The following is a 57671-nucleotide window of genomic DNA, read 5'->3' as shown; positions in this document are numbered from 1 at the left end:
TTGTCCACGATTCCGACAATACCAAGTCCTGCCGCCTTCAGATTGCCCTGAATGCCCATCGCTTTTATATAATCCGTTAGATCGTTCAGAATAGCCTCCGCAACCTCCTTTTGCTCGCTTAATCTTGTATCGTACCGCTTGCTGCGCAGAACATGGCCTTCCTCGTCCAGTTCTCCGATCAGCAGCTTTGTTCCGCCAAAGTCCAATCCCAAATAGGTATCCAAAACACTTCCTCCTCGTATTATATAGTCATAGCTTTTCTTTACCAATTCTCCGGTATAAGCTATGCTGATTTTAGATACTGTGGATTAGTTTTTTCCTCCTACCACTTGATGGTTTAAGTTAGGCTCTAACCACAGTCTCTTTGTATATTTGTTAATCAGTTAGATACCGCATGACGGTTTATTTTGTACGAGGTTACAATCGCAGAGAGCACCCGTGGTCTAAAACAGTATCAAATACATTTAAAGGAGTTTTTCTATGATATACGCTGGAATTGATGTTGCCAAGAATAAACATGATTGTTTTATCACTAACTCGGATGGAGAAGTGCTCTTTAAAGCTTTTACCATTCCAAACAACCGCGATGGTTTTGATGAACTCTATCAGAAGATTTCTTCCGTTACCGATGATTTAACCAAAGTAAAAGTAGGGCTTGAAGCCACTGGACACTACAGTTATAACATCTTGGGGTATCTTCTTGATAAAGGTCTGACCACCTTTGTTATCAACCCGTTACATACCAATCTTTACAGAAAAAGTCTAAGTCTCAGAAAGACGAAAACGGATAAAGTGGATGCCCATACGATTGCTACCATGCTTATGTCTGATGTGAACTTAAAGTCCTACTCAGACACATCTTATCACAATGAGGAACTTAAGTCACTTACCCGCTACCGTTTTGATAAAGTAAAAGAACGGGCAAAACTCAGGACTTCCATTTCCCGTCTGGTTTCCATTCTTTTTCCCGAATTGGAAAGCCTGGTTCCCACTCTTCATATGGCTTCTATTTCCGCTTTGTTAAGCGAATTTCCAGGTGCCTTGCAGATTGCTTCTGCTCATCTTACCAGACTGACCAATCTGCTTTCTGTTACTTCCAGGGGACATTATGATCGGGACACCGCCATTTTATTCCGGGAAGCTGCCAGAATCTCTATCGGTTCAACTATGCCAGCAAAATCTCTGGAACTGAGACATACCCTAAAGCTGATTGGTGAATTAGATGCCGAGATTGATGAAATCGAATGGGAAATCAAACGGATTATGGATGACCTCCATTCTCCCATTCTTACCATTCCCGGTATCAGTTACCGTATGGGTGCTATGATTCTAGCTGAAATCGGCGATTTCTCCCGTTTTGATTCTCCCGATAAGATTCTTGCCTATGCCGGATTATCTCCATCCACCTACCAGTCCGGACAGTTGGAATCCGCTTATTCCCATATGGAAAAACGTGGTTCCAGATATCTGCGTTATGCACTTTTTAATGCCGCCAAATTTGTCTGTAACTGGGATCCTGTATTTGCAGCCTATCTTGCCAAAAAGCGGGCAGAGGGCAAGCATTATAATGTTGCGGTTTCCCATGCTGCAAAAAAACTGGTCAGGATTATTTATCAGTTGGAAAAATCGGGACAGGCTTACGCTAAATCATCTTAACTTTTCTGTTTGAAAATCTCCTTTTTGAGCACCTGCAAAGATGCTCTATTTGTCATGCAGTTATCAAGGTTCTAAATATCATTTTTCTATATTGAAATGCATTTCTGCAAATCATTCAAAAATACCATTTTAAGACTTGACTTTTAATAGTTAGTCTAACTTTTCTTTCCATTATTCATTATCTTCATGCTGTCAGCGTGGATGTTCTCATCTCCACCAACTAAAATCCGGACTAATAATTTTTCATTTAAAGCTTTCTGTAAACGTTTTCTGAAAACCTTTACATTTCTATTTTCAATATACTACCGAGATTTAAAGATGTCAATCATATTCTCCTGCTTTTACTCCATATATTCACTCCTTTTATTCGCGTTTTGTTGAGATAATACAATTTGACAGCACAGCTATTGTTCCGCGCGCGTAGCTGCGCATCCATTTGTTCTGTAATAGGAGCATTTTCCTGTTACAGAATTAAAAAGATACCGGTACACCCGCTTTCAAAAGCGGTGCACCGGTATCTTTATTAAAATCAGAAAAACTCAATATTTATGGAAGGGTAATTTGCTGTCCCGGTCGAATCCTGTTCGCATTGGCAATTCCCGGATTCGCTGCAATCAAATCCTTAAGCTTCACTCCGAATCTTGACGCGATATCCGATAATGTATCCCCTTTCATAATCGTATACATTCCTCCCACCTTCTCCGCAGGCAATGTCTTTGTGACAGTAACCAGATACTCGCCGCCGCCCGTAATACCGAACATCGCCTGCCCGTTATCTGTGATGCGGAAAGATCCAAGATATTCCATCTGCTTCCGCTGCTCGTTGTAACGGTACAGATTTGCATAATTGTTCGCATTTTCCGCCCCAAGAGCCAGATGCATATTTACGACCATACCGAAGCTGTCCCGGCTCACTACAGAAATCTGTCTGCTTGTTACGGTGTTTTGCACTTTTTCATCGATTAAAGCTGCCGGAGCCACTGACTTGCCTTGACGCACCGTTAGATTCAGTCCCCCTGTTTTTACCGTTTTCAGCATGTTCTCTCCGCTGATACTGAAGGCGAGATTCTCTCCGGTATGCATTGCCAATGTCATCTGCTTTTCGCTCAATATCTGTATTACATCGAAAGGCACTATAATATGATTGCCTGACAGCACATTTTTTACCGGTGCTTTGCCGTTGATATAGCCGCCCGCTGCCTGACTTCTCAGCTCAGAAGCAATACGGTTCCAGTCCACCATTACCTGCGGACTGCCGCTTCCGCTTCCCGAAGCAGAGGATGAGCCGCTGCCCGATACGCCGGCCGATATATTGGTTCCCGGCTTGTTCGTTTCAGGGGTAACCGGTTTCTCCGGTTCCTTGCCCGAGTCTGTAACTGCAAAGATTGCACATCCACCATCTGCTGCGCTCGGAAGCGTTATCTGTACGCTGCCGTCCGCCGCTATCGTATATCCGTTCCCACTGTACAGGTCAGTAACGGCATCTCCTGCCTTGCCCATATTAAACTTCACTTGCTGTACCTGGTTCTTCGTCTGCAGAGCGACATACAAATCAGTTCCGTTGTAGCTTCTTTTAAAAATATCATATCCATCTTTTTCGGATACCAGTATGGTACTGCGGCTGCCCTTTGCAAAGACATCACTATATTCCTGTCTTATAGAAAGCAATGTCCGGTAATGGCTGAGCATGTCATTATCGTCATTTGCTATTGACCAGTCGAAATCATAACGGTTCGTCTGGTAAGGATAATTGTTAGCTCCGGTTAGTCCTAATTCTTCTCCATAATAGATAACCGGCTGTCCTTTGGAAGTAATCTGAAGCGCTGCCGCAACTTTCATCGCGTCATAGCTGCTTTCCTCACTCATTCCCATTTCCGTCTGCAGGCGATATCTGAGTCCATCCTCATCATGGCTGCTAAGAAAGCTTCCCATCATGGCAGTATTATCGATCCCTTCGCTTCTATTACCCAAGAAGGTCTCTACCTCACTTATCTTTCCGGTCGTGAAATCGATGGCCTTGTCATTAAAATCGAAATCCAGCAGAGAGTCCATCTCGCCGGTCCGAAGTTTTCCTGCGGAGGTGGCATAGCCCGCTCCCGACTGCTCTCCGATCATCTTGAACTCCGGATCGATCAAGGTCAATGCATTCTTGAAAGCTGCCCAGGTAGTATCTTCTACATGCTTTACCGTATCCACCCTGAAGTAATCGATATTGAATTCCGATACCCATGCGCTTTGCCATGCAATCAACAGGTTACGTACATCCGCATCCTCCGTGGCAAAGTCGGGCAAGCCTGCCAGACTGTCCAGTACTTCACTGCCGCTTACCGTGTTCTGCGCATTTCTGATCATTCCCTTACCCGGCAGTTTTTCATTGAAATATCCTGTAATATTCGTTCCATTGGTATTGTAACCGGTGTGGTTCAGCACTACATCCACCATCAGCTTCATTCCTCTGCGATGCAGTTCATCCACTAAAGTACGCAGATCGGCTTCGCTGCCCAGATGAGGATTCAGCTTTTCGAAGTTACTCGCCCAATATCCGTGATATCCATAGGACTTGACGCCCGCCACATCCGTCGTCAGACCGTCTGCCATATAATTTTCCACGATAGGAGTGATCCATACCGTATTGACTCCGAGCTCCTTCAAATAATCGAGCTTCTGTGTAAGTCCTGCGAAGTCTCCGCCATGATAGCTGGAGCTTCCGTTCACGCCGGTGTTATAATCTCCGATGCCGTCAGCATCGTTATTCGCCGCATTGCCGTCAAAGAAACGGTCCGTTACCGCAAAATAGATTACCGCCTCGTCCCAGTCGAAATCATTTCCCTTTTCCCGGGCTTTTATTTCCACCTCCGCACTTCCGGTATATATATTTCCGTACTGATCTTTAACCGTTACCGGAATAGCCGCCCTGCCGGCCGCCCTGCTATAGCGCACGCCAAAGGATAGTGCCATTAGCTCAGGGTCTACCGAGGTCTTTGTACCGCCCAGACTGCTTAAGTCTGCCGTTATCTCTGTTGCCTCCATGCCCTCAATTGGCTGTCCCTGGTCATCGGTCAGCTCTATGATCAGCAAATTGTTGTCATTGTAGTCCATACTCGCGTACGCCAGGCTCGTCCCTACCTGCGCCGCAAAAGAATGGTATTCATATACGGACATAAGCCCGGAAGCATCTGTCTTCGTATTGTAAGCATCCAGCTTCCGCTCATTATCTATGAAATAGCAATAAGTATGTTCTCCTTCTGTCAGGCTGTTGTGCACATAGACATACCGCTCATTCTTCGTATCGTAGGTCATATTATAAATAGTATCTGCGCTCTCCTCCCCCGGCACACCATCAATGCATACTTTTACTTTGCCTGCAAGCTCTTCCTGTCTTCCATCACGGAAAAGAGCATTGTCGCGGTAGTAGAAACTCACACTGCCGGCCGCCGCGTCGATCTCATAGCCGATATTATATGGCAGTATCTCCGTTATGCCCTTGTTCTGTACAAATCTGGCCTTTGCTATCGTCTGGTCCGCAGGAATCTTAACGGAATGATCCCCGCCGTCCTTCTCGGCCCAGGGATTGTCCGTCTCACTGTAGCGCACACAGAAGTTCAGTTCCGCTACCGATTTCGTTACCGGCACTTTGGCGACAGCCTTGCCATCCGCTATCTTTTCAAAGGGTACGGTTACCTCTGAGCCATAGCCGCTGTTCCATGTATAAATATTCCAGTTGTCATAATCCCCGCCCGGCCTCGTATATTCTACCACTACGTAACGGTCTTCCTCCGATATGGCGGAAAGATCAGGACATTCCGTATAAGCGGTGGAATCGCCGAATATCAGATACAAATTTCTCGCAGTATCCACACCGGTAAAATCATGCCCTCTCGTTACGTCCTGCCATCCCCAGTCTACTGCTCCGGGCGAATATTTCTTGGGAATAACGCTCAGGTTATTAAAGTTCAAATCTAACTCAGCCTTAAGCCATGTATGTCCTTCTATTGTTTCCTGCCCGGTAAAGTGATATTCCGCTCCCGGCACTCCGCCGTCTTCCCATATCCAGAGAGCAGCATCCTTTTGTCCGGTATGCCTGGTATCATAGTAGTAAATATTGTATGTGTAATAGCCGTCCGGCAGCTGCGCCACGGTAAATGTGCTGTTACCACCAGCCTGAGGGGCTGTATTCGCCGGATCGTTTATCCAATTGCCATTTACCACATATTTATACGAGTACGTCCCCGGTTCCAGGCGAAGGGTCATGGACCAAAGGCCGGAAGAGGCGTCATAATCCGTCATATATGCGGCATCTTCCCCGTCCGGTTTCCAGCCATTCATATCGCCGGCCAGAACTACCGTATCGGTAGATGCTCCCTTGTAATAAAAGGTGACAGTTTTTCCGTTTACTACTGGACTTACCACATCCGGTATATATCCATTCGTTAACGTATAGGTACTATTCTCCCCTGTCCCCATATTCAGAGGATCCTTCTGCCAGGAGCTTCCATTTATGATGAATTTATATTCATAAATACCATTTTGCTGTTGTGTCAGCGTAACGCTCCAATATCCGGTGGCGCCGTCATAAGTCAAAGGGCGGGCTCCGGCCGCCCAATCAGTCATATTACCGGCCAGCTTCACTTCGCTTGCCGTAGGATCATAATAGTAAAAGGTCACGCTGCCGCCATCTTCTATTACCGGACTCTGCTTCGACGGATCAGCTTCCGGTGCGGCGCCGCTGACGGTAAACGTATCTGTATTGCTGTTGTAGTACGGCATCGGGTTACCGCCGACGCTCAGCTCATAGGTATACGTGCCGTTCAGCACTCCTGTGGTCGCGGAGTATACGGTAGGATAATTGGCATCCTGGGCAAATCCTACTTCTTCACTTTGTTCTTCGCTATCCGTATAGGTAACCTTTATATCTCCCGCCGCTTCACCAGAAGAAGGATAATAATAGAACGTAACCGTTCCATTTGCATTTGTTTTGGGATTCCTGATAATCTGGGGATTAGCGCCGGATGCCGATTGGTTGGGCTGGTTTATCCATCCTGCTTCTGCATCCCCGGTTTTCTTTACCATAATTCCGTATTCATAGTTTTTTCCGGCATCCAATCCCGTGGAGGTCACACTCCAGAAATCGTTTTCCGCCTTGTTCATGTAAAAATACTGTCCCCAGGAAGTATCCCAGGAACCCTTGACATACACTTCCTCCTCGGTTCCATCCCCCTGATAATAAAAGATAACTTGTCCGTCCGACTCTATGGTCGGCACCAGATTGGCACCCTTTTCAGCCGCTTTGGCAGGCAATGACGGCAGCATGGACAGTATCATTACAGATGCCAGCAAATAACTAATTAATCTTTTACACACGCTTTTCATTGTCTTCCCCCCTTCAACTTTGAACATAAGAACCACACCTCTCCCTTTCCTTCTTTTGATAAATTCTATTTTCGTATATTTTCGTATATAATTATAATATTATAGCATTATTAAAACAATTGTTTAATTTTCAAGAATCATCTTTATATATTTTAGTGTTTTGTTACAAAAAAAAAGTGGTTTTTATATTATTTCACTTTTTATTTATATCTATTTTTTTCGAAAATAAATACTACGTATAAAAGTAAATGATGATTTCAAACTTTTACAAGTATTACTATCAGGCTTATCACACCATCGGGGTCCGCATCGAAACAGAAATTACGTTTGCACACATCGAGCGTACTCTCCGTCCAATAAAGTCTTACAATAAACTAACGATATCATGTGGAGTTTACCGATTGAAAACTGTATTTCCCCATGATAAAATATAGTAGGCGAGGAGGACTTTATGGATAAAAATATTACAATCATACAAATTGCGGAAGAGAGCGGAGTCTCCATCGCGACCGTCTCTCGCGTCTTAAACAACACGGTTCCCGTATCGGCAAAGACGAAGGAGCGCGTTCAGAAGGTCATCGATAAATATCATTACACCCCTAACCCGCTGGCACAAGGGCTTATCCTGAAGCAGACGAAGACACTTGGCGTTATCGTTCCCGACATCACCAATCCTTACTTCTCCACGCTGTTTTCCGAAATCGAATGGGCTGCCCACCAGTCAGGCTATTCGGTTATTTTATGTAATACAGCATTTTCAGCGGTTTCCTTCGCTTCGGGCGAACGCCGGAAGGAAGAAACTTACTTTCAGATGATTTTAGATAAAAAAGTGGATGGAGTCATCATTGCCGGAGGGCAAATCGACTTATGTGAAATCGGCGACAGCTACATAGAAGCCCTGAAACGTCTCGCTTCTACCGTGCCCGCCGTAGTAATCGGGAGAAAGCTCCCCGATATTCCCTGCACTTTCGTGAATAAGGAAAATGACAGCGGAATCGTCACGGCCATTCGCTATCTGGCCTCATTAGGTCATAAAAGAATTGGTTTCGTAGGAGGCGAACGGGAAGTCTACATTACAGAATCCCGTCTGGATGCCTATCACCGCACACTTTTAGAATTGAAGCTGGAGGATGCACCGGAGTTCGTTGCTACCTCCGACTATTATATGGCCGACGGCTACCATGCCGCCTTGCAGATTCTTGACTGCGGGACCCCTGTTACCGCCTTGCTCGCAATGAACGACAACGTATCATTGGGCGCACTGCGCGCAATATCGGACAGGCTGCTCTCCGTCCCCGGGGATATCTCCTTGGTAAGCTGTGACCGCTTTTATGACGGCGAGTACTTAACCCCCCGGCTCACCAGTCTGGACCGTCACAACGATTTGCTGGGCCGCCATGTTATCAAGCTGCTGCTTGACAAGATACAGGGGCTGCCTGCTCAGGATGCCGTCGATTTTTCACCGGAACTTGTAATTTGGGAAAGCAGCGGACCCGCACACCTCTGATACGGAGGAAATCCCCTGAAAAGGCCGTGCAATCCTTCATATTCCTTGCTGAACAAAAGTGCGCTTCGCACACTCTCGCGACCAAGTTCTTTGGCAGCACAGCTTTTGTTCCGCGCGCGTAGCTGCGCATCCACTTATACTGCAATAGTTCCTAATTACAATACCAAAGGTACCCCCAAAAGCTATAAAGCGGCTTAGGAGGTACCTTATTTAAGTCTCATCATAAGAGAATAATAAAAGAATATAAATACGACTATAAAATGTCTCAAACCACATCACTGGGATTCGCAAAAAGCAAAGATCCACTAACGGATAAAGTTAGTCGCCACATACGGTTCATACTGCGGCAGCATCAATCCCTTTTCACGTGCGGCCTGCACGCTCTTCAAAAGCCATGCCATATTCTCTCCGAGGGTCCGCATGGTTTGCAATCCTTCCTCATCCTTTCTTACATCCTCCGGCGTAAAGCCATGTACCTGATTCCAGTACTGAGAGGAGACCACGGGCATATTGCTGATGGTAAAGTATTTATTCAGGCGGTCAAAGGCAGCGCTGGCACCACCACGACGGCAGGACACAACAGCAGCGGCGCATTTACCTGCCATACGGTCTCCTCCGCTGTAGAATAACCTGTCGAGGAAGGCGCAAAGCTGTCCGGCGGCGCTGGCATAGTAAACAGGGGAGCCTACAACCATGCCATCATATTCATCCAGTCTTTCCAACACTTCATTTACCTTATCATTAAAAATGCAACGGCCGGTTTCCTCGCATTTCCCGCAGGCAATACAGCCTGCCACCGGCTTGGTACCAAGATATAATATTTCCGTTTCTACTTTATTCTTCTCAAGCGTACCTGCAACCTCCGACAGTGCGGTGTACGTGCAGCCCTTCTCATGAGGACTTCCGTTAATAAGTAATACTTTCAAATTACAACCTCCTTCACTTAAGTGATTTCATCAAAAGACAACTTTTATTTCACTAATGCATCTGCGCCGGTCAATCGCGAAACAGGCTCACAACACCACTTCTTGTAAATGCGCAGCATAAAACATTACTCTTAACTATAATTTTAATACAAAAGAGAAAAACTTCAAGTACTCACATTCTAGTCATATACTATCCAAAAAGAAAGTGAAGAATATACTCAAAAATAAAAACGTTTTTTCTCAAAATCGTATATAACTTCATCTTCTCACAATATTTATTGATAGTGTTTCCATAGCAACAATGATATAATATGTCTAAGGGGCAGAGACATTTACTTATTCGATAACTTATTGCAGGAGGGCGACAAATGATGTTTAAAAATCTATCGATTAGAAACAAATTGCTTTTAATTGTGTTACCTACCATTTTGGGATTATGTTTGCTGCTGTTCTTATTTGACAGTACCGTCAATTCCACCTATAAACGCAGTCGGGATATTTTTTATGTTAATCTATATATGACACACGTAAGCCTGCTGAGCAGCGACAGGGATTTCTATCAAGCCAACGAAGCCGCATTACGCATTAACTCCTTGGATGCTTCCGACTCTGAACAGCTCACAGATCTAAGGGCCGTATACAAAGAAAATGCGCAGCAGACAATCGACAATGCCAATAAGGTTGCGGAATATCTGCAAAACGATTCACAGTTAATGGATTATTACACTCCTCACATTCTTTTCGCACTGATTAACGGCTCTGAAAACGCCGATGATCCGGAGGGGTTCCTGCAAAAGGATAAAACAGTAAAGGATCTTTTGGATGAGTTTAACACGAATTTCGCTATCTGGCAGTCCGCTTATAACCCGGAGACAGGGGAAGGGGACTTTCATATGATGGACGAATCTTTTGATACAGCAAGAGAGTGCCTCAATGAGATGCAGGATTTGCTCACTCTGTATAGTGACTATAGCTCCACCCAGTTGGAGCAAGAGATTCAGTCCCAAATCCTCTGGGTAACCTCGGCAGCTATCTTTTTTATCGCGGTAATTATGATCCTCGCCCTAATAACTATACGTTACTTAAGAAAGCATATCAATGAGATAACCGATAGCATGAACGAACTGGCAAAAAAGAACCTTGCACAGGATACTCTTTCTTTAAACAGCAAGGATGAGCTGGGAATTCTATCCTCTTCCTTCAATACTGTGCTCGCTTCCCTGCAGGAAATCGTAGGGCAAATAAGTGTCGCCTCCCTCGAAATAGGCAGCTCCTCCCAAACAATGGTAAGAAGCACCGATGAGGTCAGCGTTGCCACGGGAGAAATCGCAAGAGCAATTGAAGAAATTGCAAGCACTGCCACCTCTCAGGCCACAGATACGGAACAGTCAGCATCAGAAATTGTGAATTTAGAAGAAGTCATCGGACAGAGCGCCGAAAGCGGCGCACTTCTGGCAAAAGCTTCCAAACAGATAAACAAAGCCGGGATGGAAGGATTAGATGTGGTAAACGGCCTTACCGAGATCAATAAGAACAGTCAGAAAATTTTCTTGGGGATATTGGAAGTCATAGATAAAATAAATACCAGCGCCGACCGGATAGGGGAAGCCAGCTCTCTCATTTCGGAAATCGCAGAGCAGACCAACCTTCTCTCCCTGAATGCCAGCATTGAAGCTGCCAGAGCGGGAGATGCAGGCAAGGGCTTTGCCGTGGTCGCCGATGAAATACGCAAGCTCGCAGAACAATCTGCCGAGTCCGTAGGAACCATTAACGCGATGCTGAAGGAATTACAAGAAAATGCTGCCTTGGCAAAGGAACAGAGTTATTTGGCAAGGGATACGGTACAGGTACAGACCAAGAGCGTAGATGATACGAAGAACAAATATACGGCTATCGCCAACAACCTGGAGGTCATCAACACACAAATCGATGCGTTAGAAAGTATCAACGACCGGATGAACTTAAGCTGCAACAATGTGGTGTCGCATATTAGTAACCTTTCCGCCAGCGCACAGGAAAATGCTGCTACTACAGAGGAAACCTCCGCCGGTTCTGAGGAAATTCTCGCATCCATGATTTCTATTGCCGACCTCAGCAACAATGTAAATGACCGCATCAAAGAATTGCAGGTCTTGGTAGCAGGCTTCAAGACGTCATAATCTAAATAAGAATATAAGGTTTTAATATTTAAAAGGCGGGGAAATCCTGACAGCTCCACTGCTTACTGTAAGCAGATGCATGTCACCTTTGGGGTTTCCTCGCCTTTATAATTTAATGCTCGTGAGTGTGGTGCAGGTCCGGGGTGTGAACATGGGTATGTACCATTTCTTCGTGGATATGAGGATGACTGTGCTCACCCTCTACCGGATAATCGTGAGTATGGATATGATGTCCATCATTATGATTATGCCTATGCTCATGATCCGATTCATGATGTACATGGGTGTGCTCATGTTTCTCAAACGCCGCCAGGTATGCCCCTGCCGCCATAATAACGGCCGCAACAGAAAACGAAAGAGTCAAATCCTGACCGAAAATCATAAACGACAGGAATACACCAATAAATGGCGAAACAGCATAATATGCACTTGTGCGCGCTGCCCCTAACTCCCTTTGCGCGCGGATGTAAAAGAAAATGCTAAGTCCATAGGACACAAATCCAAGCAAAAAAGAAAAAGCGATATAAACCCCGTGAAAAATGATTTCGGATGAGACAGCCGCTATAAGAAGGGAGCCAAAGCCCGAGCCGAAACCCTTGATAATGACGATTTCAAATGGGTCTTTTAGCGACAGCATCCGCGTACAATTGTTTTCAAAGCCCCAGCAGACGCAGGCTAGCAATATGAATAACGAGCCTATGGAAAAGGAAAATGTACTAAAATCCTCAACAGATAAAATCATGCTCGACGCGGTGATGAGGAATATGGCTATCCACATTCTTTTCCCTATCGCTTCCTTAAAAATTGCTAAAGCAATCACCGCCGTTGCCACAATCTCGAAATTATTCATCAAAGACGCGTTCGCCGATGTGGTAAGGCTTAGACCGAGCATAAGAAAAATCGGGGCCGCAATGTCCAGGGCTATCATTCCGGCTACATAAGGAAGCTCGTTTCTCGTAATTTTCGCTTCCTTCTGTTCTGACCTCTTTCCTCTTAACAGATTTACGATAAGCATCCCTGCTCCGGCACCCAGATAGAGAAGCGATGCCATGAATACGGGAGAAAGCTCTTCTAATAAAATTTTTGAGACGGGAGCGCTGATTCCATAGCAGACTGCCGCCAGAATTGCCATAAATATTGCTGTTTTTTTCATATGCTGTTACCTGATCTCCTCTTTACAAAAAAAGATTTTTCCGCAAACATTTTAGCCCAGGACTTATCTGGGAACGTCTTTTCCCGCTCGGTGAGATGAAACGTGCTGTCTTCCAAAGTTATCTGCTGATTACTGTTTGCTAGAAATGCCATAAATGTCACCTTGTTTTTCGATATCATTATTATACCAGAAAAATGAGTGTTTTTTCATATCGTGTTAATTTTTCAAGGTACAAATTTATATCAAAGGCCTATGCCTTTTTGACACCCTAATCCTATAAGGCAATCCGATCACCTGTGATGCATCCTTTGCGATACTGCCATGGATGTAGCAAACAGTACGGATAACGTCTTTTTAATCGAGGCGAAACCATAAATCATAAGAAATTAAATTCTAAATTTCATAATTTTCGACAAACTTTTACACTTGCATTCCGCATATACATATAATAATACTATAAGAAATCTCAAGGAGTAATTACATGGACTTTAACACTGGTGAATCACCCGGTGCTTCCGGCAATATGGGTGAAACCTCTAGTATTTTTGTAACTAACTTAGCACTGGAAGCCATAAATAACAATCTCTTCTTTGCCACAAAGTGGACCAGCCGGAATATGCAGTTTGCGCTCATGTCTGTACCTGTCGGTTCCGAAACCGGTTTATCTATAAACCAAAATTCAGATCAGTTTTTTTATATTGAACAGGGCAGCGCATTGATAACTATGGGCAACTGCGAAAATTGCCTTAATTTTCAATCACTCTTATACAGCGGGTTTGGGGCATTTGTCCCAGCCGGTATATGGTATAACGTAATTAATATGGGACCAATTGATTTGAAAATGTTTACAGTCTACGCACCGGCTTTTCATTCCTATAACGCAGTCTTTAACACGAAAGACGAATGGTTCACTAACAAGGAATCTTAGAAAAGTTATGAATATCCATAAAAATGCTGCTTGCACTTAAGACGCTGCTTAAATATATAATAACTTTTATGCAAAAAGACTATTGACAAAACATCTATAAGTAATTAAAATTCATTTAATGATAAAGATAAATGCAATGAAGGAAAGTAGTAAGCATGAATGAAGTTTCAGAGAGAGGATGGCTGGTGAGAATCCTTATGGAGTTCATGGTGAAGCAGTTCCGGAGCAGAGGAGCCCAAAGGCGCATTTGGAATGATATGCTTAGTAGGTTTCGACGTATTCCCACGTTACAGGGACACATCATGATTGTGATGGATGAGAGCAGGTTTTCCTGAATTTAGGTGGTAACACGGATATTAGCATATTCGCCCTAAGCGTAAAGATTTACGCTTGGGGCTTTTTCTTTGTCAGAACAGCTTTTGTTCCGCGCGCGCAGCTGCGTATCCATTGCTTATGTAATAGGGGTTCCTATTACAGAAAAAATATTAGGAGGTTTTTACTATGAGAACGTTTGAAAAATCATCGAAGCTTGACAATGTGTGCTATGACATCAGGGGACCTGTTATGGATGAGGCCAACAGAATGATTGCGGCTGGAGAGAAAATAGTGAAATTGAATATTGGAAATCCGGCGCCGTTTGGCTTCAGAGCACCGGACGCAGTAATAAAAAGCATGTCGGAAAATCTTACGAACACGGAAGGCTATTCGGATTCCAAGGGACTGATCAGCGCAAGAAAAGCAATCGCAGCATACTGCAGGAGCAAAAATATGCCTGATGTTTCTGTGGACGACATATATACCGGAAATGGCGTCAGCGAATTGATCACATTATGTATGCAGGGACTTTTAAACAGCGGTGACGAAGTGCTTGTTCCCTCACCCGATTATCCGCTGTGGACCGCTTCCATTACATTGTCAGGCGGAGTTGCTGTACATTACATATGTGATGAACAAAATGAATGGTATCCGGATATCGAAGATATGAAAAATAAAATTACGGATAAGACAAAGGCTATTGTCGTTATTAATCCTAATAATCCCACCGGTGCGCTCTATCCGAAAGAAATTCTTCTCCAGATCGTAGAACTGGCAAGACAGCATGGGTTAATTCTATTTGCCGATGAAATCTATGACCGCCTCGTTATGGATGGACTTGAGCATATCGCGTTAGCTTCGCTGGCGCCGGATTTACTGACCGTATCCTTTAACGGCTTATCAAAGTCTCATCTCTTAGCGGGCTATCGCTGTGGATGGATGTGTCTTTGCGGAGATAAATCCAGGGCAAAGGGATATATAGAAGGTATTAATCTTCTTTCTTCCATGAGGCTGTGTTCCAATGTTCCGGCACAATCCTTAATACCAACTGCACTGGAAAACCTTGAGGATGCCAAAAAGATGCTGCTGCCGGGAGGCAGAATCTATGAGCAAAGAGAGTATATATACAATGCCATAACCGATATTCCGGGGCTTAGTGTCGTAAAGCCCAAAGCAGCATTTTATATGTTCCCGTATGTGGATATTGAAAAATTTCATATTGTAGATGACGAAAAATTCGTATTGGATTTTCTTAAAGAAAAGAAGATACTTTTTACACACGGCGGCGGCTTTCATTGGGCAAAGCCCGATCATTTCCGTATCGTATATCTTCCTTGTGTTGATGAGCTTAGCATTGCGGCAGAGTCGCTTAAGGATTTCCTTCAGGATTATCAGCAGTGCGAATAATATGTGGAATGGTCTAATTAGGGTAAGAAGCATTGAATTTTTAATTATTTTCGGTTTCAATGCTTTTTTCCCTATTGACCGATTAGAATCTATTAAGCTTTCACCCGGTACCGTTTTCTTATTCTAGACTCGCTAATGACATCGGGATGAATATGCCTTTGACCCTTTGCGCTTCATAATATTGAGCCTTGGCTATCGTTGCGCCCTCACTGCTTTTGCTGCCTCCACCAAATTCTTAAGGCTCGCATCCGTTTCCGTAACACCCCTTGTCTTCAAGCCACAATCCGGGTTTATCCACAAATCATTTTTATCTATCTTTTCCAGCATTCTCTTCAAAGCCTGAACAATTTCTTCTACCGTCGGCACTCTCGGTGAGTGGATATCATACACCCCCGGACCTACCTCTGTCTCGAAATGATTTGCCTGCAAAGCGTCAATAATAGTGAGCTTTGAACGGGATGCTTCAAACGAAATAACATCTGCATCCATATTGTCGATATCCTTTACGATTTCCTCGAACTCACTGTAGCACATATGTGTATGAATCTGTGTTTCCGGATTCACTTTACTATGGCAGAGGCGAAATGCCGGAATCGCCCAGTCCAAATATTCACTGTACCATTCCTCCCGTCTAATGGGCAGCTTTTCCTTAAGCGCTGCTTCATCTATCTGTATCATTTTAATTCCTGCGCTTTCCAGATCACACACTTCTTCCCGAATCGCAATTCCTATCTGATATGCCATCTCCTGAAGGCTGATATCTTCTCTGGGAAATGACCAGTTCAATATAGTAACAGGTCCGGTAAGCATTCCCTTAACCGGCCTATCAGTTAAGCTCTGAGCATACTCGGAATATTTAACGGTAATGGGTCTGATACGCTTTACATCTCCAAAAATAATCGGAGGTTTTACGCATCTCGTGCCATAAGACTGAACCCACGCTTTTTCAGTGAATACATAACCGGCAAGATTTTCACCGAAAAACTCTACCATGTCATTGCGTTCAAATTCTCCATGCACAAGTACATCTATATCCAACTCTTCCTGTTTTCTGATACAATCTTCTATGAACAAAAATATTTGCCTGTCATATGTCTCCTGATCAATTTCACCTTTCCGGAAGCTGCTCCTGTTCTTCTTCACTTCCAGCGTCTGAGGAAATGATCCGATTGTTGTTGTTGGCAGCAACGGCAATTGAAAATGATTCTTCTGAATCTGCTTCCGTTCTTGCCTGTCCGATTTTCTCTTAAAGTCTTCTTCCGAAAGGGCGGAAACATCTGCCTGTACCTTCTTATCCTCATACAGCCTGGCCGTCTTAAATACCTTTTGATTATCTATATATTTACGAGATGCTTCAAAATCTTCTTCTGCCAGATAAGAAAGCTCATGAAGTTCACAAAGTTTTTCCTTTGCAAATGAAAAGTGCTCTCGGATACCGTCTTCAAGCTTTGTTTCATTTTCCAGGGTATACGGAACATGAAGCAGTGAACACGAGGTCGCTATAACAATTTGATTCGCATATTGCTTGATTTCGTTAAGCAGCTTTAGCGTTATTCGATAGTCACATTTCCAAATATTTTTTCCAATCACAACCCCGGCAAATAAGAACTTATCTTCCGGAAATCCATTTATTTCTATAAGCTCAAGCGTCTTTTTTCCTTCCAGGAAATCCAATCCGATCCCGTCAAAGGCCAAAGACACAAGCTCCCGGTAACAGTCTCTTACATCTCCGAAATAGGTCTGAAGCAACACCTTAGATTTATTTTTACCCTTCAATATTTCTTTATATAATGTTACAAATCGCGCAATATCTGCATTCGAAAGGTCAGTTACCAGAGCCGGTTCATCAATCTGAATCCACTCAGTACCAAGTCGTTCAAACCTTTCCAGAATATTCTTGTAACACTGAATGATATCTTCCATAAAATCATCCGCATTTTTTCCGTTATTATATTTTGCAAGCTTCAAAAAAGTAAACGCACCTATTAAGACCGGCTTTGTCTCTATTCCAATGGCTTTTGCCTCTTCATATTCATCGAAAGGTTTATTTCCCGAAAGTTTGATCTTCGTATCACTAGAAAGCTCGGGTACCAGGTAATGATAATTCGTATTAAACCACTTCTTCATAGCAAAGGCTTTTACATCACCTTGCGCACCCTGATACCCTCTTGCCATCGAAAAATAAACTCCATTTTCGCTGAGATTCAGCTCCCTGTATTCCCCGGGAATCGCATTCAGCAAAACAGTCGTATCCAGCATGCCGTCATAGAATGAGAAATCATTGGAAGATATATAATCAATGCCGGCATCCTTTTGTAACCGCCAGTGTTCTTCTCTTAAAGCCTTTCCTACGGCGTTTAATTCTTTTTCCGATATTTCTCCGCGAAAATATTTCTCTGACGCAAACTTTAATTCCCTTAACTTTCCTACTCTCGGAAAGCCAATTACTGCACTTTTCATCACCAATCTCCTTACTATTTCCATCAATACTGTCCTCTAAACAGCATAGTTTATTTTTATGAGCTTGAAAAATACAAAAAAATACGCATTTGATATAGTTTTAAACTATTTCAAATGCGCACTTATATTCATTTATTCCTCATCTTTTTGCTTAAAGGCTTTTATATAAACGAAGTTTTCATTGTCCCTGCTCATCAAATAATCATCATTAATCACTCCATCGATAAATTCTTTACCGCCTGTTTCCAATGCAACTATTTTCATCTCCAGTTCTTTTTCCACATCGCTTACTGTGATATCATCCAGGAAGACCTGCTCTCCCATCCTCAGCATATTGGACGGTATAAGTAATTCGTCTCCAAGACATTCCCCGTTATCCTTTCTTTCCCTTAACTGCTTTATCAAATCTTGTCCGGTTATAAGTCCCGATACCGTGATTGTCTCTCCAAAAAAATCATTCCGAATGCAGCATACGTTAATCTTTATTTGAGGGAAAAGCTCCGTGATCTGAGCCGCAAAGTTCTTAATCGTCGGGTAAGTAAGCTTCCCTGTGGCCATAGTGAGCGTTCTGGAAATATTGTTCTTGATTTTCTTGCATTCCAGGCTTTCCTTGAGCAGCTCCAGTGCCTCATCAAATTCATCGATGAAAGCTCTCATCATACCAACGCCATTTTCAAGCTGTATATAACCGTCATATCGTTCCTCTTCCGGGAAATCCCTTTCTGCAGTAATATACCATTCATCACTGGCATGAATAAAATGAAGTCCGTATTCCTCATAAAATTCCTTCTGCCTGCTTTCAATCATGTCAATCACTTCTCCGGCTTCTTTCTTATCGAATAGTTCCAGAGAAGCCAAATCCTTCCGGTACTTTGTAATTCCGGCAGGAACCACAGAAACACTTCGCATAAAAGGAAGGTATTTTGATAAATCTTCAATCGATCTTTCCAGCTCTCTTCCGTCATTCACATGCTTACATAATACAATCTGCCCGTTCATTTCGATGTGACCCTCAAACAGCATATCCAAATACTTGAGTTTATCTCCGGCAAATCTATTATGAAGCATTTTACAACGCAGTTCCGGATTAGTCGTTTGCACCGATATATTGATCGGATCAAGATGCAACCGTATAATTCTTTCAATATCCTTTTGCTGCATATTGGTCAAAGTTATATAGTTTCCCTGCAAAAAAGACAGTCTCGAGTCATCGTCTTTGAAATAAAGCGTTTCTCTCATTCCCGGAGGCATCTGGTCAATAAAACAAAAGATGCACTTATTGCTGCACGAACGATAATCGCTCATCAAGCTGTTGTCGAACTCTATTCCTAAATCGTCATCATAATCTTTTTCAATCTCCAGCAGCCATTCTTCATCGTCCTGCTTTTTGATTAATACTTCAATATATTCATCCTTAATTAAATATCTGTAATCGAATACATCCTCTATCTCTTCGTTGTTAATCGCCAGCAGGATATCACCTACTTCAATTCCCATTTCTTCCGCGATAGAATCCGGATATATCTCTTTGATCAGATGTCCCTGATTCTTTCTTCTGCTCAAATGTATCTTCCTTTCAAGCGAAAACCGGCAGGTGCCTATTTTCACAATAAATAAACCTGCAAATCAGGTATTTCTATTTTATATCATTAGTGCCCGTCTTTTGCACAATCGTAAATGTGATAAATTCCGCAGGCTTCGCCACCGCCACTCCTATAAGGCATATAAAACGGCCGTTATCAATATCATCACTGGTCATTGTACTCTTATCCGCCTTGATAAAAAATGCCTCATCCGGTATAACTCCGGCCAGCATCCCGCTCCTCCACGCACTTGTTAAAAAGTTCCCGATCGTTATCGTCATTCGGGCCCACAGTATCTGATTATTCTGTTCAAATATTGCCCATGTAATGCTTTGCCTAATCGACTCCTCAAGAAAAATAAACAACCGCCGTACATTTACATACTTCCATACACTATCAGATGAACAAGTGCGGGCACCCCATACCCGGATACCCATGCCCGGGAACACGCGAATCAAATTAATTCCCCCGGGATTGATTCTATCCTGTTCTTCCTGACTGTACATATATTCCACGCCGGTGCAACCGCGCACAACTTCGTTAGCCGGCGCCTTATGAACGCCCCGTTCATCGTCCGTGCGGGAATAGATTCCGGCGACTGCCCCGGACGGAGGAACAAAAATGCTTCGTTTCATCAGTGGATCGGAAATCTCTATCCACGGGTGATAAAAGGCAGCATTCGGGCTGTTAAATATCTCTCTATGAGACTGTACATCGGCCACGCTGTTTTTTCCTTGTGGCAAATCGAGAACAGCAAAGCGATTGCCAAGTTTATCACAGTGAGCAATCAAATCCTTCTGTACTTCTACATCAGTAATCCCCGGAATAGCTATAATACTGACATCCTTGTTATCTAAAAAGGCTTGCAGCCCTGTACGCTTTCCGAACTCCTGGCATTTACCAGTAAAGACTTTTGCATTAACAGCATCGACAGAACCGTCAGAACCTTCGCTCAATGTAACTGAATAAAACTCGCCGGCTCCAACTCCGGCAGGCGATAGGCAGGACGGTGCCTTTGTATCGCAGGTATTTACTTCGATACTTACTAATTTCGACTTCGTCAATTTATTCGCTATATAGTCAGAATCATCAGGATTGAATGAGACGGCGGAAATCACTTCCTCCATATAGATATCCATGCTGCGAATTGTGATATCGAACTTATCCGGAGCCGACGGCTTGAAACTGACACTCAGCTTATTTCCCCACGCACCCGGAGCTTTTGCCGTCAGCCTCATCTGACCGCCTTCTAATATACATGATGCCATTTTCGCATCTTCCGGCACTACCCTGGAAATATAACAACGGCTTCCCCCGTTAGCAAAATAATGTTCTACAGCGTAAGCCAGATAGCAGTAAGGGCCAAACTGATTTTCCGGCAGATAATACCCAAATATTGTTCTAAATTCCCCGAAACAACTGACCGGCACCGGCAAGCCGCCCACCGGCCCGCGCTCCGCCAAACCAATAAATCCGGTAATGCTGGTACTTACCCCTTCTATCGGCATGGGACCACTATCAAATTCTTCCACATATACTCCCGGAGATAAATATTCTGACATAATCTTCCCGATTCCAGATACCGTATCTGGCAACCAGTTCCTCTCTTCCTTTTTTTCTTCCACAGTATAAAAGTGTATCTTACCGAATGCCTAGTATAATAATATTTATTATTACATCAGTTTACTATCTATGTCCAGTTTTATGTACATTATTTTACAAGATACGTTTCCGGACAGGTACTGCACACTCCTCTCTCAGCAACGCATTACCTCTGCTTTTCCCAATCTCCAGCTTGACGCTATCGGTGCAAAAAACTTCTGCAGCAGACACATTTATACCCCATCCCCTATTCCATACCCTTCAGCACTTCCACCATATCCAGCCGTCTTATTCTCTTGGAGAAAAAAACTCCTGCGAGTACAGAAATGCCCAGTACAAATATTGCTGCATATATATAATCTCCTGCCGAGATCACCGCTTCATAATCATAACTGTCGCCATTGCTGTCAAACATATATTGCAGGATTATTTTTGCGAACGGCGTTCCCAGAAATATTCCGATGACAGACAGCCAAAGGTTCTGGATGGTTAGTATTTTCTGAATCTGCTTACTCTCAAATCCTAATACTTTTAATGTGGCAAATTCTTTGATTCTTTCGTTAAAAGACAGATTTCCCGAATTATACAAAACAACTACGATTAAAATGGCTGCAAAAACAATCAACACTCCTACCATCACATACATAATCTGCATCGATTGCATAAAAGCTTCCAATCGATCCGTTTTACTATGTGTGGCCGTAATCAAGCTGTTTGTTCGTTCCAAACCCGTAACATCCTCATTCGTAAACAGAAAAGCAGGTAAGAACTTATTGCCCGTCTCTTCGAAGTCCTTTCTTAGCATGGTAATACCGCTGCTCGTAGGATTTCTGCTGATTACCCCAACAGTAGCTCTATACCACTCATTTTTATCATAGATATGCCAATAAACCCCATCCCCTACTTCAACGCCAAGCGAAAGTGCAAGCTTAGAAGAAATGGCTACCGTTCCTTCCGGAATGGACACCTCCTCCTGCCTTACATTAGTAATTCCATAGAAGCCTTTCCCCTCTGTGACCACAACCCCCGTTGTCTTCTTATCGCCGGACAGCGCATGATCCTTGGCCGCAACCTCCACACTGTCTGCCATAATAAGCTCTCCGCCATACTGTTTCGAAAATGCATCCGCCTGCTGCGTCGTAATGTCCTTTGCAAATTGGATATTATAATCATAATTCTGCAATTTTGCAAAATTCCAATCATACACATTATCGAGCGTTGTATTGCAAGCTAATCCGCAAGCCATAATCATCATGCCGCAGGCTGTTCCAAAAATGCCCATAAAAGCGCGTAATCTGGCTCTCGAAATATCTCTCAGATTATACTGTACCGTAAACCCCAGCCCCTTCCAGAAGGGCAGCTTTTCGAAAATACAGTTCTTGCCGGACTTGGGCGGTGCCGGACGCAGCGCTTCGGATGGCTTTACACGAAGCAGTCTGCGGCAGCTTAAATACGATGTACAGGTGCAGACCAGAACAACAACTGCCGCTGCTATAAAAAATGAATTGTCATAAGCCGCCTTCCATTCAGGAATGGTATAAAAGGATACGAACAATTCTGTCAATGCCTGCCCCCACCACAATGGTCCGACAATTAAACCAAAAGCAGCTCCTAATGCGGATATGACAAAACTATACCCCAAGTAATGTCTCATAATTTTACTGTTTTTCATCCCAAGAGCATTCATGGTTCCAATCTGGGTTCTCTGATTAGCCACCATTCTGCTCATAGCAGTCATAATAACCAGCAGGGCAATCAGTACAAATACCATAGTAAATATATAAGCAAACTGCTCATGCTGGCTTAGCTCATCCGCCAGGACCTTCATTCCTGCAATGGAATCCTTATCCACAAATACGGCATAATCGCCATTTACCGCTTCAGATATTTCATTTTCCAAGGCCAGAACATCTTCTTTATCAGTAGACAAAATCATCTGCGTATACGGCATCATGGCAAGAAGTTTTTCATCACTGAGTCCATCGATTCTTTTCAGCAGCATTTCCTGTGTGATTGCGTCTTTCGTCAATCCGTTTGCTTCTAATTGTTCAAGTACGGCATCCAGCAGTTTCGTATGCTCCAGCACATCATTGGCAGTGATCTTTCCCGCAGCAATCAAATGCTCCACATATTCTCGCACAGGGAATGCCTTGTAGGACATATATACATAGGCTATATTCTTAAAATCTACATCCAAATCGGTGTCTGCACACATATAGCTGAATTCCGGTGAAGCAATCAGACCTGCTATTTTCTTTTCTACCGACACTCCATTATATGTAACCGCAAAATCATCCCCCACCGACAGGTCCCATTCCTTTGCAAAACGCTCAGATAACCATAAATGCTCTGTATCAGAAGGATTAAATTCAACCCCCTCTAACACATATGGCTTTGTCAGAAGATTCTCATCTTCCAGAAAAATCTCAATCTGAGCGTTGTTCTGCCCTACGGAAGTTCCGGTCACTTGCATACGCAACTGCGCATCAGTGACATCAGAAAGCTCTCTTACTTTCTTTAAATCCTCATCGGAGAATCCTTCTCCATATAGCCAGCCGTCTGCCAGATTTGTTTTCTGATGGAAATTATTCAGAGCATGATATGCTCCGACATTGCTGGCCTTGAGGAGGGTAAACATGCATACTGCCAGAAAAGATAACAAAAATACGGAAAAGAACTGTCCAAAATTAGTTTGCATCTCACGAAGCATTTTTCTTATGAGCATTACCAGTTTACCTCCCTTACCGGAAGCGGATGTTCATTATGTATTATTTCACGAATTTTTCCATTTTTCATCCGTATCACTTTATCCGCACACTTCGCAATATCTGCGTTATGTGTCACTATGATGACCGTATGATGCTTTTTTTTGCACAGATCCTGTAATAATTCGAGTACGGTGATTCCCGTCTCTGAGTCCAGTGCACCGGTCGGTTCATCTCCTAACACTATCCTCGGATTTTTTGCCAGCGCTCTTGCGATAGATACTCGTTGCTGTTCTCCTCCTGACATCTGGGAAGGAAATTTGTCCTTGTGTTCCTCTAACCCCACTGCTTTGAGAAGCTCTGTCGGTTCCAAAGCATCCTTTACTATGTTTTTTGTCAGTGCAATATTTTCATATGCGGTCAGACTCGGCAGCAAATTATAGAACTGGAATACAAAGCCGATCGTCTTCGCCCTATAATTGGATAACTGCTTGTCATTCATGGCGGAAACTTCCATGCCGTCAATAATCACTTTCCCCTGCGTCGGAACATCCATACCTCCAAGCATATTCAATACGGTTGATTTTCCGGCTCCTGACTGACCAAGAATAACAACAAATTCCCCCTTTTCGATAGTAAAGTCAACATGATTGACTGCAATCTGTTTTCCTTCTCCCGTTCCATAGGTTTTCACAACATCCTGAAATTCTACTAAGCTCATGCTTCTATTCACTCCTCCTCATTTTATGCTTTTACATATTCATATAACGCCTTCATAATCAGGCGAAAGTTTTCTTTTAATGCCTTTTCGTTCATCATGTCTTTATTTTCCAGAGCATATGCCATAATCTTCGGAAAATTAGCAATAACTCCATAATCCAGATTCTCCTTAATGCCTGTCGTATGATCCAATAAAATATGAATTACCTGTTCGTCACGCTCCTGATTATACATAAGCTCGGATGGAACCGTCTTTTTCAGCCATTCTTCATCTTCCGCAGTCATCTTGTATATAAGATTCTCCTGCGGATTAAAGAATGCGCTTTGGTACCACTCAAACAATTCATCAATGGTCATGGTTCCCTTTTTACTCAGCAATTGCTGAAAGGCATCTAATTTTTCCCTTCTCCACTGAGACATTACCTCCATAACAAGCATTTCCTTGGATGAAAAAAAATGATAGAAGGTCCCCTTTCCGATTCCGACCATTTTTGCAAGTTCTGAGATTTTCGTATTTTTAATTCCTTTCTCAAGCATTTGCTCCGACGCTTTTTCCAACAATCTTCTTCGGATCTGTTCTTTTTCTTCTTCTGAAAATATAGGCGGCATAGATTTCTCCTTTTATATGACCGTCAATATTATTCGGTCACATAAATTGTACTGCAACAGAAAAAGGAATGCAATGACGCACCCCTTTTGTATCTGATAAGATTTCTCAATATGGCTCAATCTTACTATTTTTATTTTAATTTTTGTGATGCCTTCCACATAGCCGCATATTTTCCATGCTGTTCGAGCAGCTCCTCATGTGTTCCCTTTTCCACAATTTTTCCATCATTTACTACCAAAATCTGATCTGCATGTCTCACAATCGGTAGTGTATGCGCTACCATAATAACAGTCCGATCTGTTTTCAGCAACTGTGAAATGGCTTGCTTTACCAGTAATTCATTTTCAATGTCCAAAGATGCTGTTGCTTCATCCAGAAGAATGATCGGACTATTCTTAATTAATGCTCTCGCTACGGATAACCGCTGTTTCTCTCCTCCTGACAGCCGATTTCCATTTTCCCCAACCTGCGTGTCATATCCATTTTTCATATCTCGGATAAATCCGTCACAATTTGCGAGCAGACAGGCCTCTTCTACCTCTTCGTCCGTTGCATCTGCTCTTGCATATCGGATATTGTTCCTCACGGTATCATTGAACAAAAATACATTTTGATCGACTGCCGAAATCTTTGACAGTACCTGTTCGGACGATGCTCTTTTTGTATCACATCCGCCTATTCTTATCGTTCCGGAATCCGGAAGATAATATTTTGATATCAGATTAAGAATGGTGGATTTGCCTGATCCGGAATCACCTACAATTGCAGTAAAGCTATTCTGTTTAATTTTGAAGCTGACATCCCTTAATATTTCTTCTCCGCAGTTGTAAGAAAACGCAATATGTTCAAATTCAATACCGGAATCCTCAGGCTCGAATCGTGCCACATCCGCTGTTTCTTCCTCTTCTCCCAGAATTCTTTCAATATTTTCTCTGGACAGCATCAAATTCTTGTAGGATAAAAAAAGAATGAACAGTGAACCATTGGACTTCGCCACATACAAAGGCAGCATAGTCAGTAAAATCAATATCTGTGGTATTATTATCCCTTGCATGTAAGCGTTTGCAGTCAATATAATAATAATCGGAAGAGCCAGCCAGCTGATTCCCATATAAATGGAGCCAATGGGAAGCACTACTTTTTCAAACTGATAGCTGATATCTGAATAATCCTTCATAGCTCTTGTCAGGACTTCATTTTTTCGTCCGCCCATGCCATAGGCCCGGAGCGTCTGCATTCCCGATATATATTCCGTAATGGCACTGACATTTTCCTGCCTTGCCCTGTTTTTTCTTGTCCCATGAAATTTTACCTTCCGAATCGTCAGGTACATGGTCGGAATCAACAGTAAAGATGAAATAATAAGAATGATTCCTACCGGCAGATATATGCAGGCTGCTGCCAGTCCGGATGCAATTACAAGAACGGAGAGTTTCACAATATCCGAAAGCTTATGTGTAAGAATCTGTTCATAATCAGCCACTTCACTGGATGCTCCATTTATGTAAAATCCAGTTTTGTTCTTTATAAAACGGTTCAGCGGTATTCTTTTCATCTTATCGCCAAGAGCAATCCTGATATTCCTGCTTACATCGGAACCGCCAATTTGACTGCCTACATAAGAGACCGAATACAGAATAAGCCTTGCAATAAAAATACCTGTAACAACAACGGTCAGAATGAGCAATTCGCGGATATCCATGCCCGAGCCAAAAATCAGTTCCAGTATCTGATACAATACCAAAAATCCGCTGATACTAAGCAATCCTTCCACGACAATTCCACCTATGGACAGCTTCAGCATTCTTCCCATCCGGAATACTTCCTGTTTTATCATATTATTTTCCCTCCATTTTCACTTTACTCTGCGAAGGAGAAATATACTGTATCTCTCTTGCCGTATTGTAATTTTTCCATGCCTTTGCAAAATATATGCTATTCTGCAGTATTTCATCCCAAGTCCCTACCCGCTCTATCGTTCCATGCTCTATCACCGCTATCCGGTCACAGCTTTGTACAATTCCAAGCCTATGCGCCACAATAATCACAGTCTTTCCCCTGCAAAGGTTCGAAATTGCCCGATCGATTTCTATCTGATTTTCCGGATCTGCCGAGCTGGTCGCTTCATCGAGAATCAATATCGGTGCATTTTTAAGAATTGCTCTCGCGATACAGATTCGTTGTTTCTCACCGCCGGAAAAGCGGCCGAAGTAGCTTCCGACTAAGGTGTTATAGCCTTCCGGCAGCTCCATGATAAAGTCATCGATCTGGGCTGACTTTGCCGCTTCCCTCACTTCATCTAATGATGCCGTCTCTTTTCCCATTGCAATATTTTCGAATACGCTGCCGCTCGTCAAAAAGCTTTGCTGAAAAACAATGGAAATATTTTTTAACAGTTCTTCATAATCGATATCTTTTACATTGATACCGCCAATCTTAATTTCTCCCTCGGTGACATCATAAAATCTGGATATCAACTGCACTGCTGTCGTCTTTCCGGCACCGGATTCTCCTACAAATGCAATCTGCTCTCCATGTCCGATATGCAGATTACAGTTACTTAATACCGCTTTCCCTTTTTCATAGAAAAACCCTACGTGGGACAACTTAATATCATGCTTCTTCGGAAATTTTTCTGTTCCCTGAAATACCGTCGTGTCCAGAATGTTTTTTACCTGCGCAACCCCATTCATAACATAAGAAAGACTGGATGCCATTTCCTGTAAAGGCCTGATATCCGTCAGATATTGTGTTCCCACAAATGCGAACAGAAGCAATACGCTTGCTTTTATAGAACCATTCATAAACCAATATCCGCCAAGTGGTACAATAAACAAAATACTGCACTCCAGAAGCACGACATAAATAGCATACAGCGGTCCGGTAGCTCTTGAAATATCTCCCCATAATATGTGAGTTTCTTCAATAGCACCCGCATACTTTTTGAAGGATTTCGTCCCCATATTGTACGCTTTGATCAGCCGCATACCATTTATATATTCAATAATCGCTTCAGAAAGAGAACCGCCGGTCCGATTGACTCTTTCCATATATTTGCTCATTCTCCCAAACATCACGGCCATAACTCCCCCAATAAAAAGCAAAGGAAGCAAACTGATCAATGCCAAGGGCACATTGACCGTACACAGATATGTAAAGATTACAATCGGTCCGGAGAGGTAAAGCACCAATTCCGTTAAATGGTGTGCCAGGAACAGTTCCAGTTTTTCTATACTCTCATTCATTACCGTCTTGATTTCTCCGCTGCTTCTTTCATTCAGACTCCCCAGCGGCATCTTAGACATATGTTCCGTAACCATGCAGCGCACTTTATACAGTGTCCGGTATGCTCCCTTATGAGAGAGAATCCCGCCAAACGGTATCATCACGTGACGAATGAGAATACTGATCACTGCCACCGCGCCATACTGAACTGCCAGCCGGACGCTGCATTCTCCTTTTACCGTCGCATCTATCATCTTATAAAAAACATAGTATGGAATTGTGGACATTACACTTGCTATCAGAGACGCAATAATTGCAAAATAAATATAATATTTATCCTTTCCTGCCCATTCCATCAGCAAGGATAATCCTCCTTTTTCTTTTGTTTTCTTATTTCTATACATATCAGTCACTCTCCTAATATTTAAATCTTTTTTAAAGTCTACTAGTATAGTAAATCATTCATATTTGTGATACAATGCTTTCTATCCACTTGAGTCTTATTTGAATGCGCCAGCGTCTTATATGTACATTTTAAAAAAAGGAATACATAATGAAAAATATCGTCAATGATTACTATAGAAAAGTCTTTAAAAACGGACTGTTCGAACCCTGTACTGCACCGGCGCAGTTTCCATTTGCCGGGGAATGCTGGAAAGCAAATGAGTCGATCGGTCATGGTTATTACTGGATTTATTCAGGAAAGCATTATAATATTAAAATTCATGATTTTTGCTTTCATGAAGATTCTGTTGTAGATATGGCAGTTCCTGAATGTCTAAGCGTCACTTACTATAAGTCCATTTCCGGTGAAGAACTGACTCCTTATAAACGGTTGAACAACTATGTGGTCAAAAGCTTCTTGGGCGGTTATGAACCATTTAAAGCGCTTATTCATAAAAATATTCCTATTCAGTCCATCGGCATCGAATATGAACCGGCTTATTATGAATCTTATCTTAAGGAGCAATATAAAGAATTGTATCAAAGTCCTCAGGATGCCTTTAAAAGTATCGATGAATCGGTAGATTTTCCTGAAATGACTATGCTTTTAAACCAGCTTGCAACCTATCGCGGGGAGGGTATTTCTGCCGAGTTGTTTTATGATGCCAAAGCTGCTGAAGCCTTGTCACTCGTCTTTGAACATCATCGAAAAATAAACCAGCAGAAAATCATAACCATTTCCAAAGCAGACAAGCACCTTTTAGATATTGTAACTGCCTATATCGGTGACCATTATGCAGACGATTTGTCTATTGAGCAGCTTTGTAAAATTGCATGCATGGGGTCCACCAAGCTTAAAAAAAGTTTCAAAGCCTATTTGGGCAGTACTATTTCAGAATATATTCAAAGCACACGGATCGGACAGGCCGAACAGCTGCTCGCTTACACCGATTTATCCATTGGTCAGGTAGCGCAAGCCGTAGGCTATTCCAACGCCGGACGTTTTGCCGATCTGTTCCGGAAATCCAACGGTGTTCTTCCTATGGAATACCGTAAAATCAGCCGCGGATAATTTCCACGGCTGATTCTTTCCTTTTAACTCCTATCTGTGTGCTTTAACACACGTATAAATCAGGATGTCGAAAAAATCTTTTATTTTTCAACCTGGCTACAGCAATAATTCTGTCATTTTCTTTCTGGTTTTTACCGTTATCTCATAATCTTCCTTAAGCTGTCCTTGATCCATAACTAAAATTCTATTACATACATTACACGCAAATTCATAGTCATGGGTTACAATAAATATTATGTTACCCTCCTCTGCCAGCATCCTTATCAGATCGCAAACACGCATCATACTGTCATAATCCAAACCACTGGTTGGTTCGTCAAATATTAGAATTTTCTTATTGCATAACATACCAACAGCAACAGCAAGCCTTTGCTTCTGCCCCCCCGAGAGCAAAGCAGGATGACATTCTTCATAATCATCCAGATTCAATTTTTCCAATATCCGGGATATTTTTCCGGCATCTATTCCGCTCATTCCGTAGGCACATTCATTTCTGACACTATCTGCAAACAATTCATAGTCAACATCCTGAAATACCATATATCCTAAAGCACAGCGCTGCTTTTCCTTAAGTTCATTACCCTTATAAAATATATGTCCTTCCAGAATACGGTTCAATCCGCATAAGGTTTCTGCCAGCGTTGATTTTCCGGCACCGTTATGACCGGCTATTCCTATAATTTCTCCTTCCGATGCCTCAAAGCTGATATTTCGGATTACAGGATTCTTCTTATATCCGGCACTCACATTCACTACATCCAATGTACACTTCTTATGGCCGGATTTCTTTTGACTCGAACTCTTTTGAAATGGTAATTCAGCATTTCTATCCAATAATCTAAGTCCTTTTTGTACCCTCGTTTCATCAGGCAGTACAAAAAAGTCGGACGCCGGATAGTCTCCACAAACTCTGCCCTCCTCCAAACGGATTACTCTATCCACTATTTCTTTCAGATAATATAAACGGTGCTCCGTTATAATGATAGTCTTGCCAAGCCGCTTCAAAGCACATATCTGTTTTTGCAGTCTCTTCACCGCATGTGCATCCAGATTTGCCGATGGTTCATCCAGAAGATATATATCGGGCTGCATGGCATATACGGAGGCAAACGCTATCTTCTGTTTTTCCCCGCCGGAAAGATGAAATAGATTTTTTCCAAGCAGATTTTTCACGCCTGTCTCTTTTACAGTTCCGGTAAATCTTACTTTTAATTCTTCCCTTGGATATGCCATATTCTCTATTCCGAATAATATTTCACTATCCGTATCGATATTAAAAAACTGGGAACGGGGATTCTGGTAGACTGTTCCAATTTGTTCCGCAATCTCATACATCTTCATTTTTTCCACATCATTCCCATTTACGAAGACCTGTCCTTCGATTTCTCCTTCATAGTAATGCGGAATCAGTCCATTTATCATGCGCAAAAGAGTGGTCTTACCACATCCGCTTCTGCCGGAAAGCAGTATGCATTCCCCATCCTGCACTTCTAAATTTACGTTTTGAAGGTTCAGCCCGGAAGAACCTTTATACCGGAAAGATATATTTTTAATTATTACCATATACTTCCTCCCCGGATACATAAAACTGTTACTGCGGCAGCACACAGCATGCAGGTATAATCTGCCGTCCGGAATCTCACCTCAGTAAGCGTCGTTCTCTTTTTGGGATTTTCAATTCCTCTCGTAATCGCTGCACAGGACAATTCATCAGCCCTTCTGGATGCCGACATCATCATCGGCACATAGAAGCACTCTATTGTTCTGACAGGATGCATGAAAAAACCTCCCCGCAGTCCTCTCATAGCCATTGCTTTCTTAATTGCGCGTCTATCTTCGCCAATAGATGGAAAATATCTTAATAGCACCGTAAGCGGTATCGTAATTGTTCTGGGTACTAAAAGCTTGGAAAAACTCACCATAATCTCGCTTACCCTGACCGTCTGGATCAACGCGGCACCTAATGTTCCTGCAGGAATCACTTTTCTTATAAACCGGATACCTACCGCAACGTAGATCATCCATGAGTCGCCGAAATATCTGCTGATCAATATATCTAACAGCACAAAGATAAAATATGTAGCTCCCATCTTTAAAGAGAATCCTAAAATGCCGCAACATGCGCACAGAAGAAGAATGGATGCCATGAGAATGAATTCACTATATATGGATGAACTGATAAAAATCGCAATATTTGAAAATAATATCAACAAAAACAAGGTTCTCGGATCCAGCTTTATAAACCCCTGACGCTTTTTATCAACCTTAACTTTCAAAAAATTCATGCTGTCATTCCTGCTTTTTCAAACTGTTTTTTTAATAGAATTTTTCCTGCAATGGCGCTGATCAAACCCGTTACAATAATCGATGCGATCATTGCTGGCAGCATCCAGTTCTGTGCGGTTGCTCCCATTGTATCCACATAAGATTGCTCCGTTCCCTTTCCGACCATATAAGAAAAATAACTGTCCCTGTTGATCCAAAGCATCAGATATGACCCCATCGGATTCAAGGAAAATATAACGGAGCTGACAATATTTAATGTTATATTACGAAAGCGGCCTGCACCTGCGATCAAATCTGCCGCAATTCCAAGCAGTACCAAAGCGATTGACCACATCCAGTACATTCCTGTAACAAACATCAATAACCCGATCACCACTCCAAGAATGATAACCGGTCCATGCTTCGGCACCTTCGCAATCAATAGCATATATGCAGGTCCTGTCAGCAGCGCAACTGCACAGGGCATTAGAAAGGTAAGCACCGGATTAGGTGCGAGCAAGCCAGCACCCAACATCATAAGAACAAGAAATACCGCACAAAATATACCTGTTGTCACCAGATCCCTTACTGTAAGATTTTTGTTTTGATGTGTAATTGTTTTCATCACATACCTCCGTTTCTAGTTAGTTATAGCTAACCAGATTGTATTTTACATATTGAGTAGTAAAATGCAATAAGAAAACGATGCGTACGTCTGATTCGAATATTTTTGAGTCTGAAATGTATATCCACATTAGTAACTCATACTTAATCCGTCCCAAGGTATAACTACGTTATTTACTTGTCCTTACATTTGAAATGAATCATCTAAAGCAAACATAGTTTTACAAAGTTTTATACCCGTTTCTGTGCGAAAGATTTTATGAAGTACAGAATGGATAGCATCTGCTTCCATTTCATCTTCATACATATTTACAAGAAAATCTGCTTCCACAAGTATTTGATAATCTAATCCGTCTATTTTGTTATATGTGTGATGATGCCCTACCAGATAGCATACTCTTTCTATAACGTCTGAGGGATAGCAAAACTCTGTCAGCATTTTTTCGGCTATCGGCGGACCTTCCGATTCCTGATTTTTTCCATTTGCACTTTGATATTTCATTTCTGCCGCTTTAATTCCGATGTCATGAACAATGGCTGCAGTCTCTAAAATAAATTGCATATTCCCGTCAAGCTTTTCCGACTTTCCAATAAGGCTTGCAAAACTGTGCACTTTAATAAAATGCTGAATTCGCTTGGGATCGCCCGAATAATAAACCACCATCTTTTGAATTAATCTATCCGTATCCATTACATTGCCTCCTTATCCTCTTTCAGTTAAAGGGCAGTACCCTTAGCAGGTTTAAATAGTTTTAATACATCAGCACCTTCGTGTTCCAACAGCTTCATTTTTTTATCCACACCTCCGGCATAACCGGTCAGGCTTCCATTAGAACCCACAACTCTATGACAAGGGATAATAATGGATATTGGGTTATGTCCTACGGCTCCTCCGACTGCCTGGCCGGACATATGCTCTTTATTAGTGCGAGCCGCCACGATTTTTGCGATTTCTCCGTAAGTAGTGACTTCACCATAAGGAATTTCACACAAGATGCTCCATACGGCTTGCCGGAATTCTCCTCCGATTGGCGCCAAAGAAAGCCGAGAGATGGCCGGCTTTTCTCCTGCAAAATATCTATCGAGCCAATCTTTCGTATCAGAAAACACCGGCAGATCATTCTTTTCCGTCATTTTTTCCTTTACCGTGCCTCCATAATATTTCTGGCCTTCCAGCCACAAGCCAATCAGGCTGTCTCCATTGCTCGCCAGCATTATTATGCCCAAAGGCGAGGAATAATTGGTTGAATAAAACATATCCATTCCTCCTTCATTTATATTTAACAAGATTCCATATTATAATGAATTCCATAAGTTAACTGTTGCATAGCTGCGCCATGGATGCCATGTCTGTGCTAAAGTCAGTATTTCTTTCGGTGCAAATGGCGCAAGGGCCTTCTTTACCCCGTAATCGGTATCCAGGAAAACATCAGGCCATCCCATAGCCCGCATGGCAATATATTGTGCCGTCCATGTTCCAATTCCCGGAATATCCATTAATATCTTCATTTCCCGCTCCGGTCGGGAACACAGATTAACAGCTATCTTTTTCTGTACAAATACGCGGGACAGTTCCAATATTGTTCTGGCACGAGCCGACGTAATCCCCAGTGGGCCCAAGTGATTCTCAATGGCGCCTTCCAGCGTGATCATACGCTCAGGCGTGGGAAAAACATGAGTCAGCCCTTCTATACCTGTTTGAAGAGGCTCGCCGTACGCCTCTGCCAGTCTGGCCGCCAATGTCCCTGCCGCCTTAACGGTAATCTGCTGTCCCAACACCGCACGCACAGCCATTTCATAAGGCTCAAAGCATCCCGGAACTCTTGTCCCGGGGACAAAAAGACCGGGCCGAATGTCATTCATGGAGGAAAGAACTTCACTTACCGCTTCCGGATCACAATATAAATCGAACAGACACCGGATTCTGGCCAGTATCTGAGGCAATACGGAACGCAAAGCAGAGGATAACGTAACATTCAATACGTTTTGGGCGGGCTTATTCGTTACCCGTATCCAGCCGCATACCTCCTTTGACTCTCCCGATACCAAACGTACCGTACGCATATATGATTCCTCATCTACCACTTCTACGCCAGAAATCGCACGCTGGGCCAGAAATTTCAAAATAAGGCTCCACTGATAAGGGGGACGGTAGCCCAGCGCTAATGTCACATCAGTCTGTTGCCTCTCTTCCCCGGGAGTCAGCTTTCGTAATGCTGTAGGGGACATTCTGTACTGCTTTTTAAATAAATCATTGAAACGCCTTAAGCTTCCAAACCCGGATGCCATTGCAATATCCAATATTGAAAGGTTTGTATCGGTTAGCAGACTTTTTGCAAGAAGCAGCCTGCACGTTTGCAAATATTGCACCGGGGATACATGATATTCCTCCGTAAAGGCACGCCGTAAATGACGGCTTGTACATCCAAGCCTTTCCGCGAACTCTTCAAGGCTCTGCCCTGTTCCGCAATTTTCTTCCAATAATCTTACCGCTCTGTTTACAAGAGATGCTGTAGCATCCATAGGCGATGTGCCGGGGGCAAGCTCCGGTCTGCATAAAAGACAAGGGCGATAGCCCGCCTGCTCTGCTTCTGCCGCCGTAGAATAAAAGGTACAGTTTTCTTCTTTTGGCAGTTTCGCACGGCACACCGGCCTGCAGTAAATTCCGGTCGAAGACACTCCTACAAAAAAGCGCCCGTCAAAGCGGCTGTCCTTAGACTTAAAGGCAGCATACCATGCTTTATCCTTACCTTCCAACATAATGGCATCCTCCTTTTTTCTTATTGTAACACAGATTCAGAATTAATCTCGCCATTTTCGGACATATATTTCAATTTAAGTTATATTATATTAATTTTTCTCTTGACTAATAGTCAGCACTGAGTATAATTATATTCAGTACTGACTATTTAGAAAGGAAGTGATTGTATGATTCCATTATATATTCTCGGCTTACTCCTGCGATTCGGGCCTCAGCACGGATACCAGATTAAAAAGCTGATGGAAGAACAGCTCGAAGACTTTACTCAGATCAAACTGCCCACTGTATATTACCATCTTGAAAAAATGGAGGCCGCAAAGCTGCTTACTGCCACTCGCGATAAGCAGGGGGCACGTCCGGAAAAAACCGTATATCAGGTAAGCGATACCGGAGTTGATAAATTCAGGGAATTACTCGTACAAACTTTACAGATCGAATACCGCCCTACCTTTGATATCGACGGCACTTTTTATTTTTCGGATTCTCTGGGCAGCGATGCTTTGCTGAACAGTCTCAGCAAGCATATTACAAGCCTTAAAAAGACGCTTGACGGACTGGAAGCTCACCGCAAAGCAACAGTAGAACATATTCCAAAGGACTATCAAATCTCTGCTGACATTATTTTTGAACATCATATTCTGCACTATCGGGCAGAACTCACTTGGGCCGAACAATCGTGGAACACCTTAAAGGAGGTAGAAGAACATGGTAAAAAACAGAGTTATTGAAACAAACGAGGGGATTCAGAATGAAATCACCGTGGAAACTTTTGATGTATTTGCCCGTAATATGCGAGACAAGGGTTGGAACGGCGTAGACGGTATGATTGCTTCCGGCATTAAGGGCGGAGATGTATTGGAGGTCGGCCCCGGCCCCGGTTACGTGGGACTGGAACTGGCTGCGAAGCTTCATCCTGCTTCTCTTACCGGCTGCGAAATCAGTCCTGCCATGCTCCGCTTCGCCGAGAAAAATGCCGCCGAATACGGAATACCGGCCCGGTATGTTCTGGGAAACTGTATGAATATGCCATTTGAGGATGAAAGCTTTGACACGGTTATCTCCAACGGCTCCCTGCATGAATGGGAGAATCCCATCCGTGCCTTTGACGAAATTTTTCGTGTCCTCCGTGCGGGAGGCCGGTATTGCATCACCGATCTGCGCCGTGATGTACATCCCCTAAAAAAGGCAATGGTGTATTTTTCCACCCAGCCCAAGGAAATGCGCCCCGGCTTTATCACCTCACTAAATGCGGCTTATACTACTTTTGAAATTACTGAACTTCTGCGCCATTCCAACTTGCACAGTGCAACAGTGACCAGCGATTTCTTCGGGCTTTGTATCGCCGGTCAAAAGTAAGATTAATTTTTGACTCACAAACTCAAGGTTGAAAGTGCTTTTCTTTCAACCTTATGCTCCTGTTTATCGGTAACGTGATATTCGTGCCCTTGCTGCCAATCAGGAACATTCCTATAATAATGAGAAAGCCGCCGACCCACTGCCTCCAATCGGCATTTTCGCCCAACAATGCTGCTGACAGCAGCATGGAGGTAAACGGCATCATGCCGGAAAAGGCTGCTGCCGTAAACGCTCCGCAGCGCTTTATTCCTGCATACCAGCAGATAAACGCCAGAGCCGTCACAAATATGCCATACCATAAAAGAGCCGTCCATTCCAGAAGGTCAATTGCCGCAAGTCTCTTTATCGGGTGTTCAAACGCCGCAGGAATCAGGCATAGTACCATTGCAATTGCCGTCACGATCGTCGTTTGTGAAACAGGATTCGATGGCATTGCTGATTCCTCTGAATTCCTTAATGCAGAAATACGTGACAGTGTGTTAAAGACAGATTCACATGCCGCTGCGCAAAGCACAAGCATATTCCCTCCCATATGTTTCAAATCTAACCCACTCCCCGGTGTCAGCACGCCTTGAATGACCAAAATACCTATCACCGTACAAAGAATTCCGAAAACCTTTCTGCTGCCGGCAGGTTCTCTTAATACGGCAATTGCGAGTATCGCTGTTATGGCAGGTGTCGCACCTGTAAGTATACCCGCTTCTCCTGCACTGGTATTGCGGAGTCCGTTCAGCAAAAACATACGGAACAGAAATATACCGCATAAAGCCTGTAGTATTAAGAAACCAAAATCGCGAAATGACATTTGCGAAAGACACCGGATAAGCTGTCTGCCGCATAACAGAACCAAAAATACCAGTGCAAAAAACAAACTAACTGCCGTAATCGTGAAGTTTCCAAGCTTTCCGGTAACAAATCTGGCTGAAACAACACTGGTTCCGGCCAGTGAAAAAGCGCATAGCAAGTATAATTTCCCTTTTAATTGATTCATTCTGCTCTCCAAATCCATTGCATTATTATTACACAATGGTATAATTTTACTTGAACCACTGGCTCTTTCAAAGTGCCAGTGCGACGCAATATTTATAGAGCCAGTTGGAGGCATTATGTTAGGAATCGAATTAAATCGGGAAAATGAATTACAATTATGGCGCCAAATCTATCAGGCTATGAAAGAATTGATGGTATCAGGGCAGCTAGAGGCAGGAGAAGTGGTTCCGTCCACACGGGAATTGGCAAAGGAACTGAATGTTTCCCGCAATACGGTTTGCGGGGCCTATGACTTGCTCCTTTCGGAAGGATACCTGATCAGCAGTCAAGGTGCTTTTACGAGAGTTGCTGACGGCCTGTGCATGCAATCGGCCGAGCCGGTAATATCTCCAAAAATAAAAAGACAGCCGGCCCGGCCGATTGCAATAAGCTTTCGGACGGGCAGACCGGATTTAAGCCAGTTTCCCAGGTTCCTTTGGCAGCAGCTCCTTCATAAGGCTTCCGGGGAGCTTTCTCTTGAGACCTTCGGTTATACCGGCCCCCATGGATTACCTGAACTCCGGGAAGAAATTGCTGCATGGCTGTTTCGAAGCCGCGGGCTCAAGGTTTCGCCGGATAATATCTTTATTACCGCGGGCGCAACGCAAGGTCTGCATATTATCGCTGATATTCTGTGCGGAGACAGCAAAAATATTTTGATGGAAGATCCTTGTCATCTTGGAATGCTGGGCACCTTCATAAACAAAGGCTGTAATATTATTCCCATACCGGTTGATGCAAAGGGAATGCAGACAGATTATTTATCAAAATGCAAAAGTACAGGCCCTATCTATGTTACACCATCTCACCAGTTCCCGTTGGGCGGAATTCTTCCTGCCTCACGCCGTACCGAACTGATTCACTTTGCCAGGGAAAACAATCTTTATATTATCGAGGATGATTATGACAGTGAATTCCGGTATGGCGGAGAAACTGTTGCTCCAATGTATACCATGGACCCGCAGCGTGTCATTTATGTCGGTACCTTCAGCAAAACGGTTTTTCCGGCCTTGCGAATCGGTTATGTTATTTTACCCTATCAGCTCCAAGCACGCTGGCATGACCTGCGCACTCATACCGATGTACAGAACCCGCCTTTCGAACAAGCCGCTCTGGCTGAATTTCTAAGGTCGAGAAAGCTTGACAGGCATATCCAGAGGATGCGCAAAATTTACGGTTATCGCCGGAAGCTGCTGCTGGAATCGCTGACGGAAGCCTTTGGAAACAAATGCACTGCCTATGGCGATTGTGCCGGGCTGCATGTTGCAATTGATTTTCCGGGGATGAAGTTTGATGAAGCCTTTCAAAGCAACTGCCTGCAAAAGGGACTATACGTTACTCCGGTAGAAAATCATTGTATAGAAAAAGGGCGGCATCAAAACATGCTGCTGATTGGATATGGGCATCTGGAACCCGATCAAATCAAAAGGGGCGTTGAACTGTTGTCCGGTATTATGAAGGATATTTCTTTCTGCGATTGCAATATTACCAAACACTTTTGATATTAGCAAACTAATAATTCGGCTCCCTGTCCATATCTCTGAGCAGATGATGAAAGATGACGATGATGACAGCGGCAATCAATGAATTAAGAAAGCCACCCATGCTGATATCTGCCACAAAATGATCTGCAATCATAATCGTCCAGGCATTCACAATAAAACTGAATAACCCTAAGGTCAGCAGGTTGACCGGCAAAGTAATCAATAGCAGAATCGGCTTTAATATAAGGTTTATTACCAGCAGTACCAATCCCATAATAAGAAGTGCCGGGGTACTGCTGATATGAATCGTGTGTATTACAAATGACAACAGATATATCGTTAAAATGATAGATATATATTTTATGAGCAGTTTCGTCATTTTTATATCCATGCTCCTTTCAAAGTCTGGAACCTTTGTGCAGGTGTCCTTGCACACCTTACCTCCGCCAAACATGTTTTACCTGATTTTTATTAATACCTTTACTTTGTCAGTTGATACATCGACAACATTATAAGGCTCATCCTCGTTTAAAGAATCCAGCACTTTCATGACTACGACAGTGAGTGCTTTCATTGAATAGATGTTGATTCGACAGGATGAATCCGAATTACGCACTTTCGATACAAAAAAACATGCGACGGTCAGTAAGTCCAGAAAACTGTCAAATAATTCTTGAAAGATATACAAGGGCATTGGAAAAGAAATATTTATGAACCTTCTGCCCTCAATCTGAAGCTTAATCCATAATAAGCGAAAACACCTAATCGACATATACTCTTACCTTTACCATCGCATTATGGCTTTCATCCCATACCTCAACGTCAACGATATCCGGATCATCCAAGGTACCGTTTATGACCTCATCGATTATTTTCGCAAAATCAATGCTGGAAATATCGATACCTTTCGCTTCCATCTCTCTTCTGGCATCCGCAGGAACCACATTAGTCATCTTGTCAGCGATCTCACTGATCGTGGTAAGCAGACGTATAGGAACATTGACATTCACATTGACCGAATTGTTATCCGACGTGACCTTAACCTTAAGGAACTTATATTTGCGTCTCGTTGTTACGGTTTCAATCTGATGAACTATTTCTGCTTCCTTAGTCTCATTCAGAGCCTCCAAAAGTTCCATTCCTTCGGCAGCGGTAATCTGCCCTTTTTCTATCATTTCTAATATTTTTTGCTGTTCGCTCATAGACGAAACCTCCTATTAATTATAGATTTTTAATTCGTTCTGCTGCATCTTTCGGTGAAATCTCACCATTCGATAATTGGTCAAGAATCTCATTCCTGGCGGTTGTTTTATCTTCATTTTCCTTAATCAGCTCTTTTGATGATACTTCATATCCAAGGCCTCTTATGACCGTATCCAGTTTACCGCGAACCGTGGGGTAGGATATCCCCAGTTCTTTCTCAACATCCTTGATGTTACCGCGACATTTTATGAATATCTTGACAAAATCCAGATCTTCTTCCGGGAGACGACAGAATTCACAAGGCTGAAAATCGCCTTCAATGGCGGTGGAACACTTGGGACAGCCAAGCTTGGTTATGGAAAGTTTTTCACCGCATACGGGGCATTTACCCGGAGCTTTGTATTTCATTGTTTTCACCATCCTTTCGCACTATTTAAGTTATTATTCAGCCTTCCATACCGAGAAGTCAAAATTGCGTCTTTATGCAATTTTGCGAAGGCTGCCAGCGCCAAAATGCAGTTGTATCGCATTTTGTGTACACACATGTTGCAGTTTAGTCAAAGGCTAACTGTGCCCTATTTGATTATAATATACAACCGAACATTGAATATGTCAATGTAAAAATTAATATTATTAATAAATATATAAATATAATTAATACTAACATTAAATATTTTCATTTACCTCCCCCTCAATAATATTAATCATTTAGGAAGATGAGATTACTTTTTAAGTTACTTCATTGGCAAACCAAAGCATACTTCGCGCACTCTTGCAGACGAATACTTTGACAGCACAACTTCTGCTTGGCGCGCGTAGCTGCGCCTTGTTTGCCCGAAGGGCAACAAGAAAAAATCCTCCACATACCGCTTCCGGGCCGTGGAGGATTTACATTATTTATTTCTATATCTAATTGCCAGCCCTTTCAGAAACTTTCTTACATACCGATCGCCGCACTCTTTATAATTACGCTGTCCTTCTCTGCGTAATACTGCACTCAATTCACTGTTTGACAGATTGACTCCGGCATCTTTTAATATCTCAAGCATATCCTCACCGGTAAGAGCCAGTGCTATTTTTACTTTCTTCAGGAAGACATTATTTACGGCTTTATTATCTTTGATCATAAAAGCTTGTTTCTCGGACTGACCAGGCTTTGCTTCTTGCTTTCCTCTTTTGAAAATAATCAAACCATTTAAGAAAGACTCAAACATATAGTTATCACATTTCTTCATATCATCGTCAGCGGCAAGTTGACCCTCTTGATCAATATTCCCATTATTTTCAGGCTTCGCTAACATTCTTTGCAGTTCTTCCTTCGTTACCGTGATTCCGCCCAGCTTAAAAATTTCCATCATATCTGTATCTTTGATATCCAAAGCATATCTTAATCTTATCAATATATCATTGTTATCCATACAATCACTCCTTATAAGTTATATTTTCAAATATCAGGTAATCATGGTACCACTTAATTAAATTTTTCCACTGCCTTGGTCACTTTCAATAGCTTACCATTAATTTTTGTATTTTTCATCGCCTCCAGTACCAACGGGCCTTTACCGTTCAGTATTTCTACATAGGTAAGAGTATCTTGAATGGCTATTATTCCAATGTCTTCAGGCCTGACACCTTCCAGATTGGATATGACTCCGACAAAATTGGCCGCTCTGAGCTTCTTTTTTTTCCCGCCTCCAAAGCGTAGTCTCATTATCTCTTTGTTCAATTGATCACTCTTCATTTTTTTAATCTGAGGAGCCGTATTTATTTTTTCGTCGAAAAAAGGTTTCTGTATGAACACTTCCCCTTTGGATGGTTTCGTTATTTCCTGAATTTTAAATCCAATCAATTTTTCAATATTATGCAAGTATCTAGTCTGTGCAGGAACCACGAAGGAAAGGGCTTTTCCTTTTTGCCCTGCACGCCCTGTTCTTCCCGTACGATGGACATAATTTTCCTCATCCAAAGGGATGTCATAATTAATAACCAGAGAAATGTTCTCTACATCTATACCTCTTGCTGCTACATCTGTGGCTATCAAATAACGGCACTCTCCCCTTTTAAACCGCATCATTGCAGATAATCGATCGCTCTGTTCCATGCCTCCATGCATTTTATTACAAGGATAGCCTAAATCATCCAGACGATCACATACCATGTCCACCCGGTCCTTCGTACTGCAAAAGATAATACAGCTATCCGGTTTTTCAATAATCATAACATCGGTAAGCAGTTCAAATTTATCTTCTTCCCCAGTAATATAAAGAAAATGTTCAATATCAGCAGGCATGATACCCGTCTCGCTGACATCTATATTGACAGGAGTTCTCATATAATTTGATGCTATGTCTTTTACTTCATCGGGCATAGTAGCAGAAAACAACATTGTCATCCTCTCCTCAGACAGCTCTTTTATAATTGCTTCTACCTGTTCCATAAATCCCATATCCAGCATTCTATCAGCTTCATCAATAACCAAGCAGTTAATCTTACTTAAATTTAATGTGCCTTTGTTTATATGGTCCATGATGCGCCCCGGTGTACCGGCAACTACATGTGTTTTCTGCTTCAGTTCCGCTTTCTCAATGGAAAATTGGTGTCTGCCATAGACTGCCGCCGCCTTTATCCGTTTAAATCTGCCTATATTGGTAAAGTCTTCTTTTATTTGAATGGCAAGTTCTCTTGTCGGTGCCAAAATAAGCGCTTGTGGTTTGTTTTCAAGCCATTCTACTGATTCACATATCGGGATAGCATATGCGGCAGTTTTGCCGCTGCCTGTCCGTGCCTTGACGATAAGATCATTTTTCTCTAAAGCATATGGAATGACTCTGGCCTGAACCTCCGTAGGTATATCATATTCCAGACCATTAAGCGCCTTTATGATATCCTCACTGAGCATATAATTATGAAAACTTCCAATATCCATTTCTGAACCTCACATTCTAATCAAAACCTCTATTATTACAGTAAATATAATTATCAATAAGGTTCGTATTAACCCATTTTACATGGGTATACCTCTCAATGCAATAAAAACCGTTTTATCAACTCTCCTTTATTATACTATAGGCTCGATTTTTTATCGTTTATTATGCGTTTGCTATTATGAAATGCATTTGGTATTATATGATTTATAGGAATCACAAAAATGGATACGCAAAAAGGCGGAAGCAGGAATGGATAATCAAGAAAAAAAGCATACACGGCGTCCCAGATATAAGGGTACTCATCCAAAAGCTTTTAAAGATAAATATAAGGAATTGAACCCGGAGTTATATGCAAATGCTGTGGAAAAGGTCATTCAGAAAGGCAATACTCCCGCCGGAATGCATCGTTCCATTTGTGTGAAGGAAATATTAGACTTCTTACAAATTACTCCCGGACAAACGGGGTTAGATGCGACCTTAGGTTATGGCGGTCATACTTTAGAGATGCTTAAGTGTTTAAATTCAAAGGGGCACTTGTATGCCACTGATGTAGATTCTATCGAGCTGCCGCGTACAAGGGAGCGTTTAGAACGATTAGGTTACGGCCCGGAAATCTTAACGGTCAGGCAAACTAACTTTTCCAATATAGATCAAATTACCTCCGAATCGGGACCACTTAATTTTATATTGGCGGATTTGGGTGTCTCCTCCATGCAAATAGATAATCCGGAAAGAGGATTTTCCTATAAGACCGAGGGGCCTTTAGACTTACGCCTTAATCCTTCGAAAGGTATCAGTGCGGCGGATCGTCTCAGAACTATTTCACAAGAAGAATTACGCGGTATGTTGTCGGAAAATGCGGACGAACCTCATTCCGCAGAAATCGCTCATGCTGTTATTTCTGCAATCAAAAAAGGTGCAGATATAACAACGACGAGTCAGCTCCGGCAAGTGATCAAAGATGCTTTGAACTTTATTCCGGAGAAAGATAGAGATAATGAAATTAAGAAATCCTGTCAAAGATGCTTTCAAGCGCTGCGTATTGATGTCAATAATGAATTTGAAGCATTATATGAATTCTTGGAAAAGCTTCCCGCTGCATTGGCTGAGGGCGGGCGTGTCGCTATCCTTACTTTTCATTCAGGAGAAGACCGTCTCGTTAAAAAATCCTTCCAGCGCTTCTACCGCGAAGGCATCTATAAAGAAATAGCTCCTGAGGCTATCCGGCCGTCAGCGGCCGAATGCGGTTCCAATAGCCGTGCCAGGAGTGCAAAATTACGTTGGGCTGTAAAAGCTTAACAGATACAGGCTCATCTGTTTTCTTAATTATATTATCAGTCATAACATTTCAGTTGAGCATTCTGACAAATCTGCGGTAACGATACTTTAATTATTCAACTATCTTCGAATGATTTTGAAATGAAGAAGCTTCCACTCTTTCGTACCGTTCTGTTCTATATGCTTTAAATCTGCTAATAATATCAGGGCTGTTATCAAAAAAGTCTATTAAGCTTTCTATGCAAGCTGTAGTTTCATTACTTAATGTATGCTCTATCTTTTCGGTTTCCTCCAGTATCATAGAAGAATCCACACCGATGATCCGCATGAAATTTTCAATAATCATATGGCGCTTTATGAGCCAGTCTCCAATCTCCTTACCTTTTTCCTCAAGGAAAAGCACGCTGTATTTTTCATATTTAATATATCCCATCTCAGAAAGACGCTGAACCATTTTTGTTGCGGACGAGGGCTGTATATTGAGAGCCTGCGACAACTCATTAATTCTCGTAAACCCGTTTTTAGCTGAAAGACGGCTGATCATTTCGATATAGTCTTCCATGGACGCAGTCAGGGAACTGTCGTCTTTTTTCATATATTCATTGAAAGTATGAAAATCACTGCTCTTCATGCGCCACCTGCCCAGGTACTTTTATATAAGTCTATTCACCTAAATTTTAAACATTCCCAATGTAACACTTTTGGCCTGAACCTCATAATTTGTATTATGAAAAAAATATTAGCCCCGGCTAATATAAACTGATGTAAGTCAGAAAGGTAATCGTGTTATGCAAATTAAGGAATCTGCCTTAGACATGGATTTAGAATTTACATGCCCCCGTACAATCATGCAAAATAAGCCGGTTGAAGCATCTCCTAAAAACAAAGCGTTGAAGTTTATGAGATTCTTAGGTCCTGCTTTTGTTGTGAGCGTCGCATACATCGATCCCGGAAACTTTGCGACCAATATAAGCGGCGGCTCCAAATTCAACTATGCGTTGATATGGGTGATTTTGTGGAGCAACCTAATGGCAATTTTTTTGCAGACAATGTCGGCAAAGCTTGGCATTGCCACAGGTCACAGCTTACCTGAGATGTGTGCAAAGGTGTTTTCCAAAAAAGTAAACTGGTTTTTCTGGGTTGTCGCCGAAATCGGGGCAATGGCAACCGACCTTGCCGAATTCCTGGGCGGAACGCTGGGCCTTTACCTGCTGTTTCATATTCCGATGCTTTATGCCGGGTTGCTAACCGGTCTTTTGACTTTTATGATCTGTTACATAGAGAAATACGGGCAAAAATATGTGGAAGTGATAATTACGATTCTTATCGCCATAATCAGCGGCGCATATTTGATGGAGTTATTTCTTGCAAAACCAGACTGGGCTCAGGTGGGAATCCATACGCTGATACCCTCCCTTCCAAACGGAGAAGCCGTTACGATTGCTGTAGGAATGTTGGGAGCAACGGTTATGCCTCATGTTATTTATCTGCATTCGCAGCTGGTTCAATACAGATGTGAGGACACTTCCGACGAGGGGAAACTTCATCATTTAAAAATGGAAAAAATCGATATTATAATTGCCATGAATATCGCATTTTTTGTCAATGCCGCGATGTTAGTCGTATCCGCCGCCGTATTCTTCAGAAACGGCATGGTGGTGGATACTATGGAACAAGCGCATCAATCGTTACAGCCGCTTTTGGGCTCACTTTCAAGCGGTGCCTTCGGAATCGCTCTGCTCGCATCCGGATTATCTTCCTCCGCCGTGGGGACAATGGCGGGGCAGACAATTATGAAGGGGTTTGTAAATATAAGTATTCCCGTTAACTTAAGAAGGCTGATCACTATGCTGCCTGCTCTCATTATCATCGCACTCGGCATCAATCCTCTGGACGCACTGGTGTTGAGTCAGGTCGCACTCAGCTTCATACTTCCTCTGCCTATTATCCAAATGTTAGTCATAGCCGGGAAAAAACAATTGATGGGCAATTTCGCTAACAAGATATGGGTTCAGATCGTGGGGATGGCAATTGCAAGCGTAATCATCGTCCTCAATGCCGTGCTGCTGTATCTGACTTTTACCGGGCAGGCTTGATATTTCACACTCTCAACAGTATAAACTAAGAGGGTGCCCCTCAAGTCATTTCATGACTTTTGAAACACCCTCTTGTGCATGCTCACTGCTGTTTGATAATATATCACTTTCTATAATTTGTGCCACTTTTTCCGGCTCTTCAAACATAGGGCTGTGGGCTGAATTTTCGAACAGATAGAATCCTTTTACGGGTGCTTTTAACCGCTTTAAGTATCCCTCTGACATTTGGCAATTTACTGTATAATCATATTTTCCCGAAAAAAAGTATGTCGGAACTTCTAAGGCAGTTACTTTATCCCTTAAATCATCGTTCATTTTCAACTGTGGATTCTTATTAAGCAATAGCTTGCCGCGCCATAGATTTATTTTTTCTGTCAGAGTGTATTCCTTATTTTTTAATGAGGTTAAGAATATCCCCTTTATGACCGAATTCATATCATGTGTTGTACCTATGCCGGAGCGATGCATAAAATCATCTCTTATTTTATTATATCCGATTGATGGATAAGAATTTCCTTTTAACTTGTCTACGGCCGCGTTATCACCTGCCTTTGTAAAATAATCCAGCATATATTGATACGCCAGCTCCTCAGACTCATCCTGATCGGTTACCTGCGCAATTGCTATGTAGGCTTTATAAATCCGGGGTGCTTTCTGCACTGCCTGAATACCGAAATAAGTACCCCAGGAATGTGCCATAAGATAGATTTTATCCTGACCAAAACGTTCGCGCAAATAATTTGTCACCGCGATTGTATCGTCGATATACTGTTCAACCGTCAGGGTATTTTTATCCATATTACTGCTATAGGATAATCCTGCGCCCCTCTGGTCCCACCAGACCACCGTAAAGTACTCTTCCAGCCCTGTAGTATAGTCTTCTGTAAGAAAGTACTCCGGCATACCCGGGCCGCCGTGAACAAACAATAAGAGTGGATTGGATATATCCTTGCTCTTGATAATCATCCCCATTTTGACACCATTAATTTCTGTAAAAATCTTTTCTGCCATACTGTTTTTTATTATCTCTCCGTTTATGTCTGTATATTGTCTTATCTTGCCGGGACTCAATATCAATAAAGCTCCTAAGCAAAAAATAATAACGGACCCGGCGGCGCCAGGCAGAATATATATCATCTTCTTAAATCTCTTTCTTATTCCAGATGATATCTTCAATCTTATTCTCCCAGTTTCCGTCATAAGAAACTCCTTTCATTGTCGCAATAGCGGCCAATCCATGAACCGTTGCCCATGCCGAAATAACAGCGTCTTTAATCCTTTCATCGGACAATCCATGCTGCCGCAATATTCGGAAATGCATTTCTTTCAAGAGTTCAAACGGAGGAAAACTGCTCTTTGTATCATCATTCATCGATAAGTTTACACTGATACACGATTGCGAAAACAGGAACTCAAAGTACTGGGGGTTTTTGACAAAAAAGGTAACATAGCTTTTCCCCAGCTTAACCAAGGTATATGGATTTTCCAAATCTTCGCCTTTAACAGAACTGTTCAATTCCTTTGTAAATTGCTCTGTCACATAGCTTTTCATTGCTTCAAGCAGCTCTTCCTTATTGCTGAAATGGCTGTATGGCGCTGCATTGCTTACCCCGCATATGGCTGCGACTTTGCGCAGGGAAAAATGGGTTTCTCCTTCTTTGTTAATAAGTTCGATCCCTGCTTCAATAAGGCAATTTTTTAAATTTCCGTGGTGATATCTTTTTTCAGTCATATTTATCTCCCATCTTTACAATGTAAAGATTTTAGCATTCTATCTTTACATTGTAAAGATAAATATTTAAGTAACTATATCACTCAACAGCTTGTCCCTTAGTTTTATTAACGCACGTACTTTCATCTGATTAACAGCTTGTCTCGATTTATTTATTATTTTTGCAATTTCAACAGCAGTATATCCTTCCACATAAATAAGATAAATAATCTGATATTCACTTTCGTTTAGTATTTGATGAATGCCTGACTCATAGAGAAAATCTATTTTATCTGTTTTGGCCGATACAGTATCAATATAATATAATTGTTCTTCTGATAAATTCGTATGTAGTATTTCCTTTTTAGATCTTATAATTTCGGGAATCTTCTTATTATAAAAATTTCTGACAGAAACATTAATGTAGTTTGTAATGGAACCGTCCTCATTACTCAACAGCTTTTCCAATTCGAGCCCATGCATTAACTGGATGAAGTACAAAACTAAATCCTCATACGCATCTTCATAAACTAACTTTCTCGCATACTTTTGTAACAGCGGTTTGAACTTATTAATTAACTCCATCATTGCCTCGCTATCTGATTCCTGCGCTCTTATTATTAAATCCTTCAACATTTTAAAGCCCTCCTTTTTTTCTAAGGAGGAACTTTTCATTAAAATGTAAACGTAAACTTTTGCCCTCTTCTGTATATTCCTTTTTCCATACAAAAGGACACCAAACTTTTCATTTTAACAACAAAAGTGGTTAAAACAAATTAACCGCTTTTAAAAGACATATCTCGATTTCTTTAAATCGTATTTTTTAGGTTTTCTTGCAACTGCACCAATACATTTCCAATGAACTGCATAAAGATTACCTCTGATTTTCCAACGTTTTGTAAAATGAAAATAAGCTGATTTATAGTAAAAATAAGCTGATTTATAATAAACAGCTTACTTTTAGCAAAATAAAGTATGAAAGAAAAGGTTACTATTAAGCTGAAGGCTGGATAGCAACAATTAAAGTAATAATTAGAAAGATAAATTTGTATATATAATAAAAAAATGCTATACTCGCTATGTATTTTATACGACAAAAAACTTATAGTATAAGGGGAAATTTATATGAAAAAGAAACTTTTATTTTTTCTTTCATTAATAGTCGTTGCTTTTATTTGCTTCGCCGCTATCGCAATGATGAAAGGAATGCATTCTGAAGATGTGATTTTAAACCAGACCAACAATGTTTTTGACGGCACTATCGGCGATATACCTGCCAGGATGATGATTTATAGAGATGGCAGCCGCTTGACCGCTTACTACATTTTTAAAAATGACAATACGGAATATTCTTTAACCGGGTCGTACAACAGAATAACGCGGCATTTCAAATTATCTAACAACGATAAGACAATCTTGCTGAATGGGTCCATTCATCCTAATGCAGAAAGTAAAGACTACTATATTTTGACAGGAAGTTATTATTCTCCAGAAGCAGATACGGAAAGCGGCTTCAACCTGATTCCTGCCTGGGGATTAGACGGAGAAGACAAAGACAGCATTTATCAGTATTTAGGTTATGATACGGCCCAAGTAGACGCCTTTACCGATCATGTCATCGAACTTGTCCGCGCAGACGACAGGGAAGCTTTATCGCAGTTGATGAGCTATCCTTTATCCGTTGTCGTGGAGGGAGAACAGATGCTTCTCAATAATGAACAGGAATTTCTTGCCCAATATGATGATATCATGACCGCCGACTTCAAATCTTCCCTGACGAATTCGTTCACTCGTTATTTGTGGGGGAATTATAACGGCATCCAGCTTGGAGACAACGGAAGAGGTTTTCTGTTTTACAAAGGCTCTGAAGATAAGGATATGAAAATCATTTCAATCAGTAATAACAGTCCGGATTTTTCCTATCCTTCCAATGAAGATAATGGTATTACTCAAGGGTAGTACAAATAATTTCCGGTAGAAGTTTACATTTAGGTCATGCTCTCCTCTTTTATTATTGTAATCGATTACAAAACAAATAATAAAGGAAGAGGAGATAACAAAATGAATGTAAACACTACCGGGAAAGATTTTATTAAGAAGTGGGAAAGCGGCGGCAAAGCAGAGTTAACAGTAAAAGATGATGGATTTGGCAACTTAACCGTCGGATATGGACATAAGGTGGTTACCGCCGATAAATTAAAAGCAGGCGATAAGATTACCCAGACAAAGGCGGATTCCTTTTTTACATCTGATTTAGGCGCTGTAGAAACAGCCATTAACAAGCATCCGAAGGTTGGCAGCATGACACAGGTTATGTATAACGCAACGGCTTCTTTGCTTTACAATGTCGGAACATCCCCGGTTACCACTACTACTAACGACTTATACAAAGCATTGAACAGTGATGCCACTTATAAAAGTCCTATTTCTACAACTGCCAAAGATGCGGTTGTAACTGCTTTTACTTATACGAAAGCAAATGGCAAGAGGGTGGAAGGGCTTGTTAATCGAAGAAATGCAGAATTGAACGTATTTTTGAGCACTACCGACAAGATTTATATTTCCATGACGTAATGATCTATTGATTCATATTGAGAAGTAAAGGAGCTGTTGCAAAATAACTGATCGATCAGTTATGGAGCGATAGCTCCTTTTTTGTGCTCTGAAGTATAAAAAGACGCTATTTAGAAACAACTATTCTAAATATAATCCTCCATAAATTCTAATTGACAATATTTTCCATTATATTGTAGTATTATATTATACAATTGTATAATTTATTTTTTAGATTCTACGGCAGAGTATATGTAATAAAATCAGCCATATATGAAATTTTCGGATTATAGGTGAAATATTGGACATAGACTTTAATAATTAAGCTTAAGCAACAAGATGGATATGGACATGGCAGATTGGAGTTTATTTTGACCATAGACATATTGCGCAGAAAGGAAAATATAGATAATTTTATAATCAGGTGAGAATGTTGAAAAAAAGTGCTTTCAACATCCATGATTTGTATGCACACGAAAGCGAACAGATGGGAGCAAGAATGAAAAAATTGGGAGATGCGGAATTCGAAATAATGGAAGTGCTTTGGAGGCATGATTCTCCACTTACATCAAATGAGATTTTGGATGAAATAATAGAAAAACGTAATTGGAAACTTCCAAGCCTGATGACAGTTTTGTCACGTCTGTCGGAGAAAGGGTTCGTGTACTGCGACAGAAGCACTCGCACGAATTATTATCACTCCCTGATATCAGAGGACGAATATAAGGTAAACCAAAGTGAGAGCTTTTTGGAAAAAATGTATAGCCGTTCCGCACAAAAATTTATAGCCGGATTATATCAGGGAAAAAAGCTGTCACCATACGATATAAAGGAACTTAGAAAGTATTTGGATTCATTGGAAAAGGACGGGGAATAAGAGCATGAATGTATTTTGGGGAGTACTGGAAGCATCTTTAATGGGAACCATAGGTATACTTTTATTCTGTATAATTTCTTTTACCTTGAAGAAAAGATGTCAAATAGAATATAAAAAGATAGTGTGGCTATTGATAGCCTTGCGATTGCTTGTACCAATCCATATCACGCTACTGCCGCTGCCATTGTCAATAGAAGTCCCCAACTATATACTGCGGGGAAGCAGCGAATGGAATAACAGTCAAAAAACAACAGCATCTGCCAAGATACTGGAGCCCATAAATAATAGCGATGCAGTTCAGCACTGGACTACCAACCATCTGGTGTTCTTCATTTGGATAACGGGTTGCTTTATTGCTTGCGCCTATTATTTTGCAGCTTATCTTATCACTTACAAAAAATTGATGTGCCGCAGCACTGAAAACGTTAAACCGCAGATTCGGGAAATATATAGAACTGCTGCCGAAGAGTTGAAAATAAAAAGACTGCCTGAAATACGCATTATGGAAGATACCGACGGAAGCCCTTTTATCATTGGATTACTTAAAAATCGAGTCTTTCTTCCGGATAAAGATTATCTGGAACAAGATTTATATTACATTATCCGGCATGAATTAATTCATTGCATGAATAAGGATTCATGGTTTAAAGTTATTTTATTGCTCGCCAATATAATGCACTGGTTTAATCCCTCGGTATGGATAATGAGGCGGCTTGCAGAACAAGACATGGAATTGATTTGTGACAGCAGGGTACTTGAATTCGCTTCACAGGAAGAGCGTAAGGAATACAGCGAAGTTATACTCTCCCATATACAAGCGGGAAATCGGAGATACTCTGTCCTATCCTCAGGGTATATTCAAAAAACTAATTTTATAAAGCGACGGTTTCAAAATATTTTTAGTACTGAGCAGAAGAAAAAAGAAACATCTACCGTTATTTTAATGATTGCACTTTTGCTTCTATCCGGTGTATTTTTAAGCATCAGAGGGAGTATCGCCATGTATCCCAAGAGCAGGATTCCAATAGAAAGCGGTCTTGAAGTAAAAACAGATGTGGACGGCGACGGAAGTACTGAAAGAGTCTATGTAAAAGATGTAGTGAGCGGTACGGACGCATTCACTCAGGTTGTCGCACAGTTCGACGACGGAGATACTGTATTTATCGATTATCCTGACTACTGGTCTTCCTATATCATATCCGGTGATTTAAGCGAAAGCGGGAAAGCGGATATTGTTCTGGTACGTTATTCCATAGGAAGCACCTTCGGTGCCGCAGAAGTATCGGTCATATATATGGAAGATAGAAGCTTTAAGGAGTATTCCAGCCAGTTTATTAAAAACCCCTCCATCGAGGCTGAGCAGCCGGATAACTTTTCATCGGATAATTGGGCGCTCTCCTGCCTGGGAGCTGCCATAATAGAAAAAGACGGAAAGAACATGCTGCGCCTGATTCTGAATGAAGATATCCAAAATGATGTTGTAAAGTGCATTGACTGCTCATATCGTCAGGATGGCTGGTATATCGAAAGCCTGCAGATAATTTCCAATTATTACTCAGAAAATAAAGAAAAAGAGTTATTAAATCAATAAATTTTTTATCTTAATATGTTTACAACTTTGCATACTTCTCCTCTCTATTTATTGTAGCTGCTACAAGAAAAGAAAAATAGAGAGGAGAAAAACTATGGCATACGGTGATGCATTAAAGAGCACAGATGATTTAAAAGGGAGAGACAGTGTTGATTTATTGGCGAGAATGCTTTATTCTGAAGCCGGATACCGGTTCTACTGCGTGGAAAGATAGCTTGGATATCGCGAAGAACTTATCTTCCAAGACCAATCCGATCGGTACTTGCTTATGGTTCAACACCAACACCTTATATGGCAAGCAATCCAAAACCGAAAAAAATAAAGAATATTACAAATTCGGTTCCGGCGCTTATAATGAGGTAGTTGAAAAGGTTGTCATTGGCGACCATACATTCTTCCGGATTACAGGATATTAAAACATGAGGGAGGGCATCCATTTACAGTTCAATCAACTGATGGGTGCCCTCCGTATTTATTTACTGAAATTTATAAGTTTCCGTTTCCGTATACATTGAAACTTCGCTTCCGCCTACCACCGCGTAATGGGTACAATTAGCACGGTATCCTCTTCCAACGACCGGATTCGTAATATAAAAGCCTCCGAAAAAAGCATCTGTATTTTCGGAATATTCATTTTTTACTGTAATATTACTCCAAAGCAAACCGCTTTTTTGCTGTAAGGTAAAGTTCCGGACTCCTATTTTACTTGCTGTTCCCCTGCATGACGTGGAGTATACTACTAATAGTTTCCCATTACTATTTGATAAACCTATATCGCAGGTTCCTAAGTTAGAGCGCATAAATTTATTTTTCTCTCCATAAAGCTGCTTATATAGAGTTTCTGCCTGTTCAGCAGTCAATGGCTCGATTACCAATTCCTCTTCCTGCTTTTGATTTGCTCCTGCAAAATGAACGGATTCACTAGCAAAAGCCGTTAATGGCGATACTAATATCAACACTAAGCAAACACTTGTTATCCATTTCTTCATTTTCATCAAATTTACCTCATTTCTTCAACAATTTTTTCCAGGGTTTTCTGATCCATATTTGTTTCTACCACATAAATAAATTGTTCGTCTTGATACATGGCCTGAATTGCATCATCCGTCTGATAGAAAGAAACCATATAATCATTGATTTCCTTTTGCTCGATCAAATTATTCATTTTGTCCATAGCACACATCCATTTGCCATTCCCGCTGATATATCTTATAAGAAACCGCACATTGCTATTATCATCCCGGTTATAATACTGCCTGGAAATTCCCACATCTTTTTCTTCCGTTATTTGTATGTGTATTATTTGGGCCTCTAATCCTTCGGGAATAAACTGCGGAATTTTAAAGCCTAATCCGGATATTTTTTGTGCCTCCTCCCATGAAGCAGCCTGTTGGTCCTCTGGCGTTAATGTCTCCTGTATTGCTGAACTGTCGTCGTTCTCCGCTTTTTCACTATTACTTTTTTCAAAGACATCAAAATACATAACATACGCCTTGTCTTTCACAAAGGTAAAAATATCCTTACTGGTTGCTCTGACAGAAATGTAATTTCCCATACAAAGCACGAACACCGCACTTAAAAAGCCTGCTGCCACTTTCCATGTTCTGATTGGTATGGGTTTTTTATCCGGCATCTTTTGGGGTTCCGATATGTTACATTCCGGCAAATACTTTTCAGCGAATTCGTTTTTTGATATATGATCCGAATTATCCGGAACGCCGTCAATCTGATTAAGCAAATCGATAATAGAATCAATTTTTTGTACATCGATATCATCCGGTGATTTATCCATTTCCCGATCAAGGGCTTTTTCTAATTCAGCTTTTAATTTGTCATCCCCACCTGCCTTATTTTGATAATTGGGAGTGATGTTTTTTTCCTCCATTGGTACCTCCTTATCCCTATATTCTTATTAATCAATAAAAGGTAACACTGATTTCAATAAAATATAAGAAATAAATCAACTTTTAAATTGTTCTTTAATTTCTTTATAATTCTGGATAGTTTCATTTTGCTCCCTGCCACCGTCGTTCCAGTCATCTTTGCTAAATCTGAATGCGAATATCCATCAAGATATTTTTTTATTAATAAATCATATTCATCTTCCAATAGTATATCTTTGTATTCTTCATATAGGATATAACCCGATTCACTATTCTTGTCCGGTATATCTTCAATTCTTTCGTCATATGGCATCTCGTTTATATTCAGTTTAAAATGAATGCTATTGAGTTTCTTTATTTTATTTTCTGCTGTCTTATATATCCAGCCAATACTGTTTTCGTGCGTCTTCAAATCATCCATATGCCGGAATGCTTCCAAATATACTTCCTGTAGAACATCGTCTACCAGTGTAGGGTCATTACATCTTCTTCTGATATATTTTCTCAAATTATAAAATGTGGCATCATATATTTCGCAGAAAAATTCTTCCTTCCAATTTGCTTTATTCATACCATTCCCCTATTACATTTATATGTAAGCCCCTTCTTTATTTAATTTTTACTGTCACACCTTCTAGGAAAATCCTGCACTTTCTTGTGGTTTTTCCCCTTTCATGTTCCTTTTTGAATCTTCTTTTAAAAAGATATCGTCCGGCTTGTCCATATGACGCTTTTCCCCCTTTACTGTTTATTCTATGTTGGTTGTACAGTTACATATCGATAGACCCTATAGTTATTATACTATAAAGTAAATGCAATAAGCTAATTTTCTATATCTTCAATAACCCTCCCGATTGTGCTTTTATGAAAACTTTAACGGCCCTGCAATAGCACCTTTTCCTTCTATTCACGCTATTTTACTCTCTGAAAAAGAAGTTTTTTGCTAATGATCATCTCGGACTTTTACCACTTTTAATTCATCGCAAAGTATCTTCTTAGACGGGTAACGGGATGCGCGATAAGTAATAACTGTAAAACATCTTATTATCTGATTCTTTAGAAGAAAAACATAATGAAAGCATTGTTTTTATGTGATAAAATATTACTAATAAATAATTAATTTTGCAGGAGGAACTATCTATGTCGAGACCTACAATTAATTTTGCAGGAGGAACTATCTATGTCGAGACCTACAATTAATTTTGCATCCGTTACTCTGGATTGTCCGAATCAGGAGGCGTTGGCAGATTTCTATACCGAATTATTAGGATGGAACAAACAGCGCTTCGATGAAGAATGGCTTGCTGTTATTTCCCCGGATGAGCATATATGTTTACTGTTTCAAGAGACAGAAGACTATATTCAGCCGGTCTGGCCAAATGAAAAAGGGAAGCAGCAACAAATGACACATTTAGACTTCGCTTCAACGCCAAATGAAAAAGAGGCTGTGAAAAGTCATGCGCTGGCTTGCGGTGCCACTTTGGCATCCGTGCAATATTCTCAGGATTATACGATTTTTATTGACCCGGTGGGGCACCCTTTTTGCATTAGCTTTTTTGGATAAGGATATAAAGGCCTGGATGACAAAAAAAGCGTCGATGTAACGTCCCTATATGAATCTATAAGGTAATTCATCCGCTTATAAAAATCCTCCATATTCTCATTCGAGAGCATGGAGGATTATATTATTATAGGTATTTCGTATATGCGTTACTTTATTTATTGTCTTATTCTTTCTGTAAAAGGGAAATACATTCGCAACACTTTGAGGATATAAAAATTGCTTGTTGAACCTTTTGGGCTCTCACAGAACGACTTTTAATATAGCCGCTGCGAATACAATTCTCAATATATATTCTATTTTCTTCGGCATAATTAATACCTCCATGATTTCAATGCCTCTTCGCGTTTCATATTGGTACTCATATGCCGGGAGACCGGGGAGAATATTGTGAGGCTTAAGTCCGCTTCTATAATTTATATACCCCGCTTTGTAAAGTCTATATGACAGTCAGCAAAGATACATCTTTTTATCGCGCAATACGAAAAATATTGAAATGATCAGATATAGTACAGCAGAATACACCTGATACAAAATATCATCTCCGCAGTAAAAGGCAAGCACGAAATTAATCATATAATGGAAGAATACGAGTACAATAATGTTACGGCACTTTTCATAATAGTACAT

49 protein-coding genes and 1 other annotated feature (2 of these 50 only partly in view) are annotated in these 57671 nt (G+C 41.6%); of the genes, 17 read left to right on the top strand and 32 right to left on the bottom strand.

Annotated features, from left to right (window positions below; translation table 11 throughout):
* Positions 1-224 carry the beginning of an ROK family protein gene (locus tag CC90_RS0117925; protein ID WP_031392091.1) on the bottom strand. It extends 718 nt beyond the left edge of the window, so only the first 224 of its 942 coding nucleotides appear in the window; the start codon lies at positions 222-224; its stop codon lies off the left edge, out of view.
* A 256-nt stretch (positions 225-480) separates the two neighbouring features.
* Here CC90_RS0117925 and CC90_RS0117920 point away from each other — a divergent pair, with 256 nt between their 5' ends.
* Positions 481-1656, top strand: a complete 1176-nt coding sequence (locus tag CC90_RS0117920) for an IS110 family RNA-guided transposase (protein WP_031392090.1) — start codon at positions 481-483, stop codon at positions 1654-1656.
* A gap of 546 nt (positions 1657-2202) precedes the next feature.
* On the opposite strand, the gene CC90_RS22605 is transcribed toward CC90_RS0117920, so the two are convergent.
* Positions 2203-7053 carry an alpha-amylase family glycosyl hydrolase gene (locus CC90_RS22605; protein ID WP_081906048.1) on the bottom strand — a complete coding sequence of 1617 codons (4851 nt, stop codon included), beginning with the start codon at positions 7051-7053 and terminating at the stop codon, positions 2203-2205.
* Positions 7054-7477: 424 nt separating this feature from the next.
* Between CC90_RS22605 and CC90_RS0117910 the strand changes: the two genes are divergently transcribed.
* Positions 7478-8533, top strand: coding sequence for a LacI family DNA-binding transcriptional regulator (locus tag CC90_RS0117910; RefSeq protein ID WP_031392088.1), 1056 nt, complete (start codon positions 7478-7480; stop codon positions 8531-8533).
* 305 nt (positions 8534-8838) lie between these two features.
* Here the strand turns inward: CC90_RS0117910 and CC90_RS0117905 are convergent, their stop codons facing one another.
* Entirely contained in the window at positions 8839-9459 is a 621-nt protein-coding gene (locus CC90_RS0117905; RefSeq protein WP_031392087.1) for a flavodoxin family protein, read from the bottom strand.
* 368 nt (positions 9460-9827) lie between these two features.
* On the opposite strand from CC90_RS0117905, the gene CC90_RS0117900 reads away from it, so the two are divergent.
* Positions 9828-11618 (top strand): methyl-accepting chemotaxis protein, encoded by a 1791-nt coding sequence (locus tag CC90_RS0117900; RefSeq protein ID WP_031392086.1) that lies wholly within the window; start codon positions 9828-9830, stop codon positions 11616-11618.
* Positions 11619-11730: 112 nt separating this feature from the next.
* Here the strand turns inward: CC90_RS0117900 and CC90_RS0117895 are convergent, their stop codons facing one another.
* Positions 11731-12771, bottom strand: a complete 1041-nt coding sequence (locus CC90_RS0117895; protein ID WP_031392085.1) for a DMT family transporter — start codon at positions 12769-12771, stop codon at positions 11731-11733.
* A 481-nt stretch (positions 12772-13252) separates the two neighbouring features.
* On the opposite strand from CC90_RS0117895, the gene CC90_RS0117885 reads away from it, so the two are divergent.
* Together CC90_RS0117885 and CC90_RS0117875 are read left to right on the top strand one after the other, a co-directional pair.
* Positions 13253-13699, top strand: a complete 447-nt coding sequence (locus tag CC90_RS0117885; protein ID WP_051869762.1) for a cupin domain-containing protein — start codon at positions 13253-13255, stop codon at positions 13697-13699.
* Between the two features lie 127 nt (positions 13700-13826).
* Positions 13827-14075, top strand: a binding site (T-box leader).
* A 125-nt stretch (positions 14076-14200) separates the two neighbouring features.
* Positions 14201-15421, top strand: coding sequence for a pyridoxal phosphate-dependent aminotransferase (locus CC90_RS0117875; protein WP_031392082.1), 1221 nt, complete (start codon positions 14201-14203; stop codon positions 15419-15421).
* Positions 15422-15613: 192 nt separating this feature from the next.
* On the opposite strand, the gene metE is transcribed toward CC90_RS0117875, so the two are convergent.
* From metE to CC90_RS0117835, 8 genes are all read right to left on the bottom strand, one after another.
* The gene (gene metE, locus CC90_RS0117870) at positions 15614-17881 is read right to left on the bottom strand and encodes a 5-methyltetrahydropteroyltriglutamate--homocysteine S-methyltransferase (RefSeq protein ID WP_031392081.1); all 2268 of its coding nucleotides are present in this window, start codon (positions 17879-17881) and stop codon (positions 15614-15616) included.
* A 132-nt stretch (positions 17882-18013) separates the two neighbouring features.
* Positions 18014-19444: a DUF512 domain-containing protein gene (locus CC90_RS0117865; RefSeq protein WP_031392080.1), complete on the bottom strand. Its 1431-nt coding sequence runs from the start codon at positions 19442-19444 to the stop codon at positions 18014-18016.
* A 73-nt stretch (positions 19445-19517) separates the two neighbouring features.
* A complete protein-coding gene (locus CC90_RS0117860) occupies positions 19518-21059 on the bottom strand; it encodes a phage tail sheath subtilisin-like domain-containing protein (protein WP_242843331.1) in 1542 nt (513 codons plus the stop codon).
* 254 nt (positions 21060-21313) lie between these two features.
* Positions 21314-23791, bottom strand: a complete 2478-nt coding sequence (locus tag CC90_RS22600) for an ABC transporter permease (protein ID WP_035315825.1) — start codon at positions 23789-23791, stop codon at positions 21314-21316.
* Complete coding sequence (locus CC90_RS0117850) at positions 23791-24492, bottom strand: ABC transporter ATP-binding protein (protein ID WP_031392077.1); 702 nt, start codon at positions 24490-24492, stop codon at positions 23791-23793. The genes CC90_RS22600 and CC90_RS0117850 overlap by 1 nt, the downstream gene beginning before the upstream one ends.
* A 23-nt stretch (positions 24493-24515) precedes the next feature.
* A complete protein-coding gene (locus tag CC90_RS0117845; protein ID WP_031392076.1) occupies positions 24516-25100 on the bottom strand; it encodes a TetR/AcrR family transcriptional regulator in 585 nt (194 codons plus the stop codon).
* A gap of 131 nt (positions 25101-25231) precedes the next feature.
* The gene (locus tag CC90_RS0117840; protein WP_031392075.1) at positions 25232-26938 is read right to left on the bottom strand and encodes an ABC transporter ATP-binding protein; all 1707 of its coding nucleotides are present in this window, start codon (positions 26936-26938) and stop codon (positions 25232-25234) included.
* A gap of 1 nt (position 26939) precedes the next feature.
* Positions 26940-28730: an ABC transporter ATP-binding protein gene (locus CC90_RS0117835; protein WP_051869759.1), complete on the bottom strand. Its 1791-nt coding sequence runs from the start codon at positions 28728-28730 to the stop codon at positions 26940-26942.
* A 149-nt stretch (positions 28731-28879) separates the two neighbouring features.
* On the opposite strand from CC90_RS0117835, the gene CC90_RS0117830 reads away from it, so the two are divergent.
* Positions 28880-29842: a helix-turn-helix domain-containing protein gene (locus CC90_RS0117830; protein WP_031392073.1), complete on the top strand. Its 963-nt coding sequence runs from the start codon at positions 28880-28882 to the stop codon at positions 29840-29842.
* Between the two features lie 96 nt (positions 29843-29938).
* Here the strand turns inward: CC90_RS0117830 and CC90_RS0117825 are convergent, their stop codons facing one another.
* From CC90_RS0117825 to CC90_RS0117800, 6 genes are all read right to left on the bottom strand, one after another.
* Positions 29939-31405, bottom strand: coding sequence for an ABC transporter ATP-binding protein (locus CC90_RS0117825; RefSeq protein WP_031392072.1), 1467 nt, complete (start codon positions 31403-31405; stop codon positions 29939-29941).
* Positions 31399-32127 (bottom strand): energy-coupling factor transporter transmembrane component T family protein, encoded by a 729-nt coding sequence (locus CC90_RS0117820; RefSeq protein ID WP_051869757.1) that lies wholly within the window; start codon positions 32125-32127, stop codon positions 31399-31401. The genes CC90_RS0117825 and CC90_RS0117820 overlap by 7 nt, the downstream gene beginning before the upstream one ends.
* Entirely contained in the window at positions 32124-32732 is a 609-nt protein-coding gene (locus CC90_RS0117815) for an MptD family putative ECF transporter S component (RefSeq protein ID WP_031392070.1), read from the bottom strand. The genes CC90_RS0117820 and CC90_RS0117815 overlap by 4 nt, the downstream gene beginning before the upstream one ends.
* Positions 32733-32915: 183 nt before the next feature.
* Positions 32916-33422, bottom strand: a complete 507-nt coding sequence (locus CC90_RS0117810) for an HD domain-containing protein (RefSeq protein ID WP_031392069.1) — start codon at positions 33420-33422, stop codon at positions 32916-32918.
* A gap of 26 nt (positions 33423-33448) precedes the next feature.
* Positions 33449-33988 (bottom strand): methylated-DNA--[protein]-cysteine S-methyltransferase, encoded by a 540-nt coding sequence (locus CC90_RS0117805; protein ID WP_031392068.1) that lies wholly within the window; start codon positions 33986-33988, stop codon positions 33449-33451.
* 39 nt (positions 33989-34027) lie between these two features.
* Positions 34028-35491, bottom strand: coding sequence for an AlkA N-terminal domain-containing protein (locus CC90_RS0117800; protein WP_031392067.1), 1464 nt, complete (start codon positions 35489-35491; stop codon positions 34028-34030).
* Positions 35492-35659: 168 nt separating this feature from the next.
* On the opposite strand from CC90_RS0117800, the gene CC90_RS0117795 reads away from it, so the two are divergent.
* Both CC90_RS0117795 and CC90_RS0117790 read left to right on the top strand, forming a co-directional pair.
* Positions 35660-36220 (top strand): PadR family transcriptional regulator, encoded by a 561-nt coding sequence (locus CC90_RS0117795; protein WP_031392066.1) that lies wholly within the window; start codon positions 35660-35662, stop codon positions 36218-36220.
* Positions 36198-36848: a class I SAM-dependent methyltransferase gene (locus CC90_RS0117790; RefSeq protein WP_031392065.1), complete on the top strand. Its 651-nt coding sequence runs from the start codon at positions 36198-36200 to the stop codon at positions 36846-36848. Before CC90_RS0117795 ends, CC90_RS0117790 begins: the two co-directional genes overlap by 23 nt.
* 22 nt (positions 36849-36870) lie before the next feature.
* On the opposite strand, the gene CC90_RS0117785 is transcribed toward CC90_RS0117790, so the two are convergent.
* Entirely contained in the window at positions 36871-37839 is a 969-nt protein-coding gene (locus CC90_RS0117785; protein ID WP_035315823.1) for a DMT family transporter, read from the bottom strand.
* A 115-nt stretch (positions 37840-37954) separates the two neighbouring features.
* Between CC90_RS0117785 and pdxR the strand changes: the two genes are divergently transcribed.
* On the top strand, positions 37955-39379 hold the full coding sequence (gene pdxR, locus CC90_RS0117780) for a MocR-like pyridoxine biosynthesis transcription factor PdxR (protein WP_031392063.1): 1425 nt from the start codon (positions 37955-37957) through the stop codon (positions 39377-39379).
* A gap of 10 nt (positions 39380-39389) precedes the next feature.
* Here the strand turns inward: pdxR and CC90_RS0117775 are convergent, their stop codons facing one another.
* The 5 genes from CC90_RS0117775 to CC90_RS0117745 form a co-directional block, all read right to left on the bottom strand.
* On the bottom strand, positions 39390-39740 hold the full coding sequence (locus CC90_RS0117775; protein WP_031392062.1) for a phage holin family protein: 351 nt from the start codon (positions 39738-39740) through the stop codon (positions 39390-39392).
* A gap of 382 nt (positions 39741-40122) precedes the next feature.
* Positions 40123-40563 carry an SHOCT-like domain-containing protein gene (locus CC90_RS0117765; RefSeq protein WP_031392060.1) on the bottom strand — a complete coding sequence of 147 codons (441 nt, stop codon included), beginning with the start codon at positions 40561-40563 and terminating at the stop codon, positions 40123-40125.
* A gap of 19 nt (positions 40564-40582) precedes the next feature.
* On the bottom strand, positions 40583-40972 hold the full coding sequence (locus tag CC90_RS0117760; protein WP_031392059.1) for a DUF2089 domain-containing protein: 390 nt from the start codon (positions 40970-40972) through the stop codon (positions 40583-40585).
* Between the two features lie 485 nt (positions 40973-41457).
* Positions 41458-41982, bottom strand: a complete 525-nt coding sequence (locus CC90_RS0117750; protein WP_031392058.1) for a YehS family protein — start codon at positions 41980-41982, stop codon at positions 41458-41460.
* A 53-nt stretch (positions 41983-42035) separates the two neighbouring features.
* Positions 42036-43490, bottom strand: coding sequence for a DEAD/DEAH box helicase (locus CC90_RS0117745; RefSeq protein WP_031392057.1), 1455 nt, complete (start codon positions 43488-43490; stop codon positions 42036-42038).
* 250 nt (positions 43491-43740) lie between these two features.
* Between CC90_RS0117745 and rsmH the strand changes: the two genes are divergently transcribed.
* Positions 43741-44790, top strand: a complete 1050-nt coding sequence (gene rsmH / locus CC90_RS0117740) for a 16S rRNA (cytosine(1402)-N(4))-methyltransferase RsmH (protein WP_031392056.1) — start codon at positions 43741-43743, stop codon at positions 44788-44790.
* Between the two features lie 91 nt (positions 44791-44881).
* Here rsmH and mntR read toward each other — a convergent pair whose 3' ends face one another.
* Complete coding sequence (gene mntR, locus CC90_RS0117735) at positions 44882-45400, bottom strand: transcriptional regulator MntR (RefSeq protein ID WP_051869755.1); 519 nt, start codon at positions 45398-45400, stop codon at positions 44882-44884.
* 184 nt (positions 45401-45584) lie between these two features.
* Here mntR and CC90_RS0117730 point away from each other — a divergent pair, with 184 nt between their 5' ends.
* The gene (locus CC90_RS0117730; RefSeq protein WP_031392054.1) at positions 45585-46865 is read left to right on the top strand and encodes an Nramp family divalent metal transporter; all 1281 of its coding nucleotides are present in this window, start codon (positions 45585-45587) and stop codon (positions 46863-46865) included.
* A gap of 45 nt (positions 46866-46910) precedes the next feature.
* Here the strand turns inward: CC90_RS0117730 and CC90_RS0117725 are convergent, their stop codons facing one another.
* The 3 genes from CC90_RS0117725 to CC90_RS0117715 all read right to left on the bottom strand — a co-directional run bounded on the left by CC90_RS0117725 (position 46911) and on the right by CC90_RS0117715 (position 49212).
* Positions 46911-47876: an alpha/beta fold hydrolase gene (locus CC90_RS0117725; protein ID WP_242843330.1), complete on the bottom strand. Its 966-nt coding sequence runs from the start codon at positions 47874-47876 to the stop codon at positions 46911-46913.
* Positions 47877-48006: 130 nt separating this feature from the next.
* Positions 48007-48597, bottom strand: a complete 591-nt coding sequence (locus CC90_RS0117720) for a TetR/AcrR family transcriptional regulator (RefSeq protein WP_031392052.1) — start codon at positions 48595-48597, stop codon at positions 48007-48009.
* A gap of 66 nt (positions 48598-48663) precedes the next feature.
* Positions 48664-49212, bottom strand: a complete 549-nt coding sequence (locus CC90_RS0117715; RefSeq protein ID WP_031392051.1) for an RNA polymerase sigma factor — start codon at positions 49210-49212, stop codon at positions 48664-48666.
* Between the two features lie 489 nt (positions 49213-49701).
* On the opposite strand from CC90_RS0117715, the gene CC90_RS0117710 reads away from it, so the two are divergent.
* The 5 genes from CC90_RS0117710 to CC90_RS0117685 all read left to right on the top strand — a co-directional run bounded on the left by CC90_RS0117710 (position 49702) and on the right by CC90_RS0117685 (position 54013).
* The gene (locus CC90_RS0117710; protein ID WP_031392050.1) at positions 49702-50535 is read left to right on the top strand and encodes a hypothetical protein; all 834 of its coding nucleotides are present in this window, start codon (positions 49702-49704) and stop codon (positions 50533-50535) included.
* A 102-nt stretch (positions 50536-50637) separates the two neighbouring features.
* A complete protein-coding gene (locus tag CC90_RS0117705) occupies positions 50638-51150 on the top strand; it encodes a lysozyme (RefSeq protein ID WP_031392049.1) in 513 nt (170 codons plus the stop codon).
* Positions 51151-51628: 478 nt separating this feature from the next.
* Positions 51629-52006 carry a BlaI/MecI/CopY family transcriptional regulator gene (locus CC90_RS0117700; protein ID WP_242843329.1) on the top strand — a complete coding sequence of 126 codons (378 nt, stop codon included), beginning with the start codon at positions 51629-51631 and terminating at the stop codon, positions 52004-52006.
* A gap of 4 nt (positions 52007-52010) precedes the next feature.
* Positions 52011-53597: a M56 family metallopeptidase gene (locus CC90_RS0117695; RefSeq protein ID WP_031392047.1), complete on the top strand. Its 1587-nt coding sequence runs from the start codon at positions 52011-52013 to the stop codon at positions 53595-53597.
* Between the two features lie 149 nt (positions 53598-53746).
* Positions 53747-54013 carry a hypothetical protein gene (locus tag CC90_RS0117685; RefSeq protein ID WP_132038559.1) on the top strand — a complete coding sequence of 89 codons (267 nt, stop codon included), beginning with the start codon at positions 53747-53749 and terminating at the stop codon, positions 54011-54013.
* 60 nt (positions 54014-54073) lie between these two features.
* On the opposite strand, the gene CC90_RS0117680 is transcribed toward CC90_RS0117685, so the two are convergent.
* From CC90_RS0117680 to CC90_RS0117670, 3 genes are read right to left on the bottom strand one after another with little or no spacing between them, the layout of a single operon-like run.
* Complete coding sequence (locus tag CC90_RS0117680; RefSeq protein WP_031392045.1) at positions 54074-54592, bottom strand: hypothetical protein; 519 nt, start codon at positions 54590-54592, stop codon at positions 54074-54076.
* Positions 54593-54597: 5 nt separating this feature from the next.
* Positions 54598-55482 (bottom strand): DUF4367 domain-containing protein, encoded by an 885-nt coding sequence (locus CC90_RS0117675; protein WP_031392044.1) that lies wholly within the window; start codon positions 55480-55482, stop codon positions 54598-54600.
* A 53-nt stretch (positions 55483-55535) separates the two neighbouring features.
* The gene (locus CC90_RS0117670; protein ID WP_031392043.1) at positions 55536-56051 is read right to left on the bottom strand and encodes an RNA polymerase sigma factor; all 516 of its coding nucleotides are present in this window, start codon (positions 56049-56051) and stop codon (positions 55536-55538) included.
* Between the two features lie 609 nt (positions 56052-56660).
* Between CC90_RS0117670 and CC90_RS0117660 the strand changes: the two genes are divergently transcribed.
* Complete coding sequence (locus tag CC90_RS0117660) at positions 56661-57044, top strand: VOC family protein (RefSeq protein ID WP_031392042.1); 384 nt, start codon at positions 56661-56663, stop codon at positions 57042-57044.
* A gap of 447 nt (positions 57045-57491) precedes the next feature.
* Here the strand turns inward: CC90_RS0117660 and CC90_RS0117650 are convergent, their stop codons facing one another.
* A protein-coding gene (locus tag CC90_RS0117650) for a CPBP family intramembrane glutamic endopeptidase (RefSeq protein WP_031392041.1) crosses the window boundary here: on the bottom strand, positions 57492-57671 show its 3' portion. The gene runs 615 nt beyond the window's last position; 180 of the gene's 795 nt are visible here — the last part of the coding sequence; the start codon falls outside the window, past its right edge; its stop codon occupies positions 57492-57494.

Source organism: Kineothrix alysoides, from assembly GCF_000732725.1.
Classification (GTDB): Bacteria; Bacillota; Clostridia; order Lachnospirales; family Lachnospiraceae; genus Kineothrix; species Kineothrix alysoides.
Note: the sequence above shows the minus strand (reverse complement) of the source record. Positions and strands in the feature narration are given on the sequence as shown.

Coding starts and splice junctions, on each gene's coding strand:
- CC90_RS0117920 (WP_031392090.1), top strand. CDS start 481: ATGATATACGCTGGAATTGATGTTGCCAAGAATAAACATGATTGTTTT.
- CC90_RS22605 (WP_081906048.1), bottom strand. CDS start 7,053: ATGTTCAAAGTTGAAGGGGGGAAGACAATGAAAAGCGTGTGTAAAAGA.
- CC90_RS0117910 (WP_031392088.1), top strand. CDS start 7,478: ATGGATAAAAATATTACAATCATACAAATTGCGGAAGAGAGCGGAGTC.
- CC90_RS0117900 (WP_031392086.1), top strand. CDS start 9,828: ATGATGTTTAAAAATCTATCGATTAGAAACAAATTGCTTTTAATTGTG.
- CC90_RS0117895 (WP_031392085.1), bottom strand. CDS start 12,771: ATGAAAAAAACAGCAATATTTATGGCAATTCTGGCGGCAGTCTGCTAT.
- CC90_RS0117885 (WP_051869762.1), top strand. CDS start 13,253: ATGGACTTTAACACTGGTGAATCACCCGGTGCTTCCGGCAATATGGGT.
- CC90_RS0117875 (WP_031392082.1), top strand. CDS start 14,201: ATGAGAACGTTTGAAAAATCATCGAAGCTTGACAATGTGTGCTATGAC.
- metE (WP_031392081.1), bottom strand. CDS start 17,881: ATGAAAAGTGCAGTAATTGGCTTTCCGAGAGTAGGAAAGTTAAGGGAA.
- CC90_RS22600 (WP_035315825.1), bottom strand. CDS start 23,791: ATGCTCATAAGAAAAATGCTTCGTGAGATGCAAACTAATTTTGGACAG.
- CC90_RS0117850 (WP_031392077.1), bottom strand. CDS start 24,492: ATGAGCTTAGTAGAATTTCAGGATGTTGTGAAAACCTATGGAACGGGA.
- CC90_RS0117845 (WP_031392076.1), bottom strand. CDS start 25,100: ATGCCGCCTATATTTTCAGAAGAAGAAAAAGAACAGATCCGAAGAAGA.
- CC90_RS0117840 (WP_031392075.1), bottom strand. CDS start 26,938: ATGATAAAACAGGAAGTATTCCGGATGGGAAGAATGCTGAAGCTGTCC.
- CC90_RS0117835 (WP_051869759.1), bottom strand. CDS start 28,730: ATGTATAGAAATAAGAAAACAAAAGAAAAAGGAGGATTATCCTTGCTG.
- CC90_RS0117830 (WP_031392073.1), top strand. CDS start 28,880: ATGAAAAATATCGTCAATGATTACTATAGAAAAGTCTTTAAAAACGGA.
- CC90_RS0117825 (WP_031392072.1), bottom strand. CDS start 31,405: ATGGTAATAATTAAAAATATATCTTTCCGGTATAAAGGTTCTTCCGGG.
- CC90_RS0117820 (WP_051869757.1), bottom strand. CDS start 32,127: ATGAATTTTTTGAAAGTTAAGGTTGATAAAAAGCGTCAGGGGTTTATA.
- CC90_RS0117815 (WP_031392070.1), bottom strand. CDS start 32,732: ATGAAAACAATTACACATCAAAACAAAAATCTTACAGTAAGGGATCTG.
- CC90_RS0117810 (WP_031392069.1), bottom strand. CDS start 33,422: ATGGATACGGATAGATTAATTCAAAAGATGGTGGTTTATTATTCGGGC.
- CC90_RS0117805 (WP_031392068.1), bottom strand. CDS start 33,988: ATGTTTTATTCAACCAATTATTCCTCGCCTTTGGGCATAATAATGCTG.
- CC90_RS0117800 (WP_031392067.1), bottom strand. CDS start 35,491: ATGTTGGAAGGTAAGGATAAAGCATGGTATGCTGCCTTTAAGTCTAAG.
- CC90_RS0117795 (WP_031392066.1), top strand. CDS start 35,660: ATGATTCCATTATATATTCTCGGCTTACTCCTGCGATTCGGGCCTCAG.
- CC90_RS0117790 (WP_031392065.1), top strand. CDS start 36,198: ATGGTAAAAAACAGAGTTATTGAAACAAACGAGGGGATTCAGAATGAA.
- CC90_RS0117785 (WP_035315823.1), bottom strand. CDS start 37,839: ATGAATCAATTAAAAGGGAAATTATACTTGCTATGCGCTTTTTCACTG.
- pdxR (WP_031392063.1), top strand. CDS start 37,955: ATGTTAGGAATCGAATTAAATCGGGAAAATGAATTACAATTATGGCGC.
- CC90_RS0117775 (WP_031392062.1), bottom strand. CDS start 39,740: ATGACGAAACTGCTCATAAAATATATATCTATCATTTTAACGATATAT.
- CC90_RS0117765 (WP_031392060.1), bottom strand. CDS start 40,563: ATGAGCGAACAGCAAAAAATATTAGAAATGATAGAAAAAGGGCAGATT.
- CC90_RS0117760 (WP_031392059.1), bottom strand. CDS start 40,972: ATGAAATACAAAGCTCCGGGTAAATGCCCCGTATGCGGTGAAAAACTT.
- CC90_RS0117750 (WP_031392058.1), bottom strand. CDS start 41,982: ATGGATAACAATGATATATTGATAAGATTAAGATATGCTTTGGATATC.
- CC90_RS0117745 (WP_031392057.1), bottom strand. CDS start 43,490: ATGGATATTGGAAGTTTTCATAATTATATGCTCAGTGAGGATATCATA.
- rsmH (WP_031392056.1), top strand. CDS start 43,741: ATGGATAATCAAGAAAAAAAGCATACACGGCGTCCCAGATATAAGGGT.
- mntR (WP_051869755.1), bottom strand. CDS start 45,400: ATGAAGAGCAGTGATTTTCATACTTTCAATGAATATATGAAAAAAGAC.
- CC90_RS0117730 (WP_031392054.1), top strand. CDS start 45,585: ATGGATTTAGAATTTACATGCCCCCGTACAATCATGCAAAATAAGCCG.
- CC90_RS0117725 (WP_242843330.1), bottom strand. CDS start 47,876: ATGGCAGAAAAGATTTTTACAGAAATTAATGGTGTCAAAATGGGGATG.
- CC90_RS0117720 (WP_031392052.1), bottom strand. CDS start 48,597: ATGACTGAAAAAAGATATCACCACGGAAATTTAAAAAATTGCCTTATT.
- CC90_RS0117715 (WP_031392051.1), bottom strand. CDS start 49,212: ATGTTGAAGGATTTAATAATAAGAGCGCAGGAATCAGATAGCGAGGCA.
- CC90_RS0117710 (WP_031392050.1), top strand. CDS start 49,702: ATGAAAAAGAAACTTTTATTTTTTCTTTCATTAATAGTCGTTGCTTTT.
- CC90_RS0117705 (WP_031392049.1), top strand. CDS start 50,638: ATGAATGTAAACACTACCGGGAAAGATTTTATTAAGAAGTGGGAAAGC.
- CC90_RS0117700 (WP_242843329.1), top strand. CDS start 51,629: ATGAAAAAATTGGGAGATGCGGAATTCGAAATAATGGAAGTGCTTTGG.
- CC90_RS0117695 (WP_031392047.1), top strand. CDS start 52,011: ATGAATGTATTTTGGGGAGTACTGGAAGCATCTTTAATGGGAACCATA.
- CC90_RS0117680 (WP_031392045.1), bottom strand. CDS start 54,592: ATGAAAATGAAGAAATGGATAACAAGTGTTTGCTTAGTGTTGATATTA.
- CC90_RS0117675 (WP_031392044.1), bottom strand. CDS start 55,482: ATGGAGGAAAAAAACATCACTCCCAATTATCAAAATAAGGCAGGTGGG.
- CC90_RS0117670 (WP_031392043.1), bottom strand. CDS start 56,051: ATGAATAAAGCAAATTGGAAGGAAGAATTTTTCTGCGAAATATATGAT.
- CC90_RS0117660 (WP_031392042.1), top strand. CDS start 56,661: ATGTCGAGACCTACAATTAATTTTGCATCCGTTACTCTGGATTGTCCG.